58 protein-coding genes and 2 riboswitches (2 of these 60 only partly in view) are annotated in these 57,671 nt (G+C 40.3%); of the genes, 46 read left to right on the top strand and 12 right to left on the bottom strand.

Annotation, left to right across the window (positions count from 1 at the left end; genetic code table 11):
• The 12 genes from IRY55_RS05950 to IRY55_RS05895 all read left to right on the top strand — a co-directional run.
• On the top strand, nt 1-1,034 hold the 3' portion of the coding sequence (locus IRY55_RS05950) for a YfcC family protein (protein ID WP_194562317.1). The gene continues 361 nt to the left of window position 1, outside the view; only the last 1,034 of its 1,395 coding nucleotides appear in the window; its start codon lies beyond the left edge, outside the window; it ends in the stop codon at nt 1,032-1,034.
• A gap of 15 nt (nt 1,035-1,049) precedes the next feature.
• The gene (locus tag IRY55_RS05945) at nt 1,050-2,201 is read left to right on the top strand and encodes a M20 metallopeptidase family protein (protein ID WP_194562316.1); all 1,152 of its coding nucleotides are present in this window, start codon (nt 1,050-1,052) and stop codon (nt 2,199-2,201) included.
• On the top strand, nt 2,198-3,304 hold the full coding sequence (locus IRY55_RS05940; RefSeq protein ID WP_194562315.1) for a mandelate racemase/muconate lactonizing enzyme family protein: 1,107 nt from the start codon (nt 2,198-2,200) through the stop codon (nt 3,302-3,304). The genes IRY55_RS05945 and IRY55_RS05940 overlap by 4 nt, the downstream gene beginning before the upstream one ends.
• A gap of 113 nt (nt 3,305-3,417) precedes the next feature.
• The gene (rarD, locus tag IRY55_RS05935) at nt 3,418-4,314 is read left to right on the top strand and encodes an EamA family transporter RarD (RefSeq protein WP_194562314.1); all 897 of its coding nucleotides are present in this window, start codon (nt 3,418-3,420) and stop codon (nt 4,312-4,314) included.
• A 51-nt stretch (nt 4,315-4,365) separates the two neighbouring features.
• A complete protein-coding gene (locus IRY55_RS05930) occupies nt 4,366-4,914 on the top strand; it encodes a restriction endonuclease (RefSeq protein WP_235961025.1) in 549 nt (182 codons plus the stop codon).
• A gap of 63 nt (nt 4,915-4,977) precedes the next feature.
• Nucleotides 4,978-6,174 (top strand): cryptochrome/photolyase family protein, encoded by a 1,197-nt coding sequence (locus IRY55_RS05925; RefSeq protein WP_194562313.1) that lies wholly within the window; start codon nt 4,978-4,980, stop codon nt 6,172-6,174.
• 45 nt (nt 6,175-6,219) lie between these two features.
• A complete protein-coding gene (locus IRY55_RS05920) occupies nt 6,220-6,831 on the top strand; it encodes a flavin reductase family protein (RefSeq protein ID WP_194562312.1) in 612 nt (203 codons plus the stop codon).
• Nucleotides 6,832-6,886: 55 nt separating this feature from the next.
• The gene (locus IRY55_RS05915; protein ID WP_235961024.1) at nt 6,887-7,372 is read left to right on the top strand and encodes a TspO/MBR family protein; all 486 of its coding nucleotides are present in this window, start codon (nt 6,887-6,889) and stop codon (nt 7,370-7,372) included.
• Nucleotides 7,373-7,471: 99 nt separating this feature from the next.
• The gene (locus tag IRY55_RS05910) at nt 7,472-8,401 is read left to right on the top strand and encodes an ABC transporter ATP-binding protein (RefSeq protein ID WP_194562310.1); all 930 of its coding nucleotides are present in this window, start codon (nt 7,472-7,474) and stop codon (nt 8,399-8,401) included.
• Nucleotides 8,398-9,912 carry an ABC transporter permease/substrate-binding protein gene (locus IRY55_RS05905; RefSeq protein ID WP_408015126.1) on the top strand — a complete coding sequence of 505 codons (1,515 nt, stop codon included), beginning with the start codon at nt 8,398-8,400 and terminating at the stop codon, nt 9,910-9,912. The genes IRY55_RS05910 and IRY55_RS05905 overlap by 4 nt, the downstream gene beginning before the upstream one ends.
• 15 nt (nt 9,913-9,927) lie before the next feature.
• Nucleotides 9,928-10,386 (top strand): GNAT family N-acetyltransferase, encoded by a 459-nt coding sequence (locus IRY55_RS05900; protein ID WP_194562309.1) that lies wholly within the window; start codon nt 9,928-9,930, stop codon nt 10,384-10,386.
• A gap of 108 nt (nt 10,387-10,494) precedes the next feature.
• Nucleotides 10,495-10,872 (top strand): hypothetical protein, encoded by a 378-nt coding sequence (locus IRY55_RS05895; RefSeq protein ID WP_194562308.1) that lies wholly within the window; start codon nt 10,495-10,497, stop codon nt 10,870-10,872.
• Between the two features lie 32 nt (nt 10,873-10,904).
• On the opposite strand, the gene IRY55_RS05890 is transcribed toward IRY55_RS05895, so the two are convergent.
• Complete coding sequence (locus IRY55_RS05890; protein ID WP_194562307.1) at nt 10,905-11,231, bottom strand: hypothetical protein; 327 nt, start codon at nt 11,229-11,231, stop codon at nt 10,905-10,907.
• A gap of 96 nt (nt 11,232-11,327) precedes the next feature.
• Nucleotides 11,328-11,431: riboswitch (SAM riboswitch) on the bottom strand.
• 112 nt (nt 11,432-11,543) lie between these two features.
• On the opposite strand from IRY55_RS05890, the gene IRY55_RS05885 reads away from it, so the two are divergent.
• The 5 genes from IRY55_RS05885 (at nt 11,544) to IRY55_RS05865 (ending at nt 16,568) form a co-directional block, all read left to right on the top strand.
• Nucleotides 11,544-12,479, top strand: coding sequence for a DUF4300 family protein (locus IRY55_RS05885; protein WP_194562306.1), 936 nt, complete (start codon nt 11,544-11,546; stop codon nt 12,477-12,479).
• Between the two features lie 226 nt (nt 12,480-12,705).
• Nucleotides 12,706-13,653 carry an agmatinase family protein gene (locus IRY55_RS05880; protein WP_194562305.1) on the top strand — a complete coding sequence of 316 codons (948 nt, stop codon included), beginning with the start codon at nt 12,706-12,708 and terminating at the stop codon, nt 13,651-13,653.
• Nucleotides 13,654-13,733: 80 nt separating this feature from the next.
• On the top strand, nt 13,734-14,360 hold the full coding sequence (locus IRY55_RS05875) for a helix-turn-helix transcriptional regulator (RefSeq protein WP_194562304.1): 627 nt from the start codon (nt 13,734-13,736) through the stop codon (nt 14,358-14,360).
• A 69-nt stretch (nt 14,361-14,429) separates the two neighbouring features.
• Complete coding sequence (locus tag IRY55_RS05870; RefSeq protein ID WP_194562303.1) at nt 14,430-15,674, top strand: Nramp family divalent metal transporter; 1,245 nt, start codon at nt 14,430-14,432, stop codon at nt 15,672-15,674.
• Nucleotides 15,675-15,794: 120 nt separating this feature from the next.
• Nucleotides 15,795-16,568 carry an IclR family transcriptional regulator gene (locus tag IRY55_RS05865; protein ID WP_194562302.1) on the top strand — a complete coding sequence of 258 codons (774 nt, stop codon included), beginning with the start codon at nt 15,795-15,797 and terminating at the stop codon, nt 16,566-16,568.
• 35 nt (nt 16,569-16,603) lie between these two features.
• On the opposite strand, the gene IRY55_RS05860 is transcribed toward IRY55_RS05865, so the two are convergent.
• Nucleotides 16,604-17,593 carry a 5-oxoprolinase subunit C family protein gene (locus IRY55_RS05860; protein ID WP_194562301.1) on the bottom strand — a complete coding sequence of 330 codons (990 nt, stop codon included), beginning with the start codon at nt 17,591-17,593 and terminating at the stop codon, nt 16,604-16,606.
• Nucleotides 17,590-18,324: a 5-oxoprolinase subunit PxpB gene (gene pxpB / locus IRY55_RS05855; protein WP_194562300.1), complete on the bottom strand. Its 735-nt coding sequence runs from the start codon at nt 18,322-18,324 to the stop codon at nt 17,590-17,592. The genes IRY55_RS05860 and pxpB overlap by 4 nt, the downstream gene beginning before the upstream one ends.
• Nucleotides 18,325-18,577: 253 nt before the next feature.
• On the opposite strand from pxpB, the gene IRY55_RS05850 reads away from it, so the two are divergent.
• The 11 genes from IRY55_RS05850 (at nt 18,578) to IRY55_RS05800 (ending at nt 30,105) form a co-directional block, all read left to right on the top strand.
• Nucleotides 18,578-19,342 (top strand): LamB/YcsF family protein, encoded by a 765-nt coding sequence (locus IRY55_RS05850; protein WP_194562299.1) that lies wholly within the window; start codon nt 18,578-18,580, stop codon nt 19,340-19,342.
• 15 nt (nt 19,343-19,357) lie between these two features.
• A complete protein-coding gene (locus IRY55_RS05845; protein WP_194562298.1) occupies nt 19,358-20,578 on the top strand; it encodes an NRAMP family divalent metal transporter in 1,221 nt (406 codons plus the stop codon).
• Between the two features lie 103 nt (nt 20,579-20,681).
• Complete coding sequence (locus IRY55_RS05840; RefSeq protein WP_194562297.1) at nt 20,682-22,106, top strand: SulP family inorganic anion transporter; 1,425 nt, start codon at nt 20,682-20,684, stop codon at nt 22,104-22,106.
• A complete protein-coding gene (locus tag IRY55_RS05835) occupies nt 22,103-22,516 on the top strand; it encodes a universal stress protein (RefSeq protein ID WP_194562296.1) in 414 nt (137 codons plus the stop codon). Before IRY55_RS05840 ends, IRY55_RS05835 begins: the two co-directional genes overlap by 4 nt.
• Nucleotides 22,517-22,703: 187 nt before the next feature.
• Nucleotides 22,704-23,882, top strand: a complete 1,179-nt coding sequence (locus tag IRY55_RS05830; RefSeq protein ID WP_194562295.1) for an amidohydrolase — start codon at nt 22,704-22,706, stop codon at nt 23,880-23,882.
• A gap of 33 nt (nt 23,883-23,915) precedes the next feature.
• Nucleotides 23,916-25,448, top strand: a complete 1,533-nt coding sequence (locus IRY55_RS05825) for an AbgT family transporter (protein WP_194562294.1) — start codon at nt 23,916-23,918, stop codon at nt 25,446-25,448.
• Between the two features lie 91 nt (nt 25,449-25,539).
• Nucleotides 25,540-26,823, top strand: coding sequence for a hypothetical protein (locus tag IRY55_RS05820; protein WP_194562293.1), 1,284 nt, complete (start codon nt 25,540-25,542; stop codon nt 26,821-26,823).
• Between the two features lie 111 nt (nt 26,824-26,934).
• A riboswitch (TPP riboswitch) is annotated at nt 26,935-27,023 on the top strand.
• Nucleotides 27,024-27,162: 139 nt separating this feature from the next.
• Nucleotides 27,163-28,188, top strand: coding sequence for an ABC transporter substrate-binding protein (locus IRY55_RS05815; protein WP_194562292.1), 1,026 nt, complete (start codon nt 27,163-27,165; stop codon nt 28,186-28,188).
• Between the two features lie 11 nt (nt 28,189-28,199).
• Nucleotides 28,200-28,958 (top strand): ABC transporter permease, encoded by a 759-nt coding sequence (locus IRY55_RS05810; RefSeq protein ID WP_328799623.1) that lies wholly within the window; start codon nt 28,200-28,202, stop codon nt 28,956-28,958.
• Nucleotides 28,959-29,684 carry an ABC transporter ATP-binding protein gene (locus tag IRY55_RS05805; protein WP_194562290.1) on the top strand — a complete coding sequence of 242 codons (726 nt, stop codon included), beginning with the start codon at nt 28,959-28,961 and terminating at the stop codon, nt 29,682-29,684.
• 61 nt (nt 29,685-29,745) lie between these two features.
• Entirely contained in the window at nt 29,746-30,105 is a 360-nt protein-coding gene (locus tag IRY55_RS05800; RefSeq protein ID WP_194562289.1) for a YbgA family protein, read from the top strand.
• 44 nt (nt 30,106-30,149) lie between these two features.
• Here the strand turns inward: IRY55_RS05800 and IRY55_RS05795 are convergent, their stop codons facing one another.
• Nucleotides 30,150-31,388 (bottom strand): metal-dependent hydrolase family protein, encoded by a 1,239-nt coding sequence (locus IRY55_RS05795; RefSeq protein ID WP_194562288.1) that lies wholly within the window; start codon nt 31,386-31,388, stop codon nt 30,150-30,152.
• 19 nt (nt 31,389-31,407) lie between these two features.
• On the bottom strand, nt 31,408-32,571 hold the full coding sequence (locus tag IRY55_RS05790; protein WP_194562287.1) for a hypothetical protein: 1,164 nt from the start codon (nt 32,569-32,571) through the stop codon (nt 31,408-31,410).
• 324 nt (nt 32,572-32,895) lie between these two features.
• Here IRY55_RS05790 and IRY55_RS05785 point away from each other — a divergent pair, with 324 nt between their 5' ends.
• Nucleotides 32,896-33,462, top strand: a complete 567-nt coding sequence (locus IRY55_RS05785; RefSeq protein WP_194562286.1) for a hypothetical protein — start codon at nt 32,896-32,898, stop codon at nt 33,460-33,462.
• Nucleotides 33,463-33,509: 47 nt separating this feature from the next.
• On the opposite strand, the gene IRY55_RS05780 is transcribed toward IRY55_RS05785, so the two are convergent.
• Nucleotides 33,510-34,844 carry a sodium-dependent transporter gene (locus IRY55_RS05780; RefSeq protein ID WP_194562285.1) on the bottom strand — a complete coding sequence of 445 codons (1,335 nt, stop codon included), beginning with the start codon at nt 34,842-34,844 and terminating at the stop codon, nt 33,510-33,512.
• A 283-nt stretch (nt 34,845-35,127) separates the two neighbouring features.
• On the opposite strand from IRY55_RS05780, the gene IRY55_RS05775 reads away from it, so the two are divergent.
• A complete protein-coding gene (locus tag IRY55_RS05775; RefSeq protein ID WP_194562284.1) occupies nt 35,128-36,474 on the top strand; it encodes a cyclic 2,3-diphosphoglycerate synthase in 1,347 nt (448 codons plus the stop codon).
• A 64-nt stretch (nt 36,475-36,538) separates the two neighbouring features.
• Nucleotides 36,539-36,991 (top strand): nucleoside deaminase, encoded by a 453-nt coding sequence (locus IRY55_RS05770; protein ID WP_213086646.1) that lies wholly within the window; start codon nt 36,539-36,541, stop codon nt 36,989-36,991.
• A gap of 71 nt (nt 36,992-37,062) precedes the next feature.
• Here the strand turns inward: IRY55_RS05770 and purU are convergent, their stop codons facing one another.
• Nucleotides 37,063-37,944, bottom strand: a complete 882-nt coding sequence (gene purU, locus IRY55_RS05765) for a formyltetrahydrofolate deformylase (RefSeq protein ID WP_408015135.1) — start codon at nt 37,942-37,944, stop codon at nt 37,063-37,065.
• 224 nt (nt 37,945-38,168) lie between these two features.
• Between purU and IRY55_RS05760 the strand changes: the two genes are divergently transcribed.
• Nucleotides 38,169-39,617, top strand: a complete 1,449-nt coding sequence (locus tag IRY55_RS05760) for a tryptophanase (protein ID WP_194562281.1) — start codon at nt 38,169-38,171, stop codon at nt 39,615-39,617.
• A 122-nt stretch (nt 39,618-39,739) separates the two neighbouring features.
• Nucleotides 39,740-40,489, top strand: a complete 750-nt coding sequence (locus IRY55_RS05755; protein ID WP_194562280.1) for a class I SAM-dependent methyltransferase — start codon at nt 39,740-39,742, stop codon at nt 40,487-40,489.
• A gap of 48 nt (nt 40,490-40,537) precedes the next feature.
• Here the strand turns inward: IRY55_RS05755 and IRY55_RS05750 are convergent, their stop codons facing one another.
• The 4 genes from IRY55_RS05750 to IRY55_RS05735 form a co-directional block, all read right to left on the bottom strand.
• Complete coding sequence (locus IRY55_RS05750; protein WP_194562279.1) at nt 40,538-41,416, bottom strand: glycine betaine ABC transporter substrate-binding protein; 879 nt, start codon at nt 41,414-41,416, stop codon at nt 40,538-40,540.
• On the bottom strand, nt 41,413-42,072 hold the full coding sequence (locus IRY55_RS05745) for an ABC transporter permease (RefSeq protein ID WP_194562278.1): 660 nt from the start codon (nt 42,070-42,072) through the stop codon (nt 41,413-41,415). The genes IRY55_RS05750 and IRY55_RS05745 overlap by 4 nt, the downstream gene beginning before the upstream one ends.
• Nucleotides 42,069-43,196 carry a betaine/proline/choline family ABC transporter ATP-binding protein gene (locus IRY55_RS05740; protein WP_194562277.1) on the bottom strand — a complete coding sequence of 376 codons (1,128 nt, stop codon included), beginning with the start codon at nt 43,194-43,196 and terminating at the stop codon, nt 42,069-42,071. The genes IRY55_RS05745 and IRY55_RS05740 overlap by 4 nt, the downstream gene beginning before the upstream one ends.
• Before the next feature lie 298 nt (nt 43,197-43,494).
• Nucleotides 43,495-43,848, bottom strand: a complete 354-nt coding sequence (locus tag IRY55_RS05735) for a GIY-YIG nuclease family protein (RefSeq protein ID WP_194562276.1) — start codon at nt 43,846-43,848, stop codon at nt 43,495-43,497.
• Between the two features lie 304 nt (nt 43,849-44,152).
• Between IRY55_RS05735 and IRY55_RS05730 the strand changes: the two genes are divergently transcribed.
• From IRY55_RS05730 to IRY55_RS05720, 3 genes are all read left to right on the top strand, one after another.
• Nucleotides 44,153-44,344, top strand: coding sequence for a hypothetical protein (locus tag IRY55_RS05730; protein WP_194562275.1), 192 nt, complete (start codon nt 44,153-44,155; stop codon nt 44,342-44,344).
• A 103-nt stretch (nt 44,345-44,447) separates the two neighbouring features.
• Nucleotides 44,448-45,407 carry an alpha/beta fold hydrolase gene (locus IRY55_RS05725; protein ID WP_194562274.1) on the top strand — a complete coding sequence of 320 codons (960 nt, stop codon included), beginning with the start codon at nt 44,448-44,450 and terminating at the stop codon, nt 45,405-45,407.
• 213 nt (nt 45,408-45,620) lie between these two features.
• Nucleotides 45,621-47,030 carry a sodium/glutamate symporter gene (locus IRY55_RS05720; protein ID WP_194562273.1) on the top strand — a complete coding sequence of 470 codons (1,410 nt, stop codon included), beginning with the start codon at nt 45,621-45,623 and terminating at the stop codon, nt 47,028-47,030.
• 77 nt (nt 47,031-47,107) lie between these two features.
• On the opposite strand, the gene IRY55_RS05715 is transcribed toward IRY55_RS05720, so the two are convergent.
• A complete protein-coding gene (locus IRY55_RS05715; RefSeq protein WP_194562272.1) occupies nt 47,108-47,500 on the bottom strand; it encodes a VOC family protein in 393 nt (130 codons plus the stop codon).
• A gap of 76 nt (nt 47,501-47,576) precedes the next feature.
• On the opposite strand from IRY55_RS05715, the gene IRY55_RS05710 reads away from it, so the two are divergent.
• The 10 genes from IRY55_RS05710 to lon all read left to right on the top strand — a co-directional run.
• Nucleotides 47,577-48,083, top strand: coding sequence for a hypothetical protein (locus tag IRY55_RS05710; RefSeq protein ID WP_194562271.1), 507 nt, complete (start codon nt 47,577-47,579; stop codon nt 48,081-48,083).
• A 64-nt stretch (nt 48,084-48,147) separates the two neighbouring features.
• Entirely contained in the window at nt 48,148-49,236 is a 1,089-nt protein-coding gene (locus IRY55_RS05705; protein ID WP_194562270.1) for a helix-hairpin-helix domain-containing protein, read from the top strand.
• Nucleotides 49,237-49,249: 13 nt separating this feature from the next.
• The gene (locus tag IRY55_RS05700) at nt 49,250-49,495 is read left to right on the top strand and encodes a DUF3006 domain-containing protein (protein WP_194562269.1); all 246 of its coding nucleotides are present in this window, start codon (nt 49,250-49,252) and stop codon (nt 49,493-49,495) included.
• 184 nt (nt 49,496-49,679) lie between these two features.
• Nucleotides 49,680-50,345: a peroxiredoxin gene (locus IRY55_RS05695; RefSeq protein ID WP_194562268.1), complete on the top strand. Its 666-nt coding sequence runs from the start codon at nt 49,680-49,682 to the stop codon at nt 50,343-50,345.
• 54 nt (nt 50,346-50,399) lie between these two features.
• A complete protein-coding gene (locus IRY55_RS05690; protein WP_194562267.1) occupies nt 50,400-50,630 on the top strand; it encodes a helix-turn-helix domain-containing protein in 231 nt (76 codons plus the stop codon).
• A 152-nt stretch (nt 50,631-50,782) separates the two neighbouring features.
• Nucleotides 50,783-51,808 (top strand): arsenic resistance protein, encoded by a 1,026-nt coding sequence (locus IRY55_RS05685; RefSeq protein WP_235961023.1) that lies wholly within the window; start codon nt 50,783-50,785, stop codon nt 51,806-51,808.
• 123 nt (nt 51,809-51,931) lie between these two features.
• A complete protein-coding gene (locus tag IRY55_RS05680) occupies nt 51,932-52,891 on the top strand; it encodes a tetratricopeptide repeat protein (protein WP_194562266.1) in 960 nt (319 codons plus the stop codon).
• 110 nt (nt 52,892-53,001) lie between these two features.
• The gene (gene tig, locus IRY55_RS05675; RefSeq protein WP_194562265.1) at nt 53,002-54,297 is read left to right on the top strand and encodes a trigger factor; all 1,296 of its coding nucleotides are present in this window, start codon (nt 53,002-53,004) and stop codon (nt 54,295-54,297) included.
• Between the two features lie 121 nt (nt 54,298-54,418).
• Entirely contained in the window at nt 54,419-55,717 is a 1,299-nt protein-coding gene (clpX, locus tag IRY55_RS05670; protein ID WP_194562264.1) for an ATP-dependent protease ATP-binding subunit ClpX, read from the top strand.
• 204 nt (nt 55,718-55,921) lie between these two features.
• Nucleotides 55,922-57,671, top strand: partial view of an endopeptidase La gene (gene lon, locus IRY55_RS05665; RefSeq protein ID WP_194562263.1) — the 5' portion only. Its footprint extends 563 nt past the window's final position; the window shows 1,750 of its 2,313 coding nt (coding positions 1-1,750); the start codon lies at nt 55,922-55,924; its stop codon lies off the right edge, out of view.

Here is a 57,671-nt window from a genome sequence, read left to right as displayed (position 1 = left end):
TAATTCCTGTTTTAATGTTGTTTTTCGCATTTGCTGGATCATTGATGGGCATGTCGGATGAAACGATTGTCTATGTTGGAATACTAGTTCCATTAGCGATTGCTTTAGGTTTCGACTCAATGACAGGATTTGCAATCGTGATGCTCGGAGCTTCTGTCGGATTCTCTTCTGCTGTGATGAATCCATTTACAATTGGAATCGCACAAGAAATTGCCGGATTGCCGATGTTTTCAGGGATCGGTTTGCGAATTGCTTTATTCGTCGTTTTATATATACTCGCAACAACATTTGTTATGCATCATGCGAAAAAAGTGAAACAAGATCCTTCTAAAGGAATTTTTGGAACGCAAACGGCTCAAGATGTGCCGAAATTAGAAGGTAAAATGCCGATGCGCCATACACTCGTCATGTTATTATTTTTATCAAATTTTATCGTTTTAATGTATGGTGTGAAAGTACATGATTGGTATATTACAGAAATTGCTGGGCTCTTTTTAATGTACGGGGTATTAATGGGACTCGTCGGGAAATTAGCTCCTGGTGAAATTGCGGACGCATTCATTGATGGTGCGCGTGAATTAGTGAGTGGTGCACTGATTATCGGGTTCGCTCAAACGATTTTAATTATTTTTAATGAAGCACAATTAATTGATACGATTTTATACGGTGTCGCAGCAGTGTTAGGTTCATTACCGAGTGTGTTAAATGCGGTCGGTATGTTCGTATTCCAAACAGGTTTGAACTTTTTAGTTCCTTCAGGAAGTGGTCAAGCAGCCTTGACGATGCCAATTATGGCACCTCTTTCTGAAATGTTAGGCGTTACGCGTCAAACGGCGGTACTCGCTTATCAGCTCGGGGACGGGATGTCAAATATGATTTTCCCGACTGTCGGTTATTTAATGGCTAGCTTATCACTTGCGGGAATTTCGTGGAGCAAGTGGTTACGTTGGGTCATGCCATTTATCATTATGGAAATGATTGTAGCGATTATCTTTTTAGTCATTGCACAAATGATTCAGTACGGTCCATTTTAAAGAGGAGGAATAGAGATGATACAACAATATGTACAAGAGGCGATTGCCGATCGTCGCTACTTTCACCAACATCCTGAATTATCAGGAACAGAATATGAAACGACCGCCTATATCGCAAAGCGTTTACAACAACTAGGTATTGAGCGTTTACCTTTTAAAGAGCCTGGCGTCGTCGGCTATATAAAGGGAACGAAAGGAAGTAAAACGATTGCATTACGAGCAGATATTGATGCGTTGCCTGTTACAGAAGAAGCGGATGTCGACTTCCCGTCAAAAAATGAAGGCGTCATGCATGCTTGTGGACATGATGGACATACAGCGATTTTATTAGCGGTTGCGAAATGGCTCGTTGAACATCGAGAGCAAGTCGCTCCAAATGTCATCCTTATTTTCCAATCCGCTGAAGAAATTACACCGAGTGGTGCTGATGCACTCGTGCGTCAAGGAGTGTTGCAAAATGTCGACGCGATATACGGTTTACATTTATGGCAAGGGATGGAGAAAGAGAAAATAGGTCTCGCTCACGGACCGATGATGGCCTCAATCGATGACTTCGAAATTACGATTCAAGGGGCGGGCGGACACGGTTCAATGCCACACGAAACGGTGGATCCGATCTATATTGCCAGCCATATTATTCAAGGACTACAAAGCATCATTAGTCGTAAATTAGATGCGGTCGATTCAGCTGTTATTTCAGTGGGTCAAATTGAAGCAGGGACGACATACAATATTATTCCAGACCGTGCGAAATTAATTGGAACGATTCGCGCACTTTCTCCGAATGCCGTTGCTTTAGCGAAACGAGAAATCGTTCAAATCAGTGAACGGATGGCAGAAGCATTTGGTGGAACGGCTTCTGTTGAATATATTGTTGGAACACCACCTTTAGTGAACGATGTACAATGTGCTCGTCGCGTTCAACGAGTGATTGAACAAACTTTTGGCGCTGCTCATTTTGAAGAAGTGAAACCGGTTATGGGGGGAGAAGATTTTGCTTATTATACTGAACGAGCAAAAGGTGCCTTCGTCTTTGTTGGAATGGGGGGAGAAGGGAGTCAATATCCTCACCATCATCCGAAATTTACAATCGACGAAGAAGTCATCCCTAATGCTATTCAATTCATGGTTGAACTCGTTCAATCGTATGAGGAGGAAGCGGAATGAACATCGTAAAAGTAGACGTATTTCAAGCGCGTTTGCCGTTAATTGAACCTTTTATTATTTCTTACGTGCGATTAGATGATATGCCGACCATTTTTACACGCATTGAATTAGACAATGGCATTGTCGGATGGGGAGAAGCGGTTCCCGATCAAAATGTGACAGGGGAAACGTGGCATAGTACATATGACGTCATCGTTCATGAACTTGCCCCTCTTTTAATCGGGAAGAGTCCGTTTCAAATTGATGCCATTCATCAGCAATGGGATGCGCAAATTTTAGGTTCACCAAGTGCGAAAGCAGCGCTCGATATTGCACTGTATGACGCGATGGGAAAATGTGCGAATTTACCATTGTATGAGTTATTAGGAGGCCGTGCTCATGATACATTGATGGTACCGCGTGTCATCAGTATTAAAACACCTCAAGAAATGGCAGAAGATGCAAAGCGTTACGTAGCAGAAGGGTATAAGCATATTAAAATAAAAGTGGGAACAGATGCAAAGGCGGATATTGCACGTATTTGTCAAGTGCGTGATGCGATCGGAGAAGACGCTTATTTACGTGTCGATGCAAACCAAGGATGGAGTCGAACGGAAGCACTTCAAGTGATAGAAGCGACGCAACATTGTGCGGTAGAATGGTACGAACAACCCGTCAAAGCACATGATTATCGCACGATGCGTCATATTCGAGAATCGGTTTCGTCCGCGATTATGATCGATGAAGGGGTACAGTCGATGCACGATTTGACGGAAGTCATTCGAGAAGAAGCGGCCGACATGCTCAACATTAAGTTGATGAAAGCAGGCGGCATTTACCGCGCGCTCGGTTTAGCAAGTTTGGCAGAAAGCGCCAATATGCCTTGTCAAGTCGGTTCGATGGTAGAATCGGCGATTGCGACGATGGCAGGTGCTCATTTATCGATGAGTCGAACGATTATCGAAACGAATGAAATGGTAGGACCGCTCATGTTTACACAAGATGTCGCAGGAGTACCTTTTGATGGGGAACAGTTATTGTTAACGAAAGCTCCAGGGCTTGGTATCGAGGTCGATGAAACATATGTATCTTCCATCACGGTACAACGAGCATGTATTGAATAAAGAAGGAACCGTTCTGAAAAGAGCGGTTTTTTTATATGCGAGTCGAATGACTCTATAAAAATTTCGGAAATTGAAATATAATAAAGAAATAGCGAAAGAAAAGAAGGGATACGATGAGTCAACAGAAAAGTGGTATTTTATTTGCGATCGGTGCGTACATCATTTGGGGGATATTTCCGATTTATTGGAAATTAATCGAAGATGTCAACAGTATGGAAGTATTGTTAAATCGCATCATTTGGTCATTTATCATGACGTTTATTTTAATCGGTTTAATCGGGAAGCTGCCAGCGTTACGCGCAGATTGTGAGTATTTATGGAAAAACAAAAAACAACTATTGTCGTTATTTGCAGCCTCTTTAATCATTTCGGTGAATTGGTTTACGTACATCTGGGCGGTTCAAAACGGGCACATTTTACAGACGAGTTTAGGGTATTATATGAATCCATTGCTTTCGATTTTATTTGGCGTCCTCTTTTTCCGTGAAAAATTGTCGAAAGCAGTGCTTGTATCTGTCGCGATTGCGATGATCGGTGTTTTATATATGGTTTGGACGGCTGGTGTCATACCGTGGGTTGCACTCGTGCTCGCTTTTTCATTTGCGACATACGGCGTATTGAAAAAACAAATACAACTCGATGCATTGCGTGGGTTAGCGATTGAAACGGCACTCATTGTGCCACTCGCTTTAATCGCTTATGCGTATCTCGCTTCTACAACGCCTACTTCTTTATTTCAAGTCGATGCAAAAACGAATATTTTACTCATTTTAAGTGGTATTGCGACAGCATTGCCTTTGATCTTTTTCGCAAAAGGCGCGCAATCGATGCCGCTCTATATGTTAGGATTCATCCAATTTTTAGCACCAACGATCAGTTTTATGCTCGGTGTGTTCTTATATAAAGAGCCATTTGACAAAACGCAAATTGTCACATTCACCTTTATTTGGATGGCCGTTGCCCTTTTCTCAGTTTCCACTTATATGCAATCGAAGAAAAAGAGAATATGAGTTTTCTCTATAAACATAGGAAATATGGTATGTTGATAGAGGGGTGAAAAAATGAGTCAAAAGAATGAAGAAAGGTTTGGAAGTCTAGGATGGTCCGTTAGCTGTATTATCGCGATTCTTCTATTTTTTACGGGATTCAATTGGAAAGTGATTTTAGGTGTTTTTATTATTTTATTAGGTATTGTTCATTATATTGATTTAGCTCTTATACGTCGTCAACGTAATTTATTGATGGATATGGGAATGGACCAAGTAGATCAAATGTCAGGCCGTGAATTTGAAGAATGGGTGGCGCAATTGTATCGAAAATTAGGATATACGGTGCAATTGACACCTCAGTCTAATGATTTTGGAGCAGACTTAATTGTGAAACGAGAAGGAAAAATGAGTGCAATTCAAACGAAACGTTACAAAAATAAAGTGGGTGTTAAAGCGGTACAAGAAATCGTCGCTGCGAAACCTCACTACAAGGCGCATGAAGCGTTTGTAGTAACGAACAACTATTTTACAGCGCCTGCACAAAAATTAGCTAAAGCTAATGGAGTCATATTAATTGATCGAGATGGTATCATGAAAATGCATAGAACGATTAAAAAGTAATTACATAGAAAAGAATGACGTCGGATTGTTTTTCTGGCGTTATTTTTATTGGAGGGAAAATTAATGATTTGGATTTGGACAAAAGAAGCGATGCGGACGAGGGATAATCGGCTCGTTGCTGAGGCAATGGAACATGGGGCGATCGGATTTGTCCATGTCGTTCCAAAAAAGTGGACGATGCGGGATGTGTATGAGATGAAAATCGCCATTGCTTGGAGAGAAAAAATGAAAACATACAATATACCAGTCGTTTTCGTCTCTCATATTCCGAAAGAGAGTGAAGTTTGGGCATACGGTCATCAAATAGAGCGCCCAAAGCTTGTCGAATGGACACAAATCGTAACAGGAGCAGGCAAGCCGTATCAAAAATTCACCCCTTTTTATAAAAAAGCGAAAATGTATCCTTTTCAAGTTGAAGAAGCTTCTGTCACTTGGCGTAAGCAAGAAAAAGTAGAAATCCCTTGGTCAGAAGTCGATGTACAGTGGCCACGGTGGAGTAAAACCGTTACACTCCCACTCTATCGCGAAGAAGATGTACTGACGTATTTAGAAACGATTGACTTATCTCGTTATGCAGAAGCACGTGATGAAATTGAAAATGAGGCTGTGACAAGACTCAGTCCTTATTTAAGTACAGGACTCGTGACATCTCGCACAATTTTAGCGTTTGGTCTTAAAGAAGAGGCGTTTGTTCGGCAATTATTATGGCGTGAATTTGCCCATATGACGGCTTGGGCACAGCCTCATGTAACAGAACGTCCGCTATATGAAAAGTTTCAAACATTTCCTTGGCGAGATGATGAAGTACAGTTTACGCGTTGGTGTCGTGGAGAAACAGGATATCCCATCGTTGACGCTGCAATGCGCGAACTTTGGCAAACCGGTTATATGCACAATCGACTCCGCATGATTACCGCATCATTTTTAACGAAACATTTGCGGATCGATTGGCGTAAAGGGATGAAATATTTTATGGAAACGCTCGTCGATGCAGATGAAGCATCAAATGCATTAAATTGGCAATGGGTTGCAGGAGTAGGAGTGGATAGCAGCCCATACTTCCGAATTTTCAATCCATTAGAGCAAGGGAAGAAATATGCAGCAAGTGGAACGTATATCCGCACGTGGTGTCCAAAAGTTCAAGATGTACACCGGGAACAAAATGACGCAATCGTTATGCATGACGAAGCGAGAAAACATGCACTGTCTCACTATGAACAATGGAAACAAAATAACTCGAATGATTCGCATATCATTTAAAATTTCAGTACAGTACACGTAATTTAAGAGAAGGGGATGAAGTCTATGTTATCGATTGATCCGAATGAGTTGAGTGAACGAGAAAATTACAAGTTTTTAGTCGGAAGTATCATTCCGAGACCGATTGCCTTTGTGACGACATTGTCAGAAGATGGCGTTTTAAACGGGGCGCCTTTTAGTTATTTTAATATCGTAACAGCGAATCCACCAATGATTTCGATTTCCGTTCAACGGATGAATGGTAAAATGAAAGATACAGCCCGTCATGCGATTGCAAAGGGAGAGCTCGTCGTTCACATCGTGGATGAACAAAATGTTGAACAAGTGAATAAAACAGCAGCATCTGTTTCGGTAGAAGTGAGCGAAGTTATTTTAGCGAACATGACCCCACTTGCCAGTACATATGTTCATGTGCCAGGAGTTCAAGAAGCGAAAATTCGAATGGAGTGTACGCTAGAAAAAGCAATCGAACTAGGAGGTGTGGGAGATGAAGTAGGTTGTGATCTTCTCATCGCACGTATCGTCCAATTTCATATTGATCCTATACTGTACGATCACGGACGAATCGATGCTAAACAACTGAGAGCCGTTAGTCGTTTAGCAGGCGCTTCTTATGCTAAAATAGGAGAACACTTCGAAATGGAACGCCCTAAATAATGTAGACGTTTAATCAAGGAAAGAACGGGGAATTATGGTAAAAGAGGTGATGGATATGAAATGGACAAAGTGGGCATGGACGATTGCGGTACCTGTAGTAGGCGGAATGGCATCAGGATATATTGCAAATCGTTTAAATGCTAAAAATGAGCAAACGAAAGAACAGTATGAACAGATGAAACAGCCACCCTTTTCACCACCGACTGTCGTTTTTCCAATTGTATGGCCTATTTTATATACGACGATGGGCGTCGCACACGGACTTGTAAAGCAAAAAGAAGAGAATGGACCAGCATCTAAATTGTACTATAGTCAACTTGGATTAAACTTTTTATGGTCGTATTTATACTTCGGTAAACAAAATAAGGAAGCAGGTCTTGTCGATATCGCCATGCTGTTAGGACTTGTAGGGGCAACGACTTCTTCATTTTATAAAGTCGATGAAACAGCCGGCCGACTCATGTTGCCTTATCTTGGATGGACCGCATTTGCGACGTATTTAAATGCAGGAACAATCGTTTTAAATCAACCAGAAAAATAAGTGCAATGAAGCATCGTTTACGCGATGCTTTTTTTACGGTTTATTCCTTATAATAAAGGGGAAAATGAGAACATTAGGTAATGGAAAGTAGGCGATGATTTGATACGATTCAAACATGTATCGAAACGATACGGTGATCAAGAAGTGTTAAGTGATTTAAATATGACGATTCAAAAAGGTGAATTTCTCGTTTTAGTCGGTCCGAGTGGTTGTGGAAAAACGACGACACTAAAATTAATGAATCGACTCATTCCTTTAACAGGTGGAAGTATTGAAATCGATGAACGTAATATCGAAACATTAGAAGTGGAATCCCTTCGTTGGAATATGGGATATGTTTTACAACAAATTGCGCTTTTTCCACATATGACAATTGAAGAAAATATCGCACTCGTTCCCCAAATGAAAAAATGGTCAAATGAACAAATTAAAACACGTGTTCAAGAGTTAATGGCTCTTGTCGGTTTACCGTATGAAGAATATCATCAACGCTATCCAGATGCGTTGTCGGGAGGACAACAACAGCGAATAGGGGTAGCGCGTGCTTTAGCAGCTGACCCTGATATTTTATTGATGGATGAGCCATTTAGCGCATTAGACCCGCTCAGTCGTGAAAAGTTACAAGATGAATTGTTAGACATTCAAGCAAACATTCAAAAGACGATTGTTTTTGTGACGCACGATATGAATGAAGCCTTGAAATTAGCCGATCGCATTTGTTTACTAAATGATGGAGCAATCGAACAAATGGGTACCCCCCAACAGTTTTACGAAACACCGAAAAATGATTTCGTGAAACAATTTATGCAACGCAAAAAGGTGACAGTTAAACAGCTGATGAAGCCCGGTATTTCAATGGAAGCCCCTACGATTCCATCGTCAACAGATGTAGAAGAATTACTTCATTTATTGACGAATACATCGCTCGTACACGTTATCGAAAACGGTCAAAAAATCGGAACTATTGAACGAGAGCATGCTTTTCGTCAGCTCGGACATTACTTAGACGGGCGAGGTGACGTTTCATGATGAATGTTTGGCATGCGCGAAAAGATGAATTGTTCGTTGCACTCCTTGAGCATATTGAACTTTCCTTTATCGCTTTGTTTTTTGCAGTAATCATTGCGGTTCCGTTAAGCCTTTATTTAACGAGACATCGTAAAATAGCAGAAAGCGTCATCAATATGACGGCTGTAATGCAAACGATTCCGTCGCTCGCTTTGCTCGGATTAATGATTCCGGTATTCGGTATCGGAAAAATTCCAGCCTTAATTGCGCTCGTTGTATATGCTTTATTGCCGATTATGCGCAATACGTACACAGGAATTACAGAAGTCGATGCTTCGCTCATTGAAGCAGCAGAAGGACTCGGCATGAGCCGGATGCGACGTTTATTTAAAATTGAGCTTCCATTAGCGATGCCTGTCATGATGGCAGGGATACGGACAGCGATGGTACTCATTATTGGGACTGCTACATTAGCTGCTTTAGTCGGAGCGGGAGGACTTGGAGATTTAATTTTACTCGGAATTGATCGGAATCAACCGGAACTTATTATTTTAGGAGCAGTTCCTGCCGCTTTATTAGCTTTATTTTTTGACGCATTACTGCGCGGGATGGAACGTTTATCGTACCGCTCAGCGGGAATCGCTTTTATCAGTATGTTACTTTTAGCTTTTGGCATCATACTTGCTCCATTATTTATGAAATCATCGGAGTCATCGATTGTGATCGGAGGAAAATTAGGAGCAGAGCCTGAAATTTTGATTGAAATGTATGGGCAACTCATTGAAGAAGAAACAGATCTTTCGGTCACATTAAAGCCAGGTCTTGGTAAGACGACATTTGTCTTCAATGCATTAAGACAAGGGAGTATCGATATTTATCCAGAGTTTACAGGTACGGTAATAAATGAATTGTTAAAACAGCCTCTCACAACACATGAAGCGCGAGAAGTGTATGAACAGGCGAAAGAAGGAATCGCTTCTGAATACGGGCTCGTCTATTTAGAACCGATGGCATACAATAATACGTATGCTTTAGCGATACGAGAAAGCGATGCAGAAGAACTTCAAGTTGAAACGATTTCAGATTTGAAAGCGTATGCGAATCGATTAAAAGCAGGGTTTACATTAGAGTTTTCTGACCGTGAAGATGGTTATGTCGGATTGCAATCACTTTATGGCCTTACATTTTCGAATGTCGTAACGATGGAACCGAAGCTTCGTTATACCGCGATGGAAAGTGGAGAGATTGATGTGTTAGATGCGTATTCGACCGATAGCGAATTAGCGACGTATCATTTGAAAGTGTTAGAAGATGATCAGTCTCTTTTCCCTCCATATCAAGGAGCACCACTCGTTCGAAAAGAAATTATTGAGCAATATCCCGAGCTCCCCGTTATTTTAGAGAAGCTTTCGGGGAAAATAACGGATGAAGAAATGCAAAAAATGAATGAAGCGGTTAATGTAGGAGGAGAAAGTGCGAAAGACGTCGCACGAAATTACTTGCTTGAACAAGGATTGATTAAAAAAAGATGAGGAGGGTGTTGTGATATGCAAGTGATTGAAACGAAAGATGCTACACTTGTCCATGAGATTATGATGGATGCTTTTAGCGAATATGCTGACGATCCGATTCCAGCAGGAGCATTGAATGAAACGTTAGAACAAGCGGAAGAACGTTTAGCGACCATTGACCGGGCTTACGTATTAGAAGATGAAGGAGAAGCGCTCGCCTCGGTTCGTTTTCGACAAGAAGATGATTATCTTTACTTTTATCGCCTAGCTGTCCGCCGAAAAGCGCGAGGGAAGGGCTATGCAAAAGAACTTATACGAGTATTAGAACAAGAGGCAGAGAAACTAGGGCTCCGTGCGGTTCGTTGCAACGTGCGTCTCATGATTGCATCGAATATTCAATTGTATAAATCTCTCGGCTATCAAGAAATCCAAAGAAGAGAAGTCGAACGTCACGGAGAAATCATCGTTCTCGTGACGATGGAAAAAGAGCAATAGTGATAAAAGGTGAGCATATTTCGATATGTCTCATCTTTTTTGAAAGGAGGAAAAAGTGAAACGTTTAATATGTGAAAAATCGCTTATGCACCGCATGTTTGCTTGGAAATGTCCTTCGATGCTTTAACGGATGTAACGTTAAAAAAAGAAGCGCTACACCGGTATGTTCGTTTAACGAAAGAAGTGAAGCGCATGACGATTGCTGTGAATCACGGAGCGCTCATCCGTAAACATCGTGTCGAAAGTGTATTGACAGAACAGCCTTTCGAACAAAAAATTCCACAAAAAATGCGAGAAATCGATAAAATTTTGAAAGAAAGAGAAATAGAAGCACATTGGAAACGATATCCAGAAGAAAAATTGTTACAAGAATTGGAGCAGCTAGAACGAGATGTGGAAAATATGCGCTTATTTGATTTACGCGGACGAGCGCGAGCATCGCTTCGCAAAATACAAATTAAGAACGAATTAAATTTAAAAAAATAAAAGCCGTAGACGGGTGAAGTCTACGGCTTTTGTTAAGCGATCGATTCGTCTTCGAGCGGTACACCTGCTGGATAAAAATCGAAAGAGATGATAAATTGACGGTTGATAAAACGCTCTCGTCCACCATCTTTCCAACGGATGAACGTTTCATTGTCTTCTTGCAGAACGTTGAACGCGAGATCTGCTTCTTCCGCACACAAAATGATCGGTTGGTATTGTTCGTACACCCGAATGATTAAACGAGAGACGTTCTCCCATTCCTTCCACTTTTTCATACGCTCTTCCTTCAGTTGCAAATTCTTTTTTAAATACGCTGTTGCTGTGCTCGTTACTTTAATCTCTGATGAATGTTTTGTCATAATCCTCTCTCCTTAAAAAGTGTTCGAATACTTATCAAGGGAAGAAAAAACCCTCCTCCTATTACTAGGAAGAGGGTTGTGTATAAACCGTTCTCTTCCTCATCTTTCAAGTTTTCCAACTTGCTGGACGAAGCACCGTGCATATATGCCGGTTGCTGCAAGGTCAAAGGCCCAGGTGCCTCACTTGCTCTTGATAAGGATTATTCGACATTTTTATTTTAACAAATATGTTTTAAGTTGTCAAAGGGCCAAACATTTTAAGCGTGCGATTCGTTTAATACGAGGAGAAAATGAAGAAAGAAGGAACATGAGATGAAAAAGGTATTAATAAGTTTAGTTGGCTGCGCGTTACTCGTCGGCTGTCAAAGTCCAGAAATTGTGCAACAGAAAGAAGAACAATCGATCGAACAATCGACGTCGAAAGCGCTCGACCAATTACAATCTTATAATATTCAATGGAGTCACCTCGTCGATGAGGCTTCCCGTCAATATTTGAAAGAGCGCTTTGAAAAAGTGGGGATACAAGAAGTAAATCAACAGTTTTTTTGGAATGATGTGGACCGTTCTTTGCAATATTTTGATACGACTCGACTCGTTCAGCAATCGTTTGAACGATTACCGTATCAATTTTTAGAGATTGACCCTGACTTTCAATATGAAAAGTGGGAAGAAGAACAAGGCGAATTTATCGGATACAATTGTCGCATCACATCATATGGACTATTGCGAGACCTTCTCGTTTTGCCATCCGTTCAACCTGCAGCGGACGGGCAGTTATTTATGGACCGGGACGCCATTGAAACAAGTCCAGACGATGTGTTTAATGATGAGCAACTAGAAGAATTTAAACAGTTGTTCAGTAAAGTAGAGACAGATGAATCGAAAGAAATCGAACCTCATCTTGAAAAAATTCAACATATGTTGAAAGAACGAAAAATTGAATTTCCGAAAGGAGACGTATCCATCGGGACAGTATGGCTTCATGCGATGGAAGATGAGGGGAACTTTTTATTTGTCGGGCATACAGGAATCATTTTCGAAGAAGAGGAAGGGCGAATTACATTGCTAGAAAAAGTTTCTTTCCAAGAACCTTATCAATTAATGACCTTCCCACATCGCCAAGCGTTAAATGATTATTGGATGACGAAGTACGATGTTAATCAACATCAACCGATGGCGAAACCGATTATTTTGGAAAATGATCAACTCATCGAAGGCTATCGTCCGAATTTAGACAATCCATCTTAAAAAATTTGAATAAAAATCAAACGAATGAAATATGAAATTCGTTTGATTTTTTATATAGAACGCTTGGTATATCAACGTTAAACTTATTTCTTTCCCTAGTGAAACTTTTCAGACTATTCTTTTTATTTTTAAAATAAACCAAAAAACATTTGACTTTTTTTAAAAAAATCTTTAAAGTTTGTAAATGTAAACGTTTTATTTTTAAAAAATTAAAGAGGTGAATGAAATGACAAATATTTTATACGGGAATACGCAAACGATGTTAAATGCGAAAAACATTTCAAAAACGAAAGAATACGAATCAGTTGATGCGATTGTTTATGGTATTCCTTGGGAAGGCGCAGTCACTTGGGGAGATTATACAGGTTGTGAACTTGGACCGAAAGTGATGCGTCTTTGTTCAGGACGTTATTCAGGATATTTGCCAGAACTTGATCATGTTGATGTATTTGAACATGTCAAGTTAGGAGATGCTGGTGATATTTCAGTCGTTCCTCATGATGTAGACGAAACGATGGACCGCATTACAGCATTTTCAAATGATTTATGGAAAACAGGGAAATTCATCATCGGACTAGGTGGCGATCACGGTGTCACATTCCCGATTGTTCGTGGCTTAACGGAAACAGGGAAAAAAGTCGGCATTATTCACTTAGATGCACATTATGATAACTTACCTTCTCATAATGGAGACGAGTATGCTCGTTGTAGCCCATTTGCGCGCCTTTATGAACAAGAAGGCGTTCGCAATGAAAGCATCATTCATACAGGGATTCACGGACCACGTAACCAACCACTTGCTGGTCGCAATGCAAAAGAAGCGGGAGCAGTTACGATTACGGTGAATGATATTAAAGACCGTACGGCTAACTTAAAAGCATATGCAAAAGAAATTTATGAGCTCGCTGCCCAAGAGGTTGACTGTGTTTACTTAAGTATTTGTAGTGACGTTATGGACTATGCCTTTAATCCAGGCGGACCGGTAGATGGGAACGGTTTAACCTCTCATGAATTATTAACACTCGTTCATGAGTTTGCAAAACTCGGATTAATCGGTATGGATTTTGTGGAGATTTACCCACAACAAGATCCGAATCAATTTTCTGCACATCTTGTGTCGACTGTTGTTTTATACGCATTAGCAGGCAATATTATTCATGAACAACAAGCATAATTTTTTTGAAACTATTTGACATTTGGAAATCACATATGATTTGATTAAACTTACCAAATGGGGAATAGAGGAGATAAATTATGAAACTAAAACCGTATTTTGAACCGTATATCAAAACAGGGGATGCCATTTATGAGATTTTCGGGGATGATTGCGAAGTCGTCATTCATGATTTAGAAAACTTGCATGAAGCCGTCGTCTATTTACGTGGAAATGTAACAGGACGAAAGTTAGGCGCCCCCGTAACGGATTTCATTTTAAAAGAGATGAAAAAAGCACCAGACCAAATTCAAGACATTAATGGAATGATTACAACTGCACAAAACGGAAAAAAAATTAAAACATCCATCGTTTTCATTCGAGATGAGAACGAAAACATTGTAGGAGTGTTCGGGATTAATTTTGATTTGACAACCGCGATACAGTGGCAAGCGAGTTTAGATCAGTTGCTCAAGACGAAAGATGGGGATGCGAATGTTCAAGAACAATACGGAAATACAATCGATGAAGTATTTGAAAACATTATCGATCAAACATTTCGTGAGATGGACATTCATCCTCCTATACGCTCGAAAGAACAACGTCAACAACTCGTGCGATTACTCGATCAAAAAGGTGTGTTTTTAATTAAAAATTCTACAGATCGAGTGGCTGAAATATTGAATGTATCGAAACAAACCATTTATAACGATTTAGATCATAAATAGAGGGAGGGACGCTTGCCGTTCCTCCTAAAAGAAAATTTACAGAATTTTCTGTTAAAAGGGGAAATGAATATGACGCAAGCGAAAGATAAGGTGGTTGCACCGAGGCCGAGTTTGAAAGAGAAGCTAAAAAACATTGGACCCGGTGCGATTGTGACGGCATCTTTTATCGGTCCAGGAACAGTGACGACTGCGACGCGCGCAGGAGCTGGATTTGAATATGCAATTTTATGGGCAGTTATATTTTCGATTATTACGACAATTGTCCTCCAAGAAATGTCGATGCGTATCGGGATTATTGCTAACAAAGATTTAGGAAATGCAATTCACGATTTATTCACCAATAAACTGATGAAATTCGGCTCGATTTGGCTCGTTGCGATTTCAATTGGTGTTGGAAGTGCGGCTTATATGTCCGGAGATTTATTGGGAACGTCGATGGGAATCTCCACATTATTTGATATTCCACCTCATTGGGTGAGCCCGCTTATCGGCGTTATTATTTTAATGATTGGACTTAAAGGAAACTATAAAACGATTGAACGAGTGATGATTGTATTGATTGTTTTAATGAGTGCTACGTTCTTGACGACGATGTTTGTCGTGAAGCCGAATATCGGTGCAGTATTGCAAGGCGCGCTTTTACCACAACTGCCGACTGGTTCTATTTTGCTCGTCATAGCATTAATTGGAACGACGGTCGTCCCGTACAATTTCTTTATGCATTCGAGTATGGTACGCGAAAAATGGCATTCACCCAATGATTTACGTGTCGCACGTGCGGATACAGTCATTTCGATTACAGTAGGTGGTCTTATCACGGCTGCGATTTTAATTACAGCTGGAACGGTCATGTATGGACACGAAGTGCAATCGGTAGCAGATTTATCAATTCAATTGGAACCTCTTTTCGGTTCATGGGCAAAAACATTTATTAGTATCGGAATTTTTGCAGCAGGATTTTCATCTGCTTTAGCAAGTCCACTTGGTGCTGCATTGACTATTGGGAGTGTGTTTAAATGGGAAGGCGGCATGCAAAACAAACGTTTTAAAATAATATTTGCAAGCGTTATCATCATCGGCATCGTCACATCAGCATTAGGCTTTAAACCGATGGATGTTTTATTGTTAGCGCAAGTGTTAAATGGTATTTTATTGCCGGTCATCGCCATTTATTTAATGATTGTTATGAATAATAAAAAATTGTTAGGAGAGCATCGTAACGGATGGTTCATCAATATTGTTGGAACAATCATTACAGGAGTTTGCATATTTTTAGGTGGGTACAGTATTTTAGATGCTTTCGGAGCTTTTTAAAATTTGAGGCATAGTCGATTTTCATACGACTATGTTTTTTTAGTTGGACTCTATTTTATATTGAAAATATGGTATGATACAGCATACGAATACAATATAAATAATGGATGAGGTGAGAGCATGAGTCAAAAAAATAAAACAGTCGTCCGGTCGATGGATATTCTTGAGCTTTTTTATGATCATCCGGCTTTAACGTTTCAGGAAATGATCGATATTTCACAAATTCCGAAAAGCTCAGTTTATCGCATGATTCGATCTTTAGAAGATATTGGATTTCTAGAAAAAGGAGACGATGCGAAATATCGTCTCGGAACGCTTTTTTTGAAGTTTGGACATCTCGTATCCAGTCGCATCGATTTAAGACAAATTGCTTATCCTCATATGGATGCTTTACATGAACGTTTCCATGAAGCTGTCAATTTAACCGTGCGTGAAAAAGATGAAGCAGTATATATCGAAAAAATTGACCAATATCAACGAGTGAAGTTGTATACGGCAATTGGGCGTCGAAGTCCTCTTTATGCCGGGGCTTGTCCTCGTGCGATTTTATCCTTTCTAAATGAACAAGAATTGCGAGACTACCTTGAAAGAACGGCTCTTCATCCGATGGCACTTAAAACGATGACGGATGAAACGACGATACGTTATGCTGTATTGCAGGCGAGAAGAGATGGGTATACGGTCAGTTATTCAGAACTCGAAGATCATACAGCAGCAGTAGGTGCTCCCATTTTCGATTATCGTGGGGAAGTGATCGGTGCATTAAGTATGGCAGGACTCGAAGCGAATTATACAGAAGAGATCGTTCGTACATATGGAGTAGCAGTGAAAGAAGCAGCACTTCAAATATCTGAAAAAATGGGGTATGATCCATCGCATATCCATTACATTTAAAAAACCTTCAACTGATTAGCACAGTTGAAGGTTTTTTAGTTGCGTATTTTTAAAGCGATACCTATTTGAAGTTGACGAAATAGCCATTCTCGTTGTAAATAAAGGTGCTCAGCTTCTTGAGGGCTTATTTTTTTAAATTGTATTGCCTCCCCGGGACGTAATTGAGCGACTCGGGGTAAGTCTACAGAGATTACTTGCCCGATTTTCGGATAGCCTCCTGTCGTTTGACAATCTGCGAGTAAAACAATGGGAAGCCCGTTATTTGGGATTTGAATTGTACCCGCAGTTACCGCCTCAGATAACATTTCTTTTCGTTCTTTTAAACGTAAAGGTTCTCCTGATAAACGACACCCCATCCGGTCCGATTGAGCCGTCATCGTATACATTGTCTGCTCAAGCGCAAGTTTTGCATCTTCTGTAAAGTTCTCATATTGTAAGCCTTCTGTGAAACGGATGACCCGATTTTTTTCGAAAGAAACAAATTCTGAATGGCGAATAGACCAAGAAATCGACTCGTGTTCCAATACGTAGCGTTTCATTTGTTCGTTTTGTGCATGGAGTAGTCCGAATGGAATCGTATCCCCTCGTTGCAAAGCTCGTCCTTTCCATCCACCAATATGTGCGCGCAAATAAGTACTTTTACTATTCAAAACGCTCGGGACAAGAAGGCCACCTGCGAAAGCGACATAGGAACGCGAACCTTCCAAAGGTGCTTGAAAGCGCAATTCATCATCTGGTTGAGCGAGGAGAGGGCGCCACATCGGAATTTCTTTCCCATTGAGTAACGGTCGCAAATTTGCACCAGTAATTGCAAATAATGTTGCTTCATTAAATCGAAAAGCAGTTTGGAACATCGTCACTTCCATCGTCGCTGCATTTTCTTCATTACCGACTAGGATGTTAGCGAGGCGATGAGACATTAAGTCGGCTGCTCCACTTACGATGACGCCGTACTTTTGTAATCCGAAACGTCCACAATCTTGAATCGTCGCCATCAGTCCAGGATGAATGATTGTAATACTCATCGTTTAACCTCCTCTTCCCACTGTTCTTCAGAAATCGGCTGAAATTGAATGAGATCTCCTGCTCGCAACAAAGTAGGTGGAGTTTGTTCAGGCAAAAATAACTTCCGCGGTGTGCGCCCAATAATTTGCCACCCGCCTGGTGTACTTAATGGATAAATTCCGGTTTGTGCTCCCGCAATGCCGACCGAACCAGCTTCTATGTATAGCCGTGGTGTCGCTTTGCGTGGAGTGGCAAGTCGTTCATCCAATCCACCTAAAAAAGGAAATCCTGGTGCGAAACCTAACATATAGACACGATATGTGCGTTCGCTGTGAATCTGAATCACCTCTTCTTCGGTTAAGTGATGATGCTTCGCAACATATGCTAAGTCAGGACCATATTCTCCACCATATACGACAGGAATAGACACGATGTGTTCGACCTCATCAACCTTTTTCGTATATGAATGTTGCAGTAATTGTTCGATATAATTGGAAGCGATTTCAAAAGGAGAGTGTAAAAAAAGATTCTTTTTAGAGTATTGATTCAATTGTAAAACAGCGATTGGATCATAATAAATCGTTATATTTGTATAAGCAGGTACATATTCAATCATTCCTGGAAAAGGTTGAGCGTCTAATTGCTGTGTAAAGTGACGAATTTGTGAATAAATCGTGTCGTCAATCGTTTCGCCAAAAGAAATGTAAATCGCGTTCTCGCTAAGTGGTTTTAGGGAAACAGTTTCATTCATCGGCTTCTGCCTCCTTTTTAGTACTGATATACGAAACTAAAGTTTTGAAATTCGGGTATGCCTGTATTATAAATTGTTCTATTAAAAAAACAAGTGAAAGTTGTTAAAAAACTAAAAAGTTAGACTTTATTTTTTTAGAAAGAAAAAGGATGACGAATTTTAAAAATATGTTAGAATAAATTTTAACTTTCAGCACAGAAGTTTCGAAATATGAAACTAATAGAGAAAAATTATGGAGTGGAGGGCTTATGGAATGAAAACGATTGATTTAAATTGTGACCTAGGAGAAAGTTTCGGTCGCTATGAATTAGGTGAACAAGATGAAATTTTACAATATGTTACGAGTGCGAATATTGCCTGTGGTTTTCATGCAGGAGATCCTACTGTTATGAGAAAAACGGTAGAAAAAGCAGTGGAATACGGAGTGAAAATAGGCGCTCATCCGAGTTTTCCTGATTTAGTTGGATTTGGCCGCAGAGAAATGGCTGTTAGTCCACAAGAAGCTTATGACATGGTCATTTATCAAATTGGTGCATTACAAGGGTTTGCGCAATTGCACGGAGAATTGATTCATCATGTGAAGCCCCATGGTGCGATGTACAATATGGCAGCGAAAAATGAAGAACTCGCACAAGCGATTGCTCAAGCTGTTTATGACAGTTCGCCTACGTTGATTTTATATGGACTTGCAAACAGTGAACTGACGAGAGCAGGAGAAGCGCTAGGCTTAACGGTCGCTCATGAAGTATTTGCTGATCGCACATATCAGCCAGATGGAACATTAACATCTCGCACATTGTCAAATGCGATGATTATAGAGGAAGAAATAGCATTACAACAAATTGAACAAATGGTTTTGCGTGGGAGTGTAACAGCAGTAGATCAAACGGTCGTCCCTTTGGAAGCGCATACAATATGTGTTCATGGAGATACGGTACAAGCGGTTCATTTCGTGAAAAAAATCGCACAACATTTAACGAATAAAGAAGTGAAAATCGAGCCAGTTGGGTCGTCTTAGAAAGGAAGTTACACTATGAAGCAACCATTATTAAATGAACAACAATCATCCGCTACGAAAAATAGCGTGTTATTTGGAGCGGCATTTCTCATGGCGACCTCGTCTGTCGGGCCAGGATTTTTAACACAAACGGCAGTCTTTACGCAACAACTTGCGGCAAGTTTCGCTTTTGTCATTATGATTTCACTCGTCTTAGACGTATTCGCTCAAATGAACGTGTGGCGAATTATTGCGGTATCTGGCTTACGCGGACAAGAAATTGCGAATAAAGTGTTGCCTGGACTAGGATATGTGCTTGCTGCGTTTATCGTCTTCGGAGGACTTGCTTTCAATATTGGAAACGTTGCAGGAGCGGGGCTCGGTTTAAATGCGATGTTAGGGATTGATCCTGTCCTAGGAGCAGGAATTAGTGCATTATTCGCGATTTTCGTTTTTGCAGTGAAAGAAGCTGCAAAAGTGATGGACCGTGTCGCTCAACTTGCTGGCGTGACGATGCTCGGATTAATGATTTATGTCGCCTTTAAAACGACGCCTCCTGTAAAAGAGGCATTAGCGAATACGCTATGGCCTGAACAAATGAGTATATTTGCGATTATTACGCTTGTTGGGGGAACTGTTGGTGGTTATATTACATTCGCAGGAGGCCACCGTTTATTAGATGCAGGCATTAAAGGGCAAGAAGGGCTTCCGGATGTCACGAAGAGTTCCTTAATCGGAATTGGGGTAACAGGTGTCATGCGAATCGCTCTCTTCCTCGCGATTTTAGGAATTGTTTCACAAGGGTATGTATTAAATGAAGAGGGCAACCCTGCAGCTGAAGCGTTTCAATACGCGTTAGGAGATGTTGGGATTCAAGTATTCGGAATCATTATGTGGGCAGCGGCGGTCACTTCTGTTGTCGGAGCGGCTTATACGTCTGTATCCTTTATCCGCACATTTCACCCATTCATTGAGAAATATAGTAATTGGTTCATTATCGGATTTATTATCGTGTCAACATCGGTCTTTTTATTCATTGGGCGCCCAGTGCTCGTCTTAATTTTAGCAGGAGCGGCGAATGCTTTAATTTTACCATTAGCACTCGGTGTCATGCTCATTGCGGCTCATCGAAAAGACATTGTCGGTACGTATAAACATCCGAAGTGGTTGACGATTCCAGGTATTGTTGTCGTCATTATGATGGCAATATTTAGTGTGAAAACTTTGATGGAAGAGATTCCAAAATTATTTTCATAATGAAAAGCTCAACATCTACTAGGTGTTGAGCTTTTTCGTATGTTCAAAAGAGTGAGCGAATGTTACGATAACTAGAAGTTGAAAAAGGAGAAAGGAGAATGAAATGATTACGTGGCAACAACAATGGTTTGGAAATATAAAAGGGGATATTCTCGCAGGGATTGTCGTCGGATTGGCACTTATTCCAGAAGCACTAGCTTTTGCGTTTATTGTCGGCGTCGATCCGCGTTATGCACTTTATGCCTCTTTTACGATGGCTGTATTGACCGCCATATTCGGCGGTAGGCCAGGTATGATTTCAGCAGCGACTGGAGCGATGGCGCTCGTTCTTGTCAGTTTAGTCGCTAATCACGGAGTGGAATACATGCTAGCAGCGACAATTTTAACAGGGGTAATCCAGTGGATTCTCGGTGTATGTGGCGTCGCTCAATTGATGAAATTCGTGCCAAATTCTGTCATGCTCGGGTTTGTCAATGCGCTTGGGATTATGATTTTTATGAGTCAATTGCCCTATTTAATAGGAGGGGCGATACCTACTTATATGTATGCTATTGTGACACTTCTTCTCGTCTATATCATTCCGAGATTTATTAAAAGCATCCCTGCACCATTAATCGCGATTATCTTGATGACGACGATTGCGATATGGAGTGGTGTTTCATTACAGACAATCGGTGATTTAGGAACGATGCCGAGTACATTACCCGCATTTTTACTTCCCGATATTCCACTAACGTTAGAAACACTTTTCATCATTTTACCGTATGCTTTTGCTTTGTCGATTGTCGGTCTGTTAGAGTCTTTGCTCACAGCACAAGTGTTAGATGAAATGACGGATACAGAGAGCGATAAAAATAAAGAAGCGCGCGGTCAAGGGATCGCGAATACAGTGAATGGATTTTTTGGAGGAATGGCAGGATGCGCGTTAATCGGACAGTCGATCATTAATGTGAAGTCTGGAGGAAGAGGTCGTTTATCCACTTTCGTATCTGGTGTATTTTTACTCTTTTTAATACTCGTTTTAGGGGATGCTGTTGCACGCATTCCAATGCCGGTATTAGTCGGTGTTATGATTATGGTTAGCTTCACAACTTTTAATTGGGGTTCATTTCGCTTTTTACAAAGAGCTCCGCGAACAGAAAGTCTTGTCATGTTGATGACTGTACTCATTATTTTATATACTCATAATTTAGCAATCGGGGTCGTCATTGGTGTTCTATTAAGTGCTTTATTTTTTGTAGCGAATATATCGAAGTTGACCATTGAACGAAACGGTACTATCTATCGCATCCATGGACCTCTATTTTTTGCATCTACGACAGCTTTTATGAACGAGATGAAAAAATATCCATCAGATGATTGTATATTGGATTTTCAAGATAGTGCACTGTGGGATGAATCAGCAGCGAGTACGTTATGGAAATGGGTCACGCAATGTAAAGCGCGCGGTGTGCAAGTAGAAGTGATAAACTTAAATGAGAGAAGTAGTGCCTTATATGAAAAATGGAATGAGGAGGTTGGAAAATGAAAATTGGAGTCGCGATGGATGGTTCTTTCCATGCCGAACGTGCTGCGAAATATGCGATTGATCTCGCAAGTAAAATCGAAGGTGCGCGCGTTGAATTGTTAACGGTCGTTACGTATGATCAAATGAAGAAAGAACATTTGCTTACCCCGAGTCATGGGACGTTGGAAGTACAACGAAAAAAAGTATTTAAACGAGCGGTAGAATGGGCAGAAGAAGCAAATGTGGAGTTGAAGCAAACCGTTTTAAAAGGTGACCCGAGCAAAATGATTATGCAATATGCAGAAGCAGTCGATTTAGATTTGCTCGTCATCGGCAGTCGCGGATTAAATGCGTTACAAGAAGTAGTACTCGGAAGCGTCAGTCAAAAGTTAGTAAAACATATCGGATGCCCTGTAACCGTTGTGAAATAATAGGGAAAATACAAGCGATTTTATTGCAATCGCTTGTATTTTTTTACGTGAAAAAAAGAGGGAATGAAAAATATTGCGAGCATTTTCAGATTATTTTCGAAAAAAGCTATTCAAACAGAAAAAAATATGCTATCTTTTAACGACAGTGACGTTAAAGAGTCGTCAAATATAAAAAGAGGTGATCAACATGAAGGTCGAACAAATTGAAACAGCAGTCGAAGAAATTCATCCCCAAGTGATAGCGTGGAGACGTCATTTACATGCACACCCTGAATTGTCATTTGAAGAAGTCGAAACATCTGCTTATGTTGTGGAACAATTGCAAGTGATGGAAGGGATTGAAGTGACACGCCCAACGAAAACAAGCGTTGTGGGACGTTTGAAAGGTTTGGCAGGTGCAGGGAAAACGATTGCAATGCGCGCTGATATGGATGCGCTTCCAATACAGGAAGATGTGGACGAACCATATCGCTCTAAAAATGACAGTGTCATGCATGCCTGTGGACATGACGGACATACGTCTATGTTGCTCGGCGTTGCAAAGGTGCTTAGTGACGCACGTGAAAATCTTGTAGGAGAATATGTTTTTCTTTTTCAACACGCTGAAGAAGTACCACCAGGTGGCGCGATTGAAATGGTTCGTGCAGGGGTATTAAATGGTGTAGATCATGTGCTCGGTATGCATTTATGGTCGATTGAAAAATTAGGGAAAATGCAATTGACTGTTGGACCGATGTCGGCAGCTTCTGATATTTTTGACGTGAAAATAATTGGGAAATCTGGACATGCTTCAGCACCAGACGATGCAATTGACGCTTTAGCGATCGCTGCTCAAATTGTATCTAACTTACAAATGATTGTATCTCGCAGTCTAAGTCCTTTACAAAGCGGTGTATTATCGATTACACGTTTTAGAAGTGGAGAGGCGTATAATGTCATCCCCCAAGAAGCAACTTTTGGTGGCTCAGTGCGCGCATTAACCGAAGAAGTGCGTGAAACAATTAAAGAAAAAATTGAACAAATTAGCGACATGGTCGCTAAAGCGCACGGTGCAACGATTGAATTTCATTACGAATATGGATATGACCCTGTATACAATGATGAAACATTAATGCCAATCGTCGAAAAAACATTGCGTCAATTTGAAGATTTAGAAATTGAATATATTGAACCGATGCTTGGAGGAGAAGATTTTTCAGCATTTTCTAATGTAGTACCTAGTTGTTACATCGGAGTGGGAGCTTTAAAAGAGAGAGATGGCAAGTACTACCCGCACCACCATCCAAAATTTGAAATTCATGAAGATGCTTTTAAAAATGGGATGCGCTACTTTTTATCTGTCGCAACGACATTAGCGCAACAATAAACGCCACGTTTGAATGTAGGGGAGGACGACTCAATGTCGACACAAACAAAAAACAGTAAACCATCATTTTTTGATAAAATGTTAAACCGGATAGAGGTGGCGGGAAACCGTCTCCCAGATCCGATTGTCTTATTTGCGATGATCGCATTAATCATCGTCGTTATTTCATGGTTAGCATCCATTTTTAAATGGTCTGCCGTAAGTCCTGTAGATGGTGAAACAATCACTGTCCACAATTTGCTATCGAAAGATGGATTTATCGAGATGTTAACAGGCATGGTGAAAAATTTTAGTGATTTTCCGCCACTTGGAGCGGTGCTCGTCATTATGTTAGGGGTCGGCTTAGCGGATGAGAGCGGTTATTTTAAAACGATGATGAAGCGTGCGGTTGTCTCGACACCGAAGCGCATTATTATCCCGATGATTATTTTAGTTGGGATTATCGGTAACGTTGCAGGAGATGCGACACAAATCGTATTACCACCACTTGCAGCGACCATTTTAATGACATTTGGCTTTCATCCATTCGTCGGTTTGCTTGCCGCGTATGCCGCAACATTAGGGGCTTTCTCAGCGAATATTTTAATCGGAATGACAGATGTTTTAGCGGCGGGCTTTACAGAAATCGGTGCACAAACTGTGGATCCGAACTTTGTTGGAAATGCTGCGATGAACTATTATTTCTTAGCTGTATCTACGATATTCTTAATGATTGTTGCAACGTGGGTGACGTATAAATTTACGATACCTCGTTTTGGAACGTATGATGGGCCGCAGGAAGCACATGAAGCCATTACTGCAGATGAAAAAAGAGGTTTGAAATTTGCGAATATTTCGTTAATTTTCCTCGTCCTTGCTATTTTAGCAATGGTCATTCCAGAAAGCGGTTGGTTACGAAATCCTGAAACAGGTTCAATTATTCAAGGGTCTCATTTAATGAATTCTATCGTCCCAATTGTCATGATTTTCTTTTTAGTACCTGGTATTTTTTATGGAATTGGTGCCAAGACGATTCGTTCTACGAAAGATTTTGGCGGACATTTAGGCCGTGCGATGAGCACGATGGGGCCTTACATTGCACTCGTCTTTATTTCTGCACAAATGCTCGCATACTTCAATTCGAGTAATCTCGGACAAATTATTGCGATCAAAGGAGCAGAAACATTAGAAGGAATTGGATTTAAAGGAATTCCATTATTCGTGTCATTCATTTTCTTCGTTGCTTTTGTTAACTTATTAATCGGCAGCGCTTCAGCGAAATGGGCGATGCTCGCACCTGTATTCGTGCCGATGTTTATGTATTTAGGATATCATCCAGCGTTTACGCAAATGATGTACCGAATTGGGGACTCGATTACGAATCCAATTACACCGATGTTCCCGTATCTCGTCTTTATTTTGTCGTATGCGCAACGAATTGATAAAAAAGTTGGTCTCGGAACATTGATTGCCGGACTATTCCCGTATACAATCTTCTTTGGGGTGTTCTGGATTATTTTATTAATCGTTTGGTATTTGACAGGTTTACCGCTCGGTCCAGGAGCTCCTATTTACTGGAACAACTAAATGAACAAGACTGTGTGAAGACGTCATTATTCGGCGAAAGCGAAAGAATGTGTCATCACTCAGTCTTTTTAGTCTGTATAGGAGGAAGTGTATGTATCAAGTAGGTGTAGTCGGGCCAAAAGGGTCCGTAGAACGTATTGTGAAAATCGCACAACGGAGTGGAACGCCATTAGCGATGAAGCCCATTGTGTATGAAACAGCTATCGATGTTCCTCAAGTGATTGACGAAAAAGGAAAAAACTGCGACTATTTTTTATTTTCAGGGATTATCCCTTATATCATCGGTAAAGATGTGATTGACCCGAAGCGGGCTTTTTATGTGGAGTTGTTAGAAGCGGGTTTTTATCGTGCGATGTTAAATGTTATGCATCAAGTTGACCGCTTGCAAATACGTTTTGGCATTGACTTACCAGAACAAGGAGAAGTAGCGGAACATTCACTGGAGCAATTAAATATGTCGGTTCAATTGAGTTATGTCGAATATTTTGACCCTTATGATGCTTATCAAATGTTGATTGATAAACATACCGCTGCTTGGGAAGCGGATAAAGTAGATGGTGTGCTCACTTGTTATCCAGAAGTGAAGGCTGTATTGAGTGAACAAGGAATTCCAGTAGAATGGATCAGTACAACGAACCTTGCTACCCGTCAAGTGATTCAAGCGATTGAACAACGAGCAGAGGCCGATTATTTCAAAAGAACTCAAATTGCTGCATGTGCGATTCAAATTTTCGGTTTGGAAAAAAGGGGAGCACTTTCTTTTGATATTCAAACTGAAGCATTGCGCATTCAAATGGCAATGTTACAAATGAGTCGAGAATTGAACGGTTCGTTTTTCACATTGGGGCATGAGCGTTATATGATTATGACTTCTCGTGGTGAAGTTTATGATCAACTTTCTAAAATGCAATTGCAATTGGAACATATTCATAATGAATATAAATTAACACTACGAGTAGGCATTGGATTTGGAGACTCTGCTTTGCAAGCGGAGCAATATGCAACAGAAGCACTCCATTATTCAAAGACGAGTGAACAATCGATTGCCATTGCTTCCGCAGAAGAGGAAAAAGTGCCACAATTTATGGATCAAGTTGAACAACATGCGATGCCACAGCTTGATTATTTGCACGAACAGTTTCAAGAAAGTAAAGTAGCGCTTCATCATGTCGAATCTTTATATCGTACAATCTTATCAAAAAAATGGACGACCTTTACGACACAAGATGTGATGCTCGAGCTCGCCATTGGAAGTCGCACCGCTCAAAGATTGGTCAAAACTTTAGTAGAAGCTGATGTACTTTTAAAAGTTGGTGAAGAAAAACGCGGAGGGAAAGGGAGACCGAGTCCTTTGTATGAATGGACATTAACGTGATGAAGAAAGATAGAATGATGGGTGAATTAGTGCCGTTCATTTAAAAAAAATAAAATTTATATTGACAAATATTTAGACTCAGTTATGATGAACATACAATTACATTACGTTTTTTTCTACTAGGGGTGCCATTTGGCTGAGAATTACTCTTAGAACCTGATCTCGTTAATACGAGCGGAGGGAAGTAGATATTTATTTTTGCATACTTCCTTCTAGGCGTCTCTTTTTAGAAAAAGACACGGATTAGGGGGATTTTTTTATTGGGAGAAGACAAAGTTAAAGAGCGCGTATTAAATAGGATACGCAAACTAGCTATATTAAAAGAGGGAGACAAACGTGATGAAATTCAGCTATAAAGTATTACTTCTCTCCTTGTTCACTTTACTGCTTGTAGCTTGTCAAGGAGAAGAAAAATCGAAAGATTCAGAAGGACAATCAAATTCAGAATCGCAAGAAGATTTGAAGAAAGTGCAATTGTTTTTAGATTGGACACCGAATACGAATCATTCAGGAATTTATGTGGCGAAAGATCAAGGGTATTTTGAAGAGGAAGGACTAGATGTTGACATTATGCTTCCAGGAGAAGTGCGCACGGAACAAATTGTCGCAACAGGCAAAGCGGAATTCGGCATTAGTTTCCAAACGCAAGTGACACAAGCGCGTGCAGAAAACATACCTGTCGTATCAATCGCAGCCATTATTCAACAAAATACTGGGGGATACTACACGCCGACAGATAAAGGAATTAAAACACCGAAAGACTTCGAAGGCCGTGTGTATGGTGCTTACGGTTCAGATTTAGAGAAGTCGATGTTGCAAGCAGTGATGAAAAAAGAAGGCGGAGATGCCGAAAAAGTAGATATGGTTCAAGTTGGCAATACCGACTACTTTATCGCAACAAAGCGAGACGTTGATTTCGTCAATATATTTTACGCATGGACAGGAATTGAAGGAGAGGTTCGCGGAGCAGATATGCACTTCATTAAGACAATTGATTACGCACCAGAGTTGAATACGTATTCACCGGTTATTATTACAAATGAAGAGATGATTGAGCAAGATCCAGAGACGGTTCAAGCTTTTGTTACGGCTGTTTTAAAAGGTTATGAATATGCGATTGAAAACCCACAAAAAACAGCGGACATTTTAATTGCAGAAGAGCCCGATTTAAATCCAGAACTAGTGAAGCGAAGTCAAGAATGGTTATCGCCACTGTATCAAGAAGATGCGCCAGTTTGGGGAACGCAAGAAGAAAAGCGTTGGGTCGATTATGCGAAGTTTATGTATGATGAAAATATTATTGATGTAGAAGTGGATGCAAGTGCGGCATTTACAAATCAATTTATCGAAAATGCTAAAAAATAAAGAGTATGAAGATGAAGTTTTCAAAAATATGGAGACCCGCACTCGCATTGCTCCTATTTTTATTTCTCTGGGAAGGGTTGACACGCTTTTTAGAGATTGAACCATGGGTATTGCCAGCGCCAAGTTTAATCATGAAAGAAATGATTGAAGTGTTTCCATCTTTTACACCACATATCATATCTACTGTAAAATTAGTGCTCATCGGTTTTACATTCGGGATTTTAGCGGGAATTACAACAGCAACCATTTTGCATGTTTTTCCGAAAGTGCGAGAAACAATTATGCCTTTTCTCGTCATATCTCAAAATGTGCCGATTATCGTATTAGCTCCTTTATTTATGATATGGTTTGGAATGGGCGATTTTCCTAAAGTTTTAATTATCGCAATGACGGCATTTTTCCCCATTGCGATTGCGACATTAGATGGCTTCGGACAGACGGATCGTGAATTGATGCATTATATGAAAATGATGGGCGCAACACGCAAACAAATTTTCTTTAAATTACAATTGCCTCATGCTATTCCTTCTATTTTTTCAGGAATTAAAATTGCGGCTACCTACAGTGTGATGACAGGAGTTGTAGCGGAATGGTTAGGCGCCCAACAAGGGATAGGAGTCTTTATGACGCTATCTGCTTCATCGTATCGAACGCCACGAGTTTTCGTAGCCATCGTTGTTACCATTATTTTAAGCTTAGCTTTCTTTGGATTATTTTTAGCATTGGAAAAGTTATTTACTCGTTGGAATCGTGAAGGAGTGGAAAAATAAATGAGTCTCGTCATTGAAGAGCTAAGCAAATCATTTGGAGATCGACTTATTTTATCCAACTTGTCTTTCACATTGAAACGAGGAGAGTTTGTTTCAATTATTGGACCGTCGGGTAGTGGAAAGAGCACCCTCTTTCATGTCATTGGGGGATTGCTCGTTCCAGAGGAAGGTCATATTACATTGAATGGAACAAAAATTACGGGAGAACGGGGGCATATGAGTTATATGCCACAACAACCTTCACTTTTTCCGTGGCGTACCGTTTTACAAAATGCGACGCTCGGTAGCGAATTATCAGGCGCACCGAACGAAGAGCTTGCGAAACAGTTATTGCAAAAAGCGAATCTCGGAGACATGCTGAAAGCCTACCCACATCAGCTTTCAGGAGGCATGAAACAACGAGTCGCTTTCATCCGTGCACTGTTGAGTCCACAGTCAATTATGTGCTTAGATGAACCTTTCTCAGCTCTCGATTCTTTTACGAAAAAAGATATGCAACGTTGGCTTTTGGAAACGTGGGAACAATATGATAAATCGATTTTATTTATTACACATGACATTGAAGAAGCTTTGTTTTTATCGGACAAAATAATCATTTTATCGACGAATCCCGCCACGATTAAAGAAATTGTAGAGGTGCCTTTCTCCCGTCCTCGTTCGAATCAATTGTATTTGAGTGAAGAATTTTTACAATGGAAGAAAAAGATAGTCGAAAACCTCCTATAATGTAGAAAAACACGTATACTAAACGAAGTATACGTGTTTTTGATGGAAAGGAAGAGAGTGTATGAATAAAGAACAACTTTGGCGCACGTCTAAATATGAAGTACTAGCGCATAATGAAGCATCTTATCGTCATATTCAAAAAAATCATCAAAGATGGGACGTCGAACAACTGATCGATGCGATTGAACAGACGAAAAAGCAACTTCCAACAACTGGTTCTGTCACAAATAGTTATGAACATATGTGGGGATATTTTAAAAAGAAAGCAAATCAAGCCGAGAAAGAAGAGACGTTCGAGTTACTCCGACAGTTTCAGCAAGGTGAAATTGAAGCATTAGTGCTTTGGAATTGGTTGCGCAGTTTGGCGGAGAAGTATGAAGTGAGTTATTTATTAGAAAGTACGATTTTACAGCAAAAATAAAGCGTTCCTTTCCTCTGAATAAGAGGCGAGGAACGCTTTGTGAATTAAGCGAGTAAGCTTTTTTCGATGACGCCGTCTTTCATGACGAATTGAATATTGTCTGTATTCGCTAAACCGTGAATGTCTGAGAGTGGATCATTCGATGAAATAATTAAATCTGCGAGTTTCCCTTGTTCTAAAGTGCCGAGGCGATCTTCCCAACCGAGGCATTCCGCTGCGGTTTTCGTTGAAGCGACAATCGCATCCATCGGTGTCATTTTTGCATCGACCATTAAGCCGAGTTCACGCAAGTTTGTGCCGTGTTTGAATACACCAGCATCCGTACCCATCGCAATTTTCACTCCTGCTTTGTATGCTTTCGTGAAGCTTTCACGATGAATTTCAATCACTTCTTTCGATTTTTGGATTGCTGTTTCTGGCATACCAACTTCGTGTGCTGTTTCTAAAACAGCGACAGGAGCGAGTAAGGTCGGTACGAGATACGTACCATTTTCGAGCATTAATTCGATTGCTTCATCGTCGATAAAGATGCCGTGTTCGATTGAATGAACGCCAGCACGCACCGCATTTTTAATCCCTTGTGCACCTTGCGCATGCGCCATTACTTTCGTTCCTTTACGGAATTCAGCTTCTTCTACCATAACACGTAGCTCTTCTTCAGAGAACTGAGCGAATTCTGGATGATCTGTCGCACTGAGCACACCGCCTGTCGCGTGAACTTTAATGACTTCAGCACCAGCACGTAACATTTCACGTGTCTTTTTACGAACTTCTTCGACACCGTCACACATTCCGTGTGGCATTCCTGGATAATCACTTGCGAGTAAATCAACGGTTGTACCCGAGACAGTATATCCGTCTCCGTGGCCACCTGTAATCGTTAAAGCGTTAATACTCACTTGCATACGAGGGCCTGTGATAATTCCATTTTCAATGGCCAGTTTCATCCCTAAATCAGCGCCTAATGCATCACGGACAGAAGTGACCCCTGCATCGAGTGTGCGTTGGAAGTAGTTGATTGCTTCGTAAAAACCGTAAGAAAATGGTGTCGTTAACGCTTGGGCCATCGGTTTGTATTCGAGGCGCATATGAACGTGCGTATCGATCATCCCTGGCATGACTGTGCCACCATTTCCGTCGATCACTGTTTCTTTTCCTGTTAATGTGTAACCATTTGCAGGGCCTGCGTATCGAATTTTATTTTCCTCTACGACGACGACTGCATTTGAAACAGGTGCGTTGCCTGTTCCATCGATTAATTGAACGTTTTGAATGATATACATATCCTACATCTCCTTAAAATTACAATGTATTGACTAAAATGCTTGCGATTACGACGGAAGCGACAGTTACAGTCGTAAATCCTCCGATAATCATCGGCGCGAGTAGTTCGTTGAAAATCATCTTTTTCTCTTCTTCATTTCGACCCGAACTACGGCTCACTTCTTCACATAAAATATAATCTCCTGGGAAGCCGAACAATGCCGTTAATGCGACAGGCATTCCTTTATACGGATTCCATTTCACAACTTTCGACATGATGGCACCACCGATTGAAATACCGAGTGTACCGATTAATAAAATAGCGATGATCGCCGGTAAGTTTTCCCACACTTGTTGTGGCGTGACGCCACCCATCGTGCCAATGACGACGAAAATGATGCTGAGCATGACGATTGTAAATGAGTTTGACTTTTCAAGCGTACGTGGTTCGAAAATACGGATGCGTAAGCCGACAATACCGATAGCAAGTGCCCATAAACTATAATGAATACCCGTCCATCCACCAAGTACAACAGCAATGGCAGCACCGACGAAGACGAAAAATAATTTGATCGTCGAACTTTGGAATAATGGGTGCTGTTTGCTCACATCTACTGAAGCGAAATCTTCTTCTGTTACCATCGGAACGAATTCGCCACGGTCGATTTGATCTTGCATTTGCTTTGTATATTTGCGCATGAAATATGTCGCAAGTGGCATGCCGAGAACCCCTTGGAACGCTACGACAAGTGCAGGGATTACAATCAATGTGCTATACCCTAGCTCGGTTAATTTCTCAGAAGTGATGAGCAATGCGATAATTCCGCCACTAATCGGCCCTACTCCAGCAACAGCTGTCGGGTAATCGAATAATAATGTAATAAATATCAAAATTAAAATTCCTGAAACAATGAGTCCACCTAAAGAAATTAACACTGCTTTAATTTGACTTTTCAGTAAACTTGACGGAATTAATGTACCCATATGTAAAATGGCTGGTGCAATTAAAATAGCTCCAAGTGCTGGGAACATCGCCTTATCTAAAATATCCACTGGAAAAATACCAGTCCATACGCATGCTAAATAGCCTACCATCGCTGTAAGTAACATCGGAACCCGAGCTCGCGTTAAAATCGAGACCCATTCTCCGATTGCAATTAAAGCGAAAATTAATGTTGTCGCAATAAGCGGATTGTCAATCATATATTATTACCTCCCTATAGATTAGCTATTGTACTATATTTTAAATAGTCTGTATACTTATTTTCAGAAAATTATTTAAAAACGAGCAATTCCGTCAATTACCCATTACTTGACAATAAAATAAATGATTTCTTTAGAAAGAAAATAACTGTTTTAAACATGAATATGCTCTTTGAATAAAATAAATACTAGTTTTCAAAAAATATAAATTCTTGTACACAATAGGAATAGCAAATCGAGGTGCGGTTCGAAATGCAATAAGTGGAAAACCAGAAAAAACAGAGAGGGAATGGTATAATAGTAAACAAAAAGGGAGGACATTCTATGTTTTTATTAGAATTATTGCAAGGAGAACATACGCATAAAATTGGGTTATTTCCAACAGAAGAGCAAGTGATTGCTTGGATTGAACAAATTCCATTTGTACGTAAAGATCAATATACAATCGATGAAGTAGAATTCGTTACTTATTCTTTATTGAAAGAAGAAATGCCGGTATATGCTGAAGTAGAGTGGCAAGGGTATGTCGTACCTTTTACACGTTATATGCTACCAGATGACGATGAAGCTATTTTCGTCTGGTATAAGATGCATTGCTTTAATGAACAAACAGAAGAACGTCAAATGGTCGATGGAATGACGCGTGTGGATGCTTACACGGTGATGAATGACGAAGTGGAAACATACATTATCCAGCGCAATGAATTGTACGAAGAAGCGAAACATTATTTCGAATCTCGTGGTTTGACAGTAGAACGCGGGGGAGAAGGTTCTGAAGATGGAGAATATGTGTTGGTAGACGGAGCGATTACGTTTCATCTAGATGCTTCTTCATTAGCGGACCGAGCTTACGCAGAAAACTTCGAACAATTTATCGCTTCTTATCAATAGAAAAATCGCTTTTTAAGTGTAGTTCATACTTAAAAAGCGATTTTTATTTAAAAAACATTGCGAATGCCTTGAATGAAAATAATGAGTATGGCAATAGGGGTGACAAAGCGAATTAAGATGAGCCATACATAATAGAATAGCGGATGGGTATTTAACTCTTGTTTTGACACAGACGTTTTATAATAGTAGCCTGCAAATAGCGAAATGAAAAATGCACCAATTGGCATACCGATGCCATTCGTTAAAAAGTCGACCGCATCAAAAATACTTTTGTTCGCAATTTGAACATCGGACCATATACCGAAGGATAAAGTACTTGGGATGCCGACAATGAAAATAAGTAAACCGCCAATCCAGGCGATGCGAACTCGGTTCGTTCGGCGTTTTCCAATGACGACGGAGACGAGAATTTCCAACATTGAAATAGAAGACGTCAATGTCGCAAACAATAATAAAATAAAGAACAAAATAACGAATAATGAACCGAGTGGCATTTGCTCAAAGACAGCAGGTAAAATGACGAATGCAAGTCCAGGCCCTGCATCGGGCTGGAAGCCGAGTGCGAATACTGCAGGGAAGATGACGAGACCTGCCAAAATCGAAATGAAAATATTCATAAGTGCAACGTGAATCGAAGCACTTCCAATTTGTTCATTTTCCCCTAAATAAGAGGCATATGTAATCATGACAGAGACACCGACGCTTAAAGTGAAGAACGCTTGTCCAAGTGCGAGTAAGACAGTTTCCCAATTCAGTTGATTCCAATCTGGAACGAACATGAAGCGAATTCCTTCCATCGCGCCTGGTAAAGTGAGAGACCGCACAACGAGAATGAGAAAGAAAATGAACAGTGTCGGCATCATCCATTTACTCGCACGTTCAATGCCGCTTTTAATCCCTGCTTGTACGATGCCGATTGTAATGAGTAAAAACATTCCTTGTGCAAAAACAGCTTCCCATGGATTTTGAATAATCGCGTGAAACAATTGTTCGAATGATTCGCTGTCGCCACTTTTTAATCGGAAAGTGAATGCGCGAATAAGATAGCTTAAAATCCAACCTCCTACAACACTGTAAAACGATAATATGAGGGAAGCCATAATCGTCCCTAAATAACCGACGAGATACCAAGGTTTTCCCGGTGCTTGTTGTTTAAAAGAGGTGACGGCGTCAACTTGTCCTCGACGACCGATCATAAACTCAGCGACGAGCACGGGTAAACTAATGAAAAAAAGAAAAGCAATAAACAAAATAATAAAAACACTTCCGCCATGGTTTCCAGCCATATAAGGAAACTTCCAAATAGCGCCCAATCCTACCGCACTCCCGGCAGCTGCTAAAATGAACCCAATTTTGGAGGCGAATTGATCACGTGAAGACATAAAAAGCTCCTTTACTATAACAATTTGTCTGTTCATTATAACGTACTTCAATAATTGATAGGGAAGAGATTAAGGATTGTATAAATATGATGAATTATACACATGAATAATAAGAGAATAAAAATATGAAGAAACGCTTATATAGCAAAGATTTAAAAGGTTTTTCTTGAGAATAAAAAATAACAGAATAAATTTTTTACAAAATTTTAAACAAAAAGGTTGTATTTATATTCACTCGGGTGTATGATTAATAGCATCTTGTAACACACGAGGAGCGATTAGGATGAAAACAAAGAAAAACGTAATTATTATCGGAGCAGCAGGACGGGACTTCCATAATTTTAATACATATTACCGAGATAATGAGGACTACAATGTTGTAGCTTTCACAGCAGCACAAATTCCAGATATCGATGGACGTAAATATCCAGCAGAATTAGCAGGAGACTTATATCCAGAAGGGATTCCAATTTTTGCGCAAGAACAATTAGAAGAATTGATTCATCAATATGATGTCGATGACTGTGTCTTCGCTTATAGTGACCTTCATTACACGAAAGTGATGCAAATTGGAGCACTCGTCAACTCAGCGGGCGCAAACTTCCAATTACTCGGTTTAAAAGATACGCAAATTAAAAGTAATAAACCTGTCATTTCTGTTTGTGCGACACGTACGGGAACAGGGAAAAGCCAAACATCGCGTAAAGTCGTGGAAACATTGTTAGACCACGGATTGAAAGTAGTTGCGGTACGTCACCCGATGCCATACGGTGATTTAGTGGCACAACGTGTACAACGCTTCGCAACAGTGGAAGATTTGAAAAAACATCATTGCACGATTGAAGAGATGGAAGAGTATGAACCACATGTTGAACGCGGAAACATCATTTATGCAGGTGTTGACTATGCGGATATTTTAGCGGCAGCAGAAGAAGATCCAGATGGCTGTGACGTCGTATTATGGGATGGCGGAAACAACGACTTCTCATTTTACGTTCCAGATTTAGCCATTACAGTACTCGACCCACACCGTGCGGGTCATGAATTAGAATATTACCCAGGTGAAGTGAGCTTACGTACAGCAGACGTATCAATCATTAATAAAATCGACAGTGCTGAACAAAAAGATATTGAAACTGTTGAAAATAACATTAAAGCTGTCGCGCCAAATAGCACGATCATTAAAGCAGAGTCGACAATTACAGTGGACAAACCTGAATTAATTAAAGGGAAACGTGTGCTCGTTGTAGAAGATGGTCCTACATTGACACATGGTGAAATGAAAATTGGAGCGGGAACGGTCGCAGCAGAACGTTTAGGGGCAGCTGAAATTATCGATCCAAAACCATTCGGAGTCGGTTCCTTATTAACGACATTCGAAAAATATCCACATATTGAAAACGTATTGCCAGCGATGGGCTATGGTGAAGAGCAGTTAAAAGACTTAGAAGCGACGATTAACGCTTCAGATGCGGATGTTGTTATCATCGGCACACCGATGGACTTAAACCGTGTCATCAATATTGAAAAACCAACAACACGTGTATTTTATGATTTAAAAGAAGTGACAGAACCAAACTTAGAATCAATTCTTGCACAATTTGTCAAAGATCATAATTTAACAAAATAATCGATGAAAGAGGCATCCTTCCTTGTAGGGATGCTTCTTTTTTAGTATTTTGAAGGAAGGAGGGATGACAGTGACGAATTATTTAAAAAGAGCGAATGAATTAGCGATAGCGAATATCGAAGAAGGAGGGCAGCCATTTGGAGCGGTACTTGTGAAAGAAGGAGTAGTGATTGGTGAAGGTGTCAATGAAATGCATATTGCATATGATGTGAGTGGACATGCTGAAATGATTGCGATTCGACGCGCTCAGCAACGGCTTCAGACAGATGATTTACGTGGAGCGCGCATGTATGCGAGTGGAGAACCATGTCCGATGTGCTATGCGGCGATGGCTTTCGTCGGAATTGAAGATGTCGTTTATAGCGCTTCTGTAGAAGAAGCTGCTGCAAGTGGGTTAATGCGTTCGCAAGAAATCTATGAAGATTTGAAAAAGATACGCACTGAACGAGTGTTGATCCAAAGTTACCAACAAAAAATTGGAGGATTATCCCCTTTGCAAGTTTGGAAAAATAAATAGGTTAGTCCTTCCCTCTGTATATAAAAAAGCATTTCTCTCCATAATATCGAGAGAAATGCTTTTATTTCAGATTATTGGAAAACAATCGTTTTATTGCCTTCTACAATTACGCGATCTTCTAAATGCCATTTTACTGCACGTGCTAGTACACGACGCTCAATTTGTTGGCCTATTTTTTTAAGATCAGCGATGGAATTACGGTGGTCTACACGTTCGATATCTTGTTCAATAATCGGTCCTTCGTCTAAGTCATTCGTGACGTAGTGGCTCGTCGCTCCAATCAATTTTACCCCGCGGTGGAAAGCACGTTCATAAGGACGCGCTCCGATAAACGCTGGTAAGAATGAATGGTGGATGTTGATGATGCGATTTTCAAAACGCTCAACGAACTCTGGCGTTAAAATTTGCATATAACGAGCTAAAATTAAAATATCGATGTCGTATTGTTCCATGAGACGAACTTGTTCTGCTTCGACTTCTTTGCGAATATCTTTATTTGCCGGGATGTAATGGTATGGAATGCCGAGTGCTTCTACCATTTCGCGAGCGATCTCATGGTTACTAATAACGACTTCGATATCCATCGGTAAGTCTCCGTTTTGCCATTCCCATAAAAGTTCAACGAGTGCATGTGGTTCTTGTGAAACAAAAATAGCGGCTTTTTTTCTCACAGAACCGTACGTAAAACGATAATCCATCGAATACGTTGTAGCGATTTCTGAGAACTGTTGCTCAAGTTCTTGACGTTTATCATTTAAATCATCTAAGTGAAATTCAATACGCAAGAAAAATGTTCCGTTTTCTGGATCGCTTGAATATTGATTGGATTCGATAATATTCGCATTATTTTTGTGTAAAAAAGTAGAGACAGCAGATACAATCCCTGGTCGGTCTTCACAACGAATGAGTAAACGACCTTGATTTTTGAGCTGTTCTTTTCTTTCATTTGCCATTTGATCAACTTGCTGGCGGATTGACATAACTTTCATCTCCTCTTAAAAATTACATTATACCATTATGCCTCATTTTATCACTATTATCAAGAGTAGTGATAGCGGGTATCTGTACTAAACATAGACATAAAAAATAATTGTTATAAAACAGTTGTTTACTTTGTCGCTTCAACGTGATAAAGTTAAAATATTGTATTTTCAGAAAATTTATAGGAGATGAAAACATGTCACAAGTAAAATTTTATAGTGGAGAAAATATTCCACTCGAAATGCATAAAGTACGTATCGTTCAAAAGTTAAATTTACCGACAGTAGAAGAACGTTTAGAAGCGATGAAAGGTGCAGGGTTTAATACGTTCCTACTTCAAAATAAAGATGTCTTTATGGATATGCTCACAGATAGTGGAGTGAATGCGATGAGCGATCGTCAACAAGCAGCGATGATGCAAGCGGATGATAGTTATGCAGGATCGGAAACGTTCACACGTCTTCAGCAAGCGCTTGAAAATATTTTCGGAACGAAATATTTTTTGCCGACTCACCAAGGACGCGCATGTGAAAACGTTATTTCCCAAACGTATGTGACGGCAGGTTCTGTCGTGCCGATGAACTACCACTTCACGACATCGAAAGCCCATATCGTGTTAAACGGTGGACGTGTTGAAGAAGTGTATAAAGATGAAGCGCTCAATATTACGAGTAATAATCCGTTTAAAGGCGATATGGACATTGCGAAATTGCGTGCAGTTATCGAAGAAGCAGGAGCAGAAAATGTGCCATTCGTACGCATGGAAGCGGGAACGAACTTAATCGGCGGACAGCCACACTCACTCGCGAACATGAAGGAAGTGCGCAAAGTGTGTGATGAGTACGGAGTAATGCTCGTTTTAGATGCGAGTTTATTAGCGGATAACTTACATTTTATTAAAACGCGTGAAGAAGCATATCAAAATAAATCGATTCGTGAAATTACGCGTGAAATTGCAGATTTAGCAGACATCATTTATTTCTCAGCGCGCAAGCTTGGAAACGCGCGTGGTGGTGGTATTTGTACGAATAATGAAGAGGCGTACATGAAAATGCGTGAATACATTACATTGTATGAAGGATTTTTAACGTATGGTGGAATGTCTGTGCGTGAAATGGAAGCGATCGCCGTCGGTTTAGAAGAGACGATGGATGAAGAGATGATCAACCAAGGACCACAGTTTATTCAATTTATGACGGAAGAATTGCAGAAACGTGGCGTTCCTGTCATTACTCCAGCAGGTGGACTCGGTTGCCACATCGACGCGCGCTCATTTTTACCGCATGTTGCGCAACAAGATTACCCAGCAGGTGCACTCGCGTCTGCGATTTATATCGCAAGTGGAGCGCGAGGGATGGAACGCGGAACGATGTCGGAACAGCGCAATGAAGACGGTACAGAACCGCTTGCTAATATGGAACTCGTTCGTATGGCGCTTCCGAGACGTGTATTTACGATGTCTCAAGTGAAATATGCAGCGGACCGTATCGCATGGTTGTACGATAATCGCGACTTAATCGGTGGTCTTGAATTTGTCGAAGAGCCGAATGTGTTACGTTTCTTCTTCGGACGCCTTCAAGCAACATCAAATTGGCCTGAGCAACTCGCAAAAAAATTCCGAGAAGATTTTGGCAATAGTTTATAAAAATGAGAGAAAGTAGTGAAGAAACCTTCATTACTTTCTTTTTTGGTGAGCAGAAAGTATGCATCGATACGGTACATCGTATATCGTTAAAAGAGAATCGTTATCAATTAGGAGGATGTACAATGACACAAGATGCGAAACAATTTTGGAATGAACGAGCAGAAGGATTTTTTGCGAATCAAAAAATAGGCGCAGAACCGATCCCGAATGCTGTTGCTGAATATATGAATGAGCGCGGATGGATGAATCGCGCACACGTATTAGATGTCGGGTCGGGGAGCGGACGTTATACGTTGTTATTTGCACGTCATGCAGACCGCGTAACAGCACTGGACGTCTCGGACAAAATGCTTCAATTTTTACAAGAGGAAGCGAAACAATACCGTCTATCAAATGTTGAAACGTTAGAGTCAGAATGGCCAGCGAAGCTTACGAAGCAATATGATGTACTATTTGCGGCGATGTGTCCGGCAGTCGGTTCAGAAGAGTCGATTCGTGCGATGGATGAAGCGGCGACGAATGTCGTAGCGATTGCGCGTTACGATTACACAGCGGATCAATTTATCGAAACATTATCAAAAGAAGAACAAGCAGAAGCATTAGCGAATGACCCGCACAATGATCGTGCGATTATTGATGAGATGGAAGCACACGCGAAAAACTTAGGTCGTACGCCACAACGCGAACGATTCACAAGTGAAGAAAAAGAAACGATGTCGAAAGAAGCAGCGAAAGCACGTTACAATAAATATCGTGAGCGCCTACCTGAAATCGCACAAAAATTAGATGAAGCGATTGAAAAGGAAGCGGTCGACGGACAAGTAGAACTTATCCGTAAATTTAGCTTAACATTATTATATTGGACAGTTTAAAGAAGAAAAATGCTACCCTCTCATGTCGAGAGGGTAGCATTTTTATTATCACTTTTTCGGAATGAGTTCGCGCTCAATTAAAAAATCACGGGCGACAATTTCGACAAGTTCACCGTCATTATCGACAAGCCCGTTCATCACTTGCATCGCATGTTCATCAATTTCTCCTTCCAACATTTTCAAAATGTCTTCCAGTTCAGGATATTCATGCAACACTTCATTACGGATGAGAGGTAAAGCGTGATAAGGAGGGAAGTAAGCAAGGTCGTCTTCAAGTACACGGAGCGGATAAATTTGTAATTGTCCATCCGTTGTATAAGAGTTGATGACATCGACTTTTCCTGCATTAATAGAGCGGTACATCATACCGTGGTCCATTCCTTTTACACTTTTGAAGGAAAGATGGTATTCTTTTTGAAAACCAGGTAAACCGTCCGGTCGATCAATAAATTCGAAAACCGCTCCGAGTATGAAATCATTCGCATATGGAGCAAAATCTGAAAACGTCACAATGTCTAGTTCTTCTGCGACTGCTTCGTCAAGTGCTAACGTATACGTATTGTTAAAGCCGAATGTTTGAAAAGCGGTAATATGATCGCGGGCAACAAGTTCTTGTGTTAAACGCAAAGTCTCTTCAGCGGTCGTCGGCTCTTCATGATAATACGTTGCGACAATTGTACCGGTATAGTCTGGAATAATATCGATATGACCGTTCGTCATCGCATTCCATACGACGGATGAACCGCCTAAGTTTTCTTTGTAGGAAATGTCAAGGTCGGTATGCGCTTCAATTAATTGCCCCATAATATGGGAAAGGATGATACTTTCCGTATTGTTACGAGAACCGAGGCGTAAAGAATCTTTTTCGATAAAAATACAGCCACTTAATAAAAACAGTGCGGAACAAATAATTAAAAGTCGTTTCATACGTTACGCAGTCCTTTCGGCGTCGACCAACGTTCAATCAACGTAAAGAGTGATTCAATTAAAATGGCAAGCAAAGCTGCGGGAATCGCCCCGAGTAAAATAAGACCGTCAATACCGCGTGTAATTCCTAAGAAAATGAAATCACCGAGACCACCTGCTCCGATAAATGCTGCGAGTGTGGCGTTACCGACGTTAATAACGGCAGCTGTTCGAATACCTGCCATAATAGTCGGTAGAGCGAGAGGCAGTTCCACACGGAATAAAATTTGAGCGCTCGTCATACCCATGCCGCGAGCAGCTTCGATTGTCGCGGGATCTACTTCTTTAATGCCTGTATACGTATTGCGCATAATCGGCAATAAAGAATATAAAAACAATGCGGCGATCGCTGTTTTCACACCGATTCCGAAAATAGGAATCATAAATCCGAGCAAAGCTAAACTTGGAATCGTTTGCAAAATACCTGTTCCGCCTAAAATGATTGTTTTGAGTTGTGGCACTCGAGTTACTAAAATACCGAGAGACACTGCGATAATCGTTGCGATAATCATGGAGAAGAAAACGAGTTGAATATGGACACTCGTCGCTGTAACGACTTCATCCCAGCGCAGTTGTGTTTGTTGTACGAGTTGTTGCCAAATGGATAAATCGTTCATGATACGACCTCCTCTGTCCACTGACTAGACATCGCAGTTAGTAGGGAACCTCTTGTCACAAGTCCGATGAGTTGATGTGTATCATCGATGATTGGGATTAAGCCAGAAGGCGCTTCATCCATTAAAATAATCGCATCTTTACTCGTTGCTTTTGTCGTTAAAATCGGTTGAATCGGTGTCATAATTTCTTCAATCGTCTGGATGTGGTCCATTTTCTTAATCAAATCGTATGCTGATACAGCTCCGAGTAATTTCGATTGGCGATCAACGATAAGCAAATCCGTTATTTTCTTTTGACGAATGAGCGAAAGAGCACGTTCGGGTGACAAATTCGGATGTGCGGTCGTGACCGTTTCAGCCATAATTTCAGTGACGGGCATAAGCTCTGGATTTTGAATGATGCGGTGTTTGCCCATGAACTGTTCAACAAACCCGTGAGCCGGTTCATAGAGCAATTTTTCAGGGGTATCGAGTTGAAGTAAGCGACCATCTTTCATGATGGCAATACGATCTCCCATCGTCAATGCCTCATCCATATCATGCGTGACGAAAACAATCGTAATATCGAGTTGTTCATGCAAAGTGAGCAATTCTTTTTGGAGTTCCTCACGCGTAATCGGATCGAGTGCACTGAAAGGCTCATCCATTAATAAAATATCGGGCTTTGCTGCAAGTGCGCGAGCGATGCCGACACGCTGTTGTTGTCCACCGGATAGTTCTTTTGGATAGCGGGAAGCATGAAGCTCAGAATCCAATCCTACAAGCAGTAAAAGCTCCTCTACTCGCTCTTCAATCGCTTTTTCATTCCATCCTTTTAATTGCGGAACGAGAGCAATATTTTGAGCGATCGTATAATGCGGAAAAAGTCCAACTTGTTGAATGACATATCCGATATTGCGACGCAGTTCTGACGGGTTATACGTCGTATTATCTTTACCGTTCACACGGATGGTCCCAGTCGTATGGGGAATGATGCGATTGATCATTTTCATCGTCGTCGATTTACCGGATCCACTCGGACCGATTAAAACGAGTAACTCTCCGCGTTCAATTTGAAAGCTAACATCTTGAACCGCTTGAAATCCTCCTTCGTACTTTTTACCAACATGATCAAAAATTATCATAAAAATAAATCCTCCTTTTCACATTAAAAATGCAGAATATTCAGTAAAAAATGAGCATTCCTAATGTGACACTACTTAAGCATAGCATGAGGAAATAAAATGCTGAAAAAAGGATGAAGAAAATGGAGGTTAAATAAAATATTTATAACTAAAAAATAAAGAAAATGTCATAATAATCATGATAAAAAAATTAAAAAACAATAAAAATAGGTATTTACAATCATTTTAATTAAGAGTACAAATACCTATATAAAAATATGTAAAAAAGCACAAATCGGATTGATTTGCGCTTTTCATATTAATGGTCAAAAAAGACTTTATCTCGATTGTATTTAGCAAATTTTGTATTAATATAATACGTTTCTAACATTTCACGATGCATCGGATCTTCGATAAACCATACTTCGATTTTCGCAATGTCGTCACGCGCGTCTTTTAAGGGTGACACATTATCTTCTAAGTGGCGCTTGACACGTTGGCGTAATTTACGTGCTTTGCCAACAAATAGTACATTACCTTCTTCATCTGAAAATAAAATGATACCACCACGGTCACGTGGAATATCATGAATGTTTTTATAAAATCCGAATAAAGGTTCATCTGCTTGTTTCATAATTTTCACATCTGGATAGCGTTCTTCAACTGTAATCATGTTTTCTCTCCTTCACTGCGTATTTGCTCATAGTAGACGACAAATACTTTGTTAGTTTACCATAATTTGAACGAACAATGGAGGAAATATTGAAAAAGAGAGTGTATTTCATAATATTCAATAATAGTTCACAAATGAATAAGTGACAATTTCGACTTATATATAGGTAGACACTGAACTAGGATTTAAGCGAAGCCTCTTCCTATTCTTCAAAAATGAAGTATAATAGAAGTGATTGAAAGTTTCCTTAAGCGAAAATTACTTTCGATATTCCTATTTTTATTACAGAAAGGGGAGAATTTTTGTGAAATTCAAATCAATGATTCCAGCACTCATTCTTTTGCTTGCAGTAGTATGCATGCCAAGCTTAGCCTCAGCATCAGAACCAGCGATTGACACGACGACGGAGAACACGGTGACTTTGACAGCGACGGCAGTAGGTTTAATTGGTAGCTTAATTATTTTACCAACTTTGATGTTTTTATACCGTGATTAAATTTTAAAAATCTTTCACTTTTACAAAGTGGAAGATTTTTTTATGTTTTAAGAAGTGAGGGAAGGGAAAAGATGAACATTATCTAAAGAATGAGGGATGTTAAATGGCTATTTATGATATTTCGTTTCCATCTGCGAATAAAAGAGATACGGTTATGGCAAATTATTATACACCACTTCAAGAACCGATTGGAATTATTCAAGTGATTCATGGATTTTTGGAACATCATCGTCGCTATTCTCGCATGATTCAACATTTTGTTGATGCGGGATATGTCGTCATCGCCACAGATCATATTGGACATGGATTAACTGCAAAGAACAATAATACATTCGGTAATGTAGGAAAAGGTGGATATGAGGCTGTCATTCAAGATGAAATTACATTGTACCAATTAGCGAGAAAGCAATTTGGGAAAGAGTTGCCTTACTTTATTTTCGGTCATAGTTGGGGATCTTTAATCGCCCGTTGTTTAACGGAAAAATTGCATAATATGTTAGAAGAAGACATCAGTGGAGTTGTATTATGTGGGACGGTCGTGCCATTTTTAAAGAATGACTCCATGATTGAGCAATTTAGAGAAAAGGTTGAAAATGGTGAAGGAGGAATGTGTGATGATACTCTTGCTGCACAAGTTTTCAAACCATTACTTGCTCGTGTAGAGAAGGTGGTAAATGGGAATGAATGGATCGCTATCGACGAGGGAGTCATTCAAGATCATGTCAGAGATCCGTTGAATATAACAGGAAGTTTGACATGTGAAACGGTATACAATTTTTTAGCGCTTAATGAATGCGTGAATGCACCTTCTTTTTATGAGAAATTCCCAGAGCATGTTCCGGTTTTACAAGTTGCGGGAGATCAAGATCCAGTAGGGTTGTATGGAGAAGGAGTATACCGAGTTGCAAATGGATTGAGAAACGCTGGTGTGAAAGATGTGACGACAATCATGTTCCCCTCTTATCGACACGAAGTTCATAATGAGCCAAAATTAAGAGATGTGATTATAGAACATTGTCTATCGTTTTATTGTAGAGATGAAAGATCATTTGAAAAGTGGTAATGGATGTAAGTCTATCACCGCTTTTTTATGTGCATTTTAAACGATTTGTCGAAAGTGGACTCACTAAAATAATCACTCTTTTTATCGTGTACAAAGTATAGCGGGGGTTTGAATAAAAAGTCAGAAAAGTAAGAATAAAAAAACATTAAAAAACATCTAGCGTATAAAAACAGCTTATATTACGATAGTATTTGGAAGAAGAGGTGAAGATGTATGACACCGAATCAGATTGGATTTGCGTTGTTATATTTAGGATTATTTTTACTTATTGGAAAATGGCTACGTGTGAAAGTAAAGTGGCTTCAAAACTTATTCGTTCCTTCCTCTATTATTGGAGGATTTGTAGCGCTTTTAGTGGGTCCACAAGTGTTAGGGAAATTACTTGCACCCCTTGTAGGAGATGCATCGTTTTTTGTAGATGGAGTCATTCCTTCGACTTTTATAACAGTTTGGAAAGCGCTACCAGGCTTAATGATTAACGTCGTCTTTGCGACACTCTTTCTCGGAACGGTTTTGCCAAGTATGAAAAAGGTGTGGCGGCTTGCAGGTCCGCAGCTTGCTTTTGGATGGACGGTAGGATTCGGTCAATACGTAGTAGGTATGATTGTTACATTACTCGTTTTGACGCCGTTTTTCGGCTTGCCACCAATCGTCGGTTCATTAATTGAAATTGCTTTTGAAGGAGGACATGGGACAGCGGCTGGAATGGCGAGCACCTTTGAAAAAATGGGCTTTAGCGATGGATACGATTTGTCAATCGGTTTAGCTACTGTCGGTTTGTTGTCCGGGGTAATCTTCGGAATGATTTTAATTAACTGGGCTGTGCGTAAAGGACATACGAAAGAAATTAAAAATGTGGAAGGTTTTTCAGATTTGCGCAAAAAGGGGATTATGGAATTCCAAAATCGTGAGCCTGGTATTACGATGACAGTTCGCGCAGAGTCAATAGAACCTTTATCGCTACATTTTGCGTTTGTAGGACTCGCTATTTTAGTAGGTTGGCTCATTTTGAAAGGGCTTGTATTCGGAGAAGAAATGCTATTTGGTTCGGAGTTGATGACCTATATTCCGTTATTCCCACTCGCGATGATTGGGAGTATTATCGTACAAGCGATTTTTACTCGCATGGATAGTACTGAATTGATGGACCGAGCTACTGTAAATCGAATTCAAGGCTTTGCGCTTGATATTTTAATTGTATCGGCAATCGGGACGATTTCATTAGAAGTATTAGGCACATATATGGTTCCGTTTTTACTTTTAGCAGCGACAGGAGTCGCTTGGAATATCTTTTCTGTGCTCGTATTAGCTCCACGCATTTTGCCAACGTATTGGTTTGAACGCGCGATTGGCGATTTCGGACAGGCGACAGGCGTTACTGCAACAGGACTATTATTGATGCGTGTTGTCGATCCTGAAAATAAAACGCCAGCTTTTGAGAGTTTCGGTTACAAACAATTGATTTTTGAACCGTTTCTTGGTGGTGGCTTCGTCACAGCGTTGTCTGTTCCTTTCATCTTTAAACTAGGGGCAGTTCCATTTTTAATTTTCGCGATTGTCATGTTGTTAATCGGATTGATTCCAGGACTGTTTTACTTCGGGAAAATGAAAGAATCCGCTTAAATCATATAAGAGGCTGACAAGATGAGTCCAAATTAAAACAGTTGAATTCGAGCGCGCTCGAGTTCAACTGTTTTTCGTTATTGTACTGTAATTTGCCAAGACATCCCGAACTGGTCGATGCACCAACCGAATGAACGGCTGAATCCGTAGTTATCTAACGGCATTAAAATGGCGCCGTTTCGTTTTAATTTATTAAACAAGTCTTGTTGTTCGAAAACGGAATCCGCTGTAATGAAAAATGAAAAGCTCGGTGTGAAATCGAATTTATGTTCGACGGGACTATCATTAATGAAGAAGCGGTTGCCATCGATTAAAAGTAAAGCACTTTTCACCGTACCTTCCGCACCTTGCTCATTTACCTCATATAATTCCATCGTCACTAACTCTGTATTGGGCACAGTTTTTAAATAAAACTCAATCGCTTGTTTCGCATTTCCTTGGAACATTAAAAATGGTGTGATTTCTTTCATGTATTCGTCATCCTTTCCTCGTCTCTATATTACTACAACATGGTACAATGAAAACAAAAAAGAAAGGAGCATCATTGTGAAAAAACTATTCATCAGTTTGTTTGCTTTTATGTTCATTGCAGGATGTTCACCTAAAACAGAAGGAGTGGATGTCGTCTTCCCTTATTTTTATTTTGCGGATTTACCAATTGCGGATATTCAAGAAGATTTCGATCACGAACCGTTTGAAAAAATTGCGCGCAATGAACAGCGCCAAGTCGTCTTTACGATGCCAGAAGAGCGTCGTGAGCAATTAGAGCAACAAACGTATGATAATATGAGCGCTTTTTTAGATCAGGACGTCAGCATGTCATTCCAAAAGATTGAACATAATGAAGATTATACGGAATTCACATTGCATGTCGAAGAACAGAAGTATATGAACTATCAAGAGGAGAATTTACTGTTCGTGTTATTAGAAGATAGCGTCCTTCATCAAGTGTACAGTAATAAAAAGCCAGAAACGATTCGCACGGTAGCGACAATCGTGAACGAACACGGAGAAGAAATTCAAAAAATTACACTAGCTGATGACAATGCGTGATGAAACAATTTTAATTTAACAAGAAAATGGTATACTGTAAGCAATTCGTAAAGGAGGCATTGTTGTGAGAAAATCATTTATCGTTATCGCTACATTAATTGGCGTGGCGGTCGCTTCTTTATTTTTAGGAAGACAAGGGAAGAGTGAACCCCCTGTGACCGAAGAGAAAAAAGATCAACAAACATTATCGAATAAACCGATGTCCGTCCATTACATCGATGTCGGACAAGGGGATGCAATTTTTATCGAAACACCGAATGGTAAAACGATGCTCATTGATGGAGGAAAGAAGTCACAAGGAGAGAAGGTCGTTTCATTCATTAAAGATAAAGGGTATGAAACGGTGGATTATGTCGTTGCAACTCACCCGGATGCCGATCATATTGGAGGACTCATATCAGTATTAGAACAATTAAATGTCAAACATTTTATCGATAGCGGAAAAGTACATACGACAGAGACGTATTTAAAAATGCTTCAGTTAATCGACGAGAAAAATATCGATTTCGTCGTTCCGAAGCTAGGTGATGCGATCGATATGGATCCAGAAGTAGAAATGCTCGTCGTCAATGCTGTCGAAGATGCTTCGAACAATAATGAGGCATCCATCGTCGTCTATGCAGTGCACGGTCAAACGTCGTATTTATTCACAGGAGATGCGGATGTCTCGATTGAACGTCAAATGATGAAAGACTTCAATATTCCGACGACAGTATTAAAGGCAGGCCATCACGGATCGGATACGAGCAGCGCGCTCGACTTTTTACAAACAGTGAAGCCGGAAGTTGTCATTCTATCTTATGGTGAAAATAATAAATACGGTCACCCACATGATAGTGTCTTACGCAATTTCGAAAAAGTAGGTAGCATGATTTATTCGACGGCTGAGTCGGGAACGATTACCGTGACGTCTGATGGGAAGACGTATCGTGTGGACGCGGAGCCGTGGAACACATTATCAGGTTTAATTAACATCAACACAGCTTCTAAAGAAGAGCTCCAATATTTACAAGGAATCGGTCCGACGACGGCAGACAAAATTATTCAATATCGTCAAAAGCAACCGTTCTGCACGACGGAAGAAATTATGGAAGTGGACGGCATTGGGCCGAAAACATACGAGCAAATTGAATTGAAAATAAAAGTAAAATGAGGTGATCATCTTGATGCTCATGTATACAGTGGATCGAATCGAAGACGGCTACTACGTTTTATTGAAAAAAGGCAATGAAGAAGACGAGTTGCTCATACCTGTTCATGAAGTACGAAATGAGGCGCGAGAAGGCGATGTCGTTTCGATTGTCGAATTGGATGGGGTCGAACAGAAATACGAATTGCACGTGCGGACAGAAGTTACTTCGAAAATGCGAGAAGATGTGACTGCGCTGTTAAGAAAGCTACAAAATAAATAACTGGGAAGTTGTGGACAATTTGTTCACAACTTCTTTTTTTAGCATGAATTTAGGTGAGCATATTCATTTACTTCTATTAATTTAGCCTTTAATATAAATAGCGTAAGGGGTATATGAAATGCTGTAAAATCAGCGCCCCATGATTAGAAGCGACATTAAAGATATTAAAAAGGAGAGGTTATCAATGACAGAAGTTCAAAATGAAAATGTAGAAGTACGTTCATTACCACGTATCGGATCACCTGCCCCACAATTTGAAGCAAAAACGACACACGGTGTATTGAAGTTAGAAGACTACAAAGGTAAATGGTTAATTCTTTTCTCTCATCCGGCAGACTTTACGCCAGTTTGTACGACAGAGTTCATCGGATTCCAAAAAATGTATCCAGAACTTCGTGAAATGAACACGGAATTACTCGGACTTTCCATCGACAGTGTACACTCACACATCGCATGGGTACGCAATATCGAAGAAAAGTTCGGCGTAGAAATCGAATTCCCAGTCATTGCAGATTTAACGATGGATGTAGCGCACAAATTCGGTATGATTATGCCAGACGAAAGCGACACGGAAACATCACGTGCGGTATTCGTTATGGACCCAGAACAAGTCGTTCGTGCAATTATTTACTACCCATCAGCGATCGGCCGTAACATGGACGAAATTAAACGTCTCCTCATCGCATTGCAAACAGCAGATGAGCACAAAATTGCAACACCTGCTAACTGGACGAAAGGTGAGCGTGTGATCGTACCACCAGCTCCAACACAAGAATTAGCAGCAGAGCGTATGAACAATCCAGAGTATGAGTGTAAAGACTTCTACTTCTGTACGAAAGAAATTAAATAATTCGTAACAGGGGGCTACTATGCCTCCTGTTACGAATTTAAAGGAGGGATTTTAATGGCGTGTGGAACAGATTTGACAGCATTGTCTCAATCTGAAAAAGTGATGCTCGCAGTCATCCAAGAAGAAGCGAAAACAGCAGATGACATTGCGAAAGAATCGAAACAACCTATTTTTAAAGTGCGCAGCGGGATGCGTTCGTTAGTAGAACGAGAGTTTGCGCAAGAAGAAGGCGAAGCGTACCGTGCGACGGAAAAGACGATTGCTCGTTTAAAAAAAGAGGCGTAATCGTGTTGCTCTCTGCATTTTATGTAGAGGGCCATCTTTTTGAGCAAATGAATAGCATCGAACCAAACATATGGTATAATAGAAAATAAATACGCATTGGCGTATATTTTTTTACATAAAAATATACCCTTAGGGGTAATGGGGGATTCGTTATGAAAACATTTTGGATGATTTATCGTGCACCAGCAAAATATTTAATGTACAGTGTACCTTTAACTTTACTCATCGGGTTTATCGTCGGTTTAAATTTTGATACAACACCGATGAAATCGACTTTATTAATCGGAACGATCATTATGATTTACGCGACGATGGTCGGCTTTAATTTTAAGCAACTCGCTTCGACAGCGGGTTCAAAAGTGCTCATCTTTTCTGTCATCATCAACTTCGTCATCATTCCAGTCATTGCATTCGGATTAGGGACGCTTTTATTAACAGGTCGTGCGGATAATGGAGCGATGTTCGCAGGGCTTGCCATTTCGGCTTTACTTCCGACGAGTGGGATGACGATTTCTTGGACAGTGCTCCAAAAAGGAAATGTTGATGCAGCGGTCAAATTGACGATCTTTGGACTTATTTTAGGTTCCTTATTAGCGCCATGGTATTTGCTCGTCATGGTCGGTCAATACGTACCGATCGATATTTGGGGTACGATGAAAACGATTTTACTCGTCGTTTTTGTACCGATGATCTTAGGTCATTTCACATTTAAGTTATTACTCCGCAAAATGACGCCACAACATTTTAAGAAGAACGTGAAACCGAAGTTCGGCCCGTTGAGTATTTGGGCGATGTTGTACGTTGTTTTTGTCAGCATTAGTACAGGGGCAAAAATGATCGTTAGTAATTTAGAGTTAATTGCAATTGCGGTCGTCGTATTGTTATTATTTTACGCAATTAACTTTGCAATTAGTACATTTGTAGCATTGAAGTTTTTCAACCGTGAAGATGGAATCGCGCTCGTTAACGGAACAGTGTTACGCAACTTATCGATTGCGATCGGTTTAGCCGCAACATCTTTCGGACCTGAAGCAGCATTGATTGTCACGCTTGCTTTTATTATACAGCAACAAGGGATCGCAAACTACGCTCAAATTTCAATGCGTAAATGGTTTAAGCCAATTAAAAAGCAAACAACTAAGAAAAATATTCAAGAAAACACACAAACTATTTCATAAAAAAGAGCTCAAACGAACCGCAAAGGGAGTTTGAGCTCTTTTCGTTCACTTCCCCTCTCGCTATGCGTAAGAAAGTTATGTTATTATAAAATCAATGAAACTTATTTTGAGAGGGGTGACAAGATGAAAAAATATCGACCGATTCAACGTCGAGGAAACCTTGTCGTTTTTCCAGGTACGTTAGAGCGCCTCGTACAAGAAGGTTACACATATTTTGAACGCGCTCAATTTGCAGAAGCCGTAACATGCTTCGAACAAGTACTGGTGCTCGATCCCTTTCACGATGAAGTGATGGGTCCTTACGCGTATGCTTTATATGAAGAGAAGCACTATGCGAAAGCGAAAGAAATAACCGAACAACTATTGCAAGAAGATGATTATAATACGATTGAATGGATTGAATTATATTTAACAATTTGCATTCAATTGAGAGAATATCAATATGTTGCAATGGAAATTGAACGCTTGTTAGCGGAAGAAGCAGTACCGGAACATGCGTTAAAGAAATTTTTGTATTTGAAAGAATTGAATGAGCGTCTTGTCCATAAATATCAAGAGTTCGAACAGAATGATGTTCGCTTGTTATCATTCGCTCAATTTTTTGAGTTATCGTCTTATGAACAGCAAAATGAGCTCGTTCGCATCAGTGATGTCGGGGTACGTAGTTTTCCGTTATTGCGGGAAATCGTCGAACAGAGCAGTGCGCCGTTCGTTCAAACGAACGCTCTACTATTATTGAAAGAGCATGGTGACCGAGAGGCGCTTACCGTAGAAAAATACGGAATGAAACAACAAATTGTGCCCAATTCATTGTCACATCCGTTTGAAAATGATAAAGTACAACGAGTGATTGAACGAGTAGAGAACATGCTTGAGAAGTCACCTTCATTAATCGAGTTTACTTTTGCGATGATTCAAAAATACAGTGTCGCAGCATATCCATTTCGCTGGGATGGTTATGATGTGGAGCAAATAGCAATCGCTTATAGCCGTTATGCAAAATCGCTATTTGAAGATGGTGATTTACAAGAAGATGAATTGCTGACACATATTCGACAAGTCGACGCAGAAGAGATCGGATAAGTGAGGATAAAAACTGTTGAAACCATGAAGGACTGTGATATACTGAAGTGGTTATCAATAGTGAAATTAAACATAATGTAATGGAAATAAAGATTCGGAGGGTATTAATTATGTCAGTCAAATGGGAAAAACATGAAGGAAACGAAGGAACATTAACTTTCGCACTTCCTGCTGAAGATTTCAACAAAGCGCTCGATGCAGCGTTTAAAAAAGTAGTTAAAACAGTACAAGCGCCAGGTTTCCGTAAAGGAAAAATGCCACGCAAAATGTTCGAAAAAATGTACGGAGTGGAAGCTTTATACAATGACGCTTTAGATATCGCATTGCCAGAAGCTTACACGAAAGCACTCGATGAGTCAGGTATTGAGCCAGTCGCTCAACCACAAATCGACATTCAAGAAATCGAGCAAGGGAAAGACGTTGTATTCACTGCGAAAGTTGTTGTGAAGCCAGAAGTTGAACTTGGCGATTACAAAGGACTTGAAGTAGAACAGCTTTCTAAAGAAGTGACAGATGCAGAAGTTGATGAGTTTTTACAATCACGTCAACAAGCATTCGCTGAAATGGTCGTTAAAGAAGAAGGTACGATCGAAAATGGCGACACTGTAACACTCGACTTTGAAGGATTCGCAAATGGCGAAGCATTCGAAGGTGGAAAAGCAGAGCAGTACGACTTAGAAATCGGTTCAGGTTCATTCATTCCTGGATTTGAAGAACAAATGGTAGGCATGGCAACTGGTGAAGAGAAAGATATCGAAATCACATTCCCAGAAGAATACCACGCAGCTGAGCTCGCTGGACAACCAGCTACTTTCAAAGTGAAAGTTCATGCAATTAAAACAAAAGAAATTCCAGCACTCGACGACGAACTTGCAAACGAAATCGACGCAAGCGTTAAAACAGTTGCAGAATTAAAAGAAAAAACGAAAGAAGATTTAGCGGAACAAAAAGCAGTTCACTCAGACAACAGCATGCGTGACGCTTTAGTTCAACAAGCTGCTGACAATGCAAAAATCGATGTACCAGAAGAAATGGTAGAAGCAGAAGTAGATCGCATGGTTCAAGAGTTTGAACAAAACTTGCAAAGTCAAGGGATGAACTTAGACTTATACTTCCAATTCTCGGGTCAAACGAAAGAGCAATTGCGCGAGCAAATGGCAGAAGAAGCGAGCAACCGCGTACGAGTATCACTCACTTTAGAAGCGATTGCAGCAGCAGAATCAATCGAAGCGACAGAAGCAGACGTTCAAGCAGAGCTTGAAAAAATGTCAGAGCAGTTCAATATCGATACGGAACAAATTAAAGCCGTACTTGGTGGAACAGCAACGATCGAAAATGATATTAAATTACGTAACACGATTGAGTTTTTAGTAGACAACGCAAAAATTTCAGAAATTCAAGAGTAATTCCAACAGAAAACAAGGTGCGTTATTCGTACCTTGTTTTCGCTCATACATAATGAAATCGTATTAGTTGCACGGAGACATATAATCTTGTAAGATTGTCATTTGAATAGGGGTGAGCATAATGTTCAAATTTAATGATGAAGATAATTTAAGCTGCTCTTTCTGTGGAAAGAGTCAAGACCAAGTGCGAAAATTAGTCGCAGGTCAAGGTGTATATATTTGCGATGAGTGTGTTGAACTTTGTGCTGAAATCGTAGAAGAAGAAGTCGGCCTCGAAGAGAACTTCGAATTAACAGATGTTCCGAAACCACGCGAAATCCAAGAAATTTTAGATGAATATATTATCGGCCAAAACCGCGCGAAAAAATCACTCGCCGTAGCGGTATATAATCATTACAAAAGAATCAATACAAATAGTAAGGTAGACGACGTAGAACTTGCAAAGTCCAATATTGTGTTAATCGGACCTACAGGTAGCGGTAAAACGTTGCTCGCGCAAACTTTAGCGCGCATTTTGGACGTTCCTTTTGCGATTGCAGATGCGACAAGTTTAACAGAAGCGGGCTATGTCGGAGAAGACGTTGAGAATATTTTGCTTAAAATTATTCAAGCGGCAGATTTCGATATTGAGCGTGCTGAAAAAGGAATCATCTATATCGATGAGATCGATAAAGTAGCTCGTAAGTCTGAGAATGCTTCGATTACACGCGATGTATCAGGTGAAGGTGTACAACAAGCGCTTCTTAAAATATTAGAAGGTACGGTTGCAAGCGTGCCACCACAAGGCGGACGTAAGCATCCACATCAAGATTTCATTCAAATTGATACGACGAATATTTTATTCATCGTAGGTGGTGCATTTGATGGAATCGAAGAAATTATTAAACGTCGTACAGGTCAAAAAGTGATCGGTTTCGGTTCTGCGGAAGCGAAAGCAATCGATGATGCGACACTCATGTCAAAAATGATTCCAGAAGACTTACAACAATTCGGTTTAATTCCAGAATTCATTGGACGTTTGCCTGTTATTGCGACATTGGAACAATTAGATGAACAAGCACTTTATCGCATTTTAACAGAGCCGAAAAATGCGATTGTTAAACAATATACGAAAATGGTCGAACTCGATGATGTTGAATTGAAATTCGAAGATGATGCACTCATTGCAATTGCTGAAGAAGCAATTGAACGTAAAACAGGTGCACGTGGATTACGTTCAATTATTGAAAACATTATGCTTGATGTCATGTATGAGTTACCATCGCTTGAGGAAGTGACAGAATGTGTCATTACGAAAGATGCGGTCATCGGGAAAGCACAACCGACACTGTATCGTGCAGATGGAACAATTTATGAATTAGAGCAATTAGGTTTCTCAGATGAAAGAGCGACAGGTACATCTTTAGCAAATTCACGATAAGTGAAGATGTAAAGCATGGGTGTGTGAATGACCTGTCACCCTATACGAGTCAAATACAAGGTGGCATCATTCGCAATTTTTCAAAAGAGAAGCATATGACATAAAAGAAAGTAAAGCTGACTTGTGCGAAATCCCTCCTGCAGAAATTGAGTGGATTTTGCTTGTCAGCTTTTTTCATCATGTACATAAGAAAGGATGTCTAACATGGTAGAAATCAAAACAAATGTACCTCTATTGCCTTTAAGAGGATTGCTCGTTTATCCTGAAATGTTATTGCATATCGATGTCGGCAGAGAGCGTTCGATTTATGCATTAGAAGAAGCAATGAAGATGGATGGATTTATCTTTTTAACGACACAAAAAGATACGAGAGATGAAGATCCGACAGAAGATGAATTATATACAGTCGGTACGTATGCCAAAGTAAAACAATTGAAAGAGCTTAAAAATGGCACATATCGCATTATGATTGAAGGAGTGTGTCGTGCGACGTATACAGAGTATGAAATGGTTGATTTATACCCGACTGTCACTTTGACATTGCAACGTGATGAAGTTGACATGACACCGCAACTAGAAGCGGAAGTACGTGTCCTCAATCAATATTTTGAATCATATGGCAAGGTATCTCAGCGTATTTCGAAAGAAACGATTGAATCCGTCGCTTCTATTAAAGAACCAGGACGACTGGCAGATATGATTGCCACTCATTTACCTCTCAAGCTTGCCGCGAAACAAAAAGTGCTCGAAATGTTTTCTATTTCGGATCGAGTGAAGTGGATGACGAATCGCTTAGCAAGTGAACAAGAAGTAATTCGCTTAGAACGTCGTATTAGTAAGCGAGTGAAAGAAGAAGTAGAAGCGACGCAGAAAGAATATTATTTACGCGAACAATTAAAGGCGATTCAAAAAGAGCTCGGCGACAAAGATGGCAAAAGTGCTGAAATTGTCGATTTGGAGAAGCGTATAGAAGAAGCCGATATGCCAGAGCATGTTTCAGAAGCAGCATATCGCGAATTACGACGCTACGAACATATTCCACAAGCTTCGGCGGAAAGTGGTGTCATACGCAATTATTTAGAATGGCTCGTCACTTTGCCTTGGTCAGTAGCGACAGAAGATACGCTAGATTTAGCACGTTCTGAAGAAATTTTAAATCGCGATCATGACGGTTTGGAAAAAGTGAAAGAGCGTATTTTAGAATATTTAGCAGTGCGTCAAATGACCGATTCAATTCGGGGTCCAATTATTTGTTTAGCAGGACCACCAGGAGTCGGAAAGACGTCACTCGCTCGTTCTATTGCAGAATCATTGAACCGTCATTTCGTTCGCATTTCATTAGGAGGCGTCCGCGATGAGTCAGAAATTCGGGGGCATCGTCGTACGTATGTGGGCGCTATGCCGGGTCGCATTATTCAAGGAATGAAAAAAGCAGAAACGACGAATCCAGTCTTTTTATTAGATGAGATTGATAAAATGTCAAATGATTTTCGCGGAGACCCATCTAGCGCGATGCTAGAAGTGCTAGATCCAGAACAAAATGCGAATTTTAGCGATCATTATATTGAAGAGCCGTACGATTTATCGAATGTCTTTTTCCTAGCGACAGCGAATGATATAAGCACAATTCCCGGACCTTTACGTGATCGAATGGAAATTATTCAACTGGCAGGGTATACTGAAATGGAAAAGCGTGCGATTGCAATCAATCACCTCATTCCAAAACAGTTACAAGAGCACGGTTTAACAAAAGCACAAGTGAAATTCCGTGAAGATGCGGTAGAAGATATCATTCGTTATTATACTCGAGAAGCTGGTGTGCGTAATTTAGAGCGCGAAATTGCGAATGTTTGTCGTAAAGCGGTAAAACAGCTCGTATCGGGTGAACGTAAATCGATGACGATTACGACGAATACATTGTCGAATTACCTCGGGAAACGCAAATTCCGTCATG

The organism is Savagea serpentis (genome assembly GCF_015351395.1).
In the GTDB taxonomy this organism is placed as follows: Bacteria; Bacillota; Bacilli; order Bacillales_A; family Planococcaceae; genus Savagea; species Savagea serpentis.
This window is presented reverse-complemented; position numbering and strand designations above follow the sequence as displayed.

Bases quoted from the DNA above. Each gene is read 5' to 3' on its own strand.
- IRY55_RS05945 (WP_194562316.1), top strand. From the start codon at position 1,050: ATGATACAACAATATGTACAAGAGGCGATTGCCGATCGTCGCTACTTT.
- IRY55_RS05940 (WP_194562315.1), top strand. From the start codon at position 2,198: ATGAACATCGTAAAAGTAGACGTATTTCAAGCGCGTTTGCCGTTAATT.
- rarD (WP_194562314.1), top strand. From the start codon at position 3,418: ATGAGTCAACAGAAAAGTGGTATTTTATTTGCGATCGGTGCGTACATC.
- IRY55_RS05930 (WP_235961025.1), top strand. From the start codon at position 4,366: ATGAGTCAAAAGAATGAAGAAAGGTTTGGAAGTCTAGGATGGTCCGTT.
- IRY55_RS05925 (WP_194562313.1), top strand. From the start codon at position 4,978: ATGATTTGGATTTGGACAAAAGAAGCGATGCGGACGAGGGATAATCGG.
- IRY55_RS05920 (WP_194562312.1), top strand. From the start codon at position 6,220: ATGTTATCGATTGATCCGAATGAGTTGAGTGAACGAGAAAATTACAAG.
- IRY55_RS05915 (WP_235961024.1), top strand. From the start codon at position 6,887: ATGAAATGGACAAAGTGGGCATGGACGATTGCGGTACCTGTAGTAGGC.
- IRY55_RS05905 (WP_408015126.1), top strand. From the start codon at position 8,398: ATGATGAATGTTTGGCATGCGCGAAAAGATGAATTGTTCGTTGCACTC.
- IRY55_RS05900 (WP_194562309.1), top strand. From the start codon at position 9,928: ATGCAAGTGATTGAAACGAAAGATGCTACACTTGTCCATGAGATTATG.
- IRY55_RS05895 (WP_194562308.1), top strand. From the start codon at position 10,495: ATGTCCTTCGATGCTTTAACGGATGTAACGTTAAAAAAAGAAGCGCTA.
- IRY55_RS05890 (WP_194562307.1), bottom strand. From the start codon at position 11,231: ATGACAAAACATTCATCAGAGATTAAAGTAACGAGCACAGCAACAGCG.
- IRY55_RS05885 (WP_194562306.1), top strand. From the start codon at position 11,544: ATGAAAAAGGTATTAATAAGTTTAGTTGGCTGCGCGTTACTCGTCGGC.
- IRY55_RS05880 (WP_194562305.1), top strand. From the start codon at position 12,706: ATGACAAATATTTTATACGGGAATACGCAAACGATGTTAAATGCGAAA.
- IRY55_RS05875 (WP_194562304.1), top strand. From the start codon at position 13,734: ATGAAACTAAAACCGTATTTTGAACCGTATATCAAAACAGGGGATGCC.
- IRY55_RS05870 (WP_194562303.1), top strand. From the start codon at position 14,430: ATGACGCAAGCGAAAGATAAGGTGGTTGCACCGAGGCCGAGTTTGAAA.
- IRY55_RS05865 (WP_194562302.1), top strand. From the start codon at position 15,795: ATGAGTCAAAAAAATAAAACAGTCGTCCGGTCGATGGATATTCTTGAG.
- IRY55_RS05860 (WP_194562301.1), bottom strand. From the start codon at position 17,593: ATGAGTATTACAATCATTCATCCTGGACTGATGGCGACGATTCAAGAT.
- pxpB (WP_194562300.1), bottom strand. From the start codon at position 18,324: ATGAATGAAACTGTTTCCCTAAAACCACTTAGCGAGAACGCGATTTAC.
- IRY55_RS05850 (WP_194562299.1), top strand. From the start codon at position 18,578: ATGAAAACGATTGATTTAAATTGTGACCTAGGAGAAAGTTTCGGTCGC.
- IRY55_RS05845 (WP_194562298.1), top strand. From the start codon at position 19,358: ATGAAGCAACCATTATTAAATGAACAACAATCATCCGCTACGAAAAAT.
- IRY55_RS05840 (WP_194562297.1), top strand. From the start codon at position 20,682: ATGATTACGTGGCAACAACAATGGTTTGGAAATATAAAAGGGGATATT.
- IRY55_RS05835 (WP_194562296.1), top strand. From the start codon at position 22,103: ATGAAAATTGGAGTCGCGATGGATGGTTCTTTCCATGCCGAACGTGCT.
- IRY55_RS05830 (WP_194562295.1), top strand. From the start codon at position 22,704: ATGAAGGTCGAACAAATTGAAACAGCAGTCGAAGAAATTCATCCCCAA.
- IRY55_RS05825 (WP_194562294.1), top strand. From the start codon at position 23,916: ATGTCGACACAAACAAAAAACAGTAAACCATCATTTTTTGATAAAATG.
- IRY55_RS05820 (WP_194562293.1), top strand. From the start codon at position 25,540: ATGTATCAAGTAGGTGTAGTCGGGCCAAAAGGGTCCGTAGAACGTATT.
- IRY55_RS05815 (WP_194562292.1), top strand. From the start codon at position 27,163: ATGAAATTCAGCTATAAAGTATTACTTCTCTCCTTGTTCACTTTACTG.
- IRY55_RS05810 (WP_328799623.1), top strand. From the start codon at position 28,200: ATGAAGTTTTCAAAAATATGGAGACCCGCACTCGCATTGCTCCTATTT.
- IRY55_RS05805 (WP_194562290.1), top strand. From the start codon at position 28,959: ATGAGTCTCGTCATTGAAGAGCTAAGCAAATCATTTGGAGATCGACTT.
- IRY55_RS05800 (WP_194562289.1), top strand. From the start codon at position 29,746: ATGAATAAAGAACAACTTTGGCGCACGTCTAAATATGAAGTACTAGCG.
- IRY55_RS05795 (WP_194562288.1), bottom strand. From the start codon at position 31,388: ATGTATATCATTCAAAACGTTCAATTAATCGATGGAACAGGCAACGCA.
- IRY55_RS05790 (WP_194562287.1), bottom strand. From the start codon at position 32,571: ATGATTGACAATCCGCTTATTGCGACAACATTAATTTTCGCTTTAATT.
- IRY55_RS05785 (WP_194562286.1), top strand. From the start codon at position 32,896: ATGTTTTTATTAGAATTATTGCAAGGAGAACATACGCATAAAATTGGG.
- IRY55_RS05780 (WP_194562285.1), bottom strand. From the start codon at position 34,844: ATGTCTTCACGTGATCAATTCGCCTCCAAAATTGGGTTCATTTTAGCA.
- IRY55_RS05775 (WP_194562284.1), top strand. From the start codon at position 35,128: ATGAAAACAAAGAAAAACGTAATTATTATCGGAGCAGCAGGACGGGAC.
- IRY55_RS05770 (WP_213086646.1), top strand. From the start codon at position 36,539: ATGACAGTGACGAATTATTTAAAAAGAGCGAATGAATTAGCGATAGCG.
- purU (WP_408015135.1), bottom strand. From the start codon at position 37,944: ATGGCAAATGAAAGAAAAGAACAGCTCAAAAATCAAGGTCGTTTACTC.
- IRY55_RS05760 (WP_194562281.1), top strand. From the start codon at position 38,169: ATGTCACAAGTAAAATTTTATAGTGGAGAAAATATTCCACTCGAAATG.
- IRY55_RS05755 (WP_194562280.1), top strand. From the start codon at position 39,740: ATGACACAAGATGCGAAACAATTTTGGAATGAACGAGCAGAAGGATTT.
- IRY55_RS05750 (WP_194562279.1), bottom strand. From the start codon at position 41,416: ATGAAACGACTTTTAATTATTTGTTCCGCACTGTTTTTATTAAGTGGC.
- IRY55_RS05745 (WP_194562278.1), bottom strand. From the start codon at position 42,072: ATGAACGATTTATCCATTTGGCAACAACTCGTACAACAAACACAACTG.
- IRY55_RS05740 (WP_194562277.1), bottom strand. From the start codon at position 43,196: ATGATAATTTTTGATCATGTTGGTAAAAAGTACGAAGGAGGATTTCAA.
- IRY55_RS05735 (WP_194562276.1), bottom strand. From the start codon at position 43,848: ATGATTACAGTTGAAGAACGCTATCCAGATGTGAAAATTATGAAACAA.
- IRY55_RS05725 (WP_194562274.1), top strand. From the start codon at position 44,448: ATGGCTATTTATGATATTTCGTTTCCATCTGCGAATAAAAGAGATACG.
- IRY55_RS05720 (WP_194562273.1), top strand. From the start codon at position 45,621: ATGACACCGAATCAGATTGGATTTGCGTTGTTATATTTAGGATTATTT.
- IRY55_RS05715 (WP_194562272.1), bottom strand. From the start codon at position 47,500: ATGAAAGAAATCACACCATTTTTAATGTTCCAAGGAAATGCGAAACAA.
- IRY55_RS05700 (WP_194562269.1), top strand. From the start codon at position 49,250: ATGCTCATGTATACAGTGGATCGAATCGAAGACGGCTACTACGTTTTA.
- IRY55_RS05695 (WP_194562268.1), top strand. From the start codon at position 49,680: ATGACAGAAGTTCAAAATGAAAATGTAGAAGTACGTTCATTACCACGT.
- IRY55_RS05690 (WP_194562267.1), top strand. From the start codon at position 50,400: ATGGCGTGTGGAACAGATTTGACAGCATTGTCTCAATCTGAAAAAGTG.
- IRY55_RS05685 (WP_235961023.1), top strand. From the start codon at position 50,783: ATGAAAACATTTTGGATGATTTATCGTGCACCAGCAAAATATTTAATG.
- IRY55_RS05680 (WP_194562266.1), top strand. From the start codon at position 51,932: ATGAAAAAATATCGACCGATTCAACGTCGAGGAAACCTTGTCGTTTTT.
- tig (WP_194562265.1), top strand. From the start codon at position 53,002: ATGTCAGTCAAATGGGAAAAACATGAAGGAAACGAAGGAACATTAACT.
- clpX (WP_194562264.1), top strand. From the start codon at position 54,419: ATGTTCAAATTTAATGATGAAGATAATTTAAGCTGCTCTTTCTGTGGA.